This window comes from Eubacterium ventriosum, from assembly GCF_025150745.1.
Lineage (GTDB): Bacteria > Bacillota > Clostridia > Lachnospirales > Lachnospiraceae > Eubacterium_G > Eubacterium_G ventriosum.
Window position 1 is genome coordinate 1891614 of sequence record NZ_CP102282.1, and the last position, 57671, is coordinate 1949284.

General features: G+C 32.6%; 59 protein-coding genes (1 of these 59 only partly in view). 31 read left to right on the forward strand and 28 right to left on the reverse strand.

All coding sequences use genetic code 11. From position 1 onward, the window contains the following. Positions 1–23 precede the first annotated feature (23 nt). The 20 genes from NQ558_RS08505 to mgsA all read left to right on the forward strand — a co-directional run bounded on the left by NQ558_RS08505 (position 24) and on the right by mgsA (position 22680). Entirely contained in the window at positions 24–374 is a 351-nt protein-coding gene (locus NQ558_RS08505) for a BofC C-terminal domain-containing protein (protein WP_040447030.1), read from the forward strand. A 71-nt stretch (positions 375–445) separates the two neighbouring features. After that, on the forward strand, positions 446–1663 hold the full coding sequence (locus NQ558_RS08510; RefSeq protein WP_005362659.1) for a BaiN/RdsA family NAD(P)/FAD-dependent oxidoreductase: 1218 nt from the start codon (positions 446–448) through the stop codon (positions 1661–1663). Continuing rightward, complete coding sequence (locus NQ558_RS08515) at positions 1660–3252, forward strand: NAD(P)/FAD-dependent oxidoreductase (RefSeq protein WP_005362658.1); 1593 nt, start codon at positions 1660–1662, stop codon at positions 3250–3252. The genes NQ558_RS08510 and NQ558_RS08515 overlap by 4 nt, the downstream gene beginning before the upstream one ends. Before the next feature lie 114 nt (positions 3253–3366). Further along, positions 3367–4551 (forward strand): hypothetical protein, encoded by a 1185-nt coding sequence (locus NQ558_RS08520; RefSeq protein ID WP_040447028.1) that lies wholly within the window; start codon positions 3367–3369, stop codon positions 4549–4551. Positions 4552–4573: 22 nt separating this feature from the next. Beyond that, the gene (locus tag NQ558_RS08525; RefSeq protein WP_040447027.1) at positions 4574–4801 is read left to right on the forward strand and encodes a DUF896 domain-containing protein; all 228 of its coding nucleotides are present in this window, start codon (positions 4574–4576) and stop codon (positions 4799–4801) included. Positions 4802–4813: 12 nt separating this feature from the next. Further along, entirely contained in the window at positions 4814–5341 is a 528-nt protein-coding gene (locus NQ558_RS08530) for a 5-formyltetrahydrofolate cyclo-ligase (protein WP_005362655.1), read from the forward strand. A gap of 48 nt (positions 5342–5389) precedes the next feature. Next, the gene (miaB, locus tag NQ558_RS08535; RefSeq protein ID WP_005362654.1) at positions 5390–6796 is read left to right on the forward strand and encodes a tRNA (N6-isopentenyl adenosine(37)-C2)-methylthiotransferase MiaB; all 1407 of its coding nucleotides are present in this window, start codon (positions 5390–5392) and stop codon (positions 6794–6796) included. Position 6797: 1 nt separating this feature from the next. Continuing rightward, complete coding sequence (mutS, locus tag NQ558_RS08540) at positions 6798–9491, forward strand: DNA mismatch repair protein MutS (RefSeq protein ID WP_005362653.1); 2694 nt, start codon at positions 6798–6800, stop codon at positions 9489–9491. Between the two features lie 78 nt (positions 9492–9569). Continuing rightward, positions 9570–11633 carry a DNA mismatch repair endonuclease MutL gene (mutL, locus tag NQ558_RS08545; RefSeq protein WP_005362652.1) on the forward strand — a complete coding sequence of 688 codons (2064 nt, stop codon included), beginning with the start codon at positions 9570–9572 and terminating at the stop codon, positions 11631–11633. Positions 11634–11648: 15 nt separating this feature from the next. Next, on the forward strand, positions 11649–12599 hold the full coding sequence (miaA, locus tag NQ558_RS08550; RefSeq protein ID WP_005362651.1) for a tRNA (adenosine(37)-N6)-dimethylallyltransferase MiaA: 951 nt from the start codon (positions 11649–11651) through the stop codon (positions 12597–12599). A gap of 1 nt (position 12600) precedes the next feature. After that, on the forward strand, positions 12601–13890 hold the full coding sequence (locus NQ558_RS08555) for a methionine gamma-lyase family protein (protein WP_005362650.1): 1290 nt from the start codon (positions 12601–12603) through the stop codon (positions 13888–13890). A 105-nt stretch (positions 13891–13995) separates the two neighbouring features. Beyond that, a complete protein-coding gene (gene radC, locus NQ558_RS08560) occupies positions 13996–14691 on the forward strand; it encodes a RadC family protein (RefSeq protein ID WP_005362649.1) in 696 nt (231 codons plus the stop codon). A 9-nt stretch (positions 14692–14700) separates the two neighbouring features. Further along, entirely contained in the window at positions 14701–15747 is a 1047-nt protein-coding gene (locus NQ558_RS08565) for a rod shape-determining protein (RefSeq protein ID WP_005362648.1), read from the forward strand. A 30-nt stretch (positions 15748–15777) separates the two neighbouring features. Continuing rightward, positions 15778–16629, forward strand: a complete 852-nt coding sequence (gene mreC / locus NQ558_RS08570) for a rod shape-determining protein MreC (RefSeq protein WP_005362647.1) — start codon at positions 15778–15780, stop codon at positions 16627–16629. A gap of 2 nt (positions 16630–16631) precedes the next feature. After that, complete coding sequence (gene mreD / locus NQ558_RS08575) at positions 16632–17165, forward strand: rod shape-determining protein MreD (protein WP_005362646.1); 534 nt, start codon at positions 16632–16634, stop codon at positions 17163–17165. Positions 17166–17292: 127 nt separating this feature from the next. Further along, positions 17293–19980, forward strand: a complete 2688-nt coding sequence (locus NQ558_RS08580) for a penicillin-binding transpeptidase domain-containing protein (protein WP_005362645.1) — start codon at positions 17293–17295, stop codon at positions 19978–19980. Between the two features lie 60 nt (positions 19981–20040). Further along, positions 20041–20838: a septum site-determining protein MinD gene (gene minD / locus NQ558_RS08585; RefSeq protein ID WP_005362644.1), complete on the forward strand. Its 798-nt coding sequence runs from the start codon at positions 20041–20043 to the stop codon at positions 20836–20838. Then, entirely contained in the window at positions 20835–21080 is a 246-nt protein-coding gene (gene minE, locus NQ558_RS08590) for a cell division topological specificity factor MinE (protein WP_005362643.1), read from the forward strand. Before minD ends, minE begins: the two co-directional genes overlap by 4 nt. 35 nt (positions 21081–21115) lie before the next feature. After that, positions 21116–22267, forward strand: a complete 1152-nt coding sequence (locus NQ558_RS08595) for an FtsW/RodA/SpoVE family cell cycle protein (protein WP_195557318.1) — start codon at positions 21116–21118, stop codon at positions 22265–22267. A 14-nt stretch (positions 22268–22281) separates the two neighbouring features. Then, a complete protein-coding gene (gene mgsA, locus NQ558_RS08600) occupies positions 22282–22680 on the forward strand; it encodes a methylglyoxal synthase (protein WP_005362641.1) in 399 nt (132 codons plus the stop codon). Positions 22681–22778: 98 nt separating this feature from the next. Here mgsA and NQ558_RS08605 read toward each other — a convergent pair whose 3' ends face one another. Continuing rightward, entirely contained in the window at positions 22779–22991 is a 213-nt protein-coding gene (locus NQ558_RS08605; RefSeq protein ID WP_005362640.1) for a DUF378 domain-containing protein, read from the reverse strand. A 207-nt stretch (positions 22992–23198) separates the two neighbouring features. Here NQ558_RS08605 and NQ558_RS08610 point away from each other — a divergent pair, with 207 nt between their 5' ends. The 9 genes from NQ558_RS08610 (at position 23199) to NQ558_RS08650 (ending at position 31403) form a co-directional block, all read left to right on the forward strand. Continuing rightward, positions 23199–24584, forward strand: coding sequence for a biotin/lipoyl attachment domain-containing protein (locus NQ558_RS08610; RefSeq protein ID WP_005362633.1), 1386 nt, complete (start codon positions 23199–23201; stop codon positions 24582–24584). Between the two features lie 15 nt (positions 24585–24599). Continuing rightward, on the forward strand, positions 24600–25292 hold the full coding sequence (locus tag NQ558_RS08615) for a YggS family pyridoxal phosphate-dependent enzyme (RefSeq protein ID WP_005362631.1): 693 nt from the start codon (positions 24600–24602) through the stop codon (positions 25290–25292). Between the two features lie 16 nt (positions 25293–25308). Then, positions 25309–25944 (forward strand): cell division protein SepF, encoded by a 636-nt coding sequence (locus tag NQ558_RS08620; RefSeq protein ID WP_005362630.1) that lies wholly within the window; start codon positions 25309–25311, stop codon positions 25942–25944. Between the two features lie 18 nt (positions 25945–25962). Further along, positions 25963–26718: a YlmH family RNA-binding protein gene (locus NQ558_RS08625; protein ID WP_005362629.1), complete on the forward strand. Its 756-nt coding sequence runs from the start codon at positions 25963–25965 to the stop codon at positions 26716–26718. 92 nt (positions 26719–26810) lie between these two features. Beyond that, positions 26811–27923, forward strand: coding sequence for a 3-dehydroquinate synthase (gene aroB, locus NQ558_RS08630; protein ID WP_005362628.1), 1113 nt, complete (start codon positions 26811–26813; stop codon positions 27921–27923). A 7-nt stretch (positions 27924–27930) separates the two neighbouring features. Further along, entirely contained in the window at positions 27931–28470 is a 540-nt protein-coding gene (gene lspA / locus NQ558_RS08635) for a signal peptidase II (RefSeq protein WP_005362627.1), read from the forward strand. Between the two features lie 68 nt (positions 28471–28538). After that, entirely contained in the window at positions 28539–29444 is a 906-nt protein-coding gene (locus NQ558_RS08640) for an RluA family pseudouridine synthase (RefSeq protein ID WP_005362622.1), read from the forward strand. Between the two features lie 90 nt (positions 29445–29534). Further along, the gene (locus NQ558_RS08645) at positions 29535–30239 is read left to right on the forward strand and encodes a tRNA 2-thiocytidine(32) synthetase TtcA (protein ID WP_005362621.1); all 705 of its coding nucleotides are present in this window, start codon (positions 29535–29537) and stop codon (positions 30237–30239) included. A 108-nt stretch (positions 30240–30347) separates the two neighbouring features. Then, a complete protein-coding gene (locus NQ558_RS08650; RefSeq protein ID WP_005362620.1) occupies positions 30348–31403 on the forward strand; it encodes a tyrosine-type recombinase/integrase in 1056 nt (351 codons plus the stop codon). 128 nt (positions 31404–31531) lie between these two features. Here NQ558_RS08650 and NQ558_RS08655 read toward each other — a convergent pair whose 3' ends face one another. Continuing rightward, entirely contained in the window at positions 31532–31864 is a 333-nt protein-coding gene (locus NQ558_RS08655; RefSeq protein WP_005358435.1) for a LysM peptidoglycan-binding domain-containing protein, read from the reverse strand. 393 nt (positions 31865–32257) lie between these two features. On the opposite strand from NQ558_RS08655, the gene NQ558_RS08660 reads away from it, so the two are divergent. After that, positions 32258–33565, forward strand: coding sequence for an IS30 family transposase (locus NQ558_RS08660; RefSeq protein WP_040446367.1), 1308 nt, complete (start codon positions 32258–32260; stop codon positions 33563–33565). A gap of 364 nt (positions 33566–33929) precedes the next feature. Continuing rightward, positions 33930–34544 carry a transcriptional repressor LexA gene (gene lexA / locus NQ558_RS08665; protein ID WP_005358441.1) on the forward strand — a complete coding sequence of 205 codons (615 nt, stop codon included), beginning with the start codon at positions 33930–33932 and terminating at the stop codon, positions 34542–34544. 158 nt (positions 34545–34702) lie between these two features. Here lexA and NQ558_RS08670 read toward each other — a convergent pair whose 3' ends face one another. From NQ558_RS08670 to NQ558_RS08795, 26 genes are all read right to left on the reverse strand, one after another. Beyond that, a complete protein-coding gene (locus NQ558_RS08670; RefSeq protein WP_005358444.1) occupies positions 34703–35818 on the reverse strand; it encodes an acyltransferase family protein in 1116 nt (371 codons plus the stop codon). Positions 35819–35960: 142 nt separating this feature from the next. Further along, on the reverse strand, positions 35961–37220 hold the full coding sequence (locus NQ558_RS08675) for a GTP-binding protein (RefSeq protein WP_040445742.1): 1260 nt from the start codon (positions 37218–37220) through the stop codon (positions 35961–35963). 34 nt (positions 37221–37254) lie between these two features. After that, entirely contained in the window at positions 37255–38556 is a 1302-nt protein-coding gene (locus tag NQ558_RS08680) for an alpha-amylase family glycosyl hydrolase (RefSeq protein ID WP_005358449.1), read from the reverse strand. Between the two features lie 95 nt (positions 38557–38651). Then, a complete protein-coding gene (rsfS, locus tag NQ558_RS08685) occupies positions 38652–38999 on the reverse strand; it encodes a ribosome silencing factor (RefSeq protein ID WP_005358452.1) in 348 nt (115 codons plus the stop codon). A 3-nt stretch (positions 39000–39002) separates the two neighbouring features. Next, positions 39003–40193, reverse strand: coding sequence for a nicotinate-nucleotide adenylyltransferase (nadD, locus tag NQ558_RS08690; protein WP_005358455.1), 1191 nt, complete (start codon positions 40191–40193; stop codon positions 39003–39005). A 30-nt stretch (positions 40194–40223) separates the two neighbouring features. Continuing rightward, a complete protein-coding gene (yhbY, locus tag NQ558_RS08695; protein WP_005358457.1) occupies positions 40224–40517 on the reverse strand; it encodes a ribosome assembly RNA-binding protein YhbY in 294 nt (97 codons plus the stop codon). Positions 40518–40543: 26 nt separating this feature from the next. Further along, entirely contained in the window at positions 40544–41827 is a 1284-nt protein-coding gene (gene obgE, locus NQ558_RS08700) for a GTPase ObgE (protein ID WP_005358460.1), read from the reverse strand. 111 nt (positions 41828–41938) lie between these two features. Next, positions 41939–42223 (reverse strand): 50S ribosomal protein L27, encoded by a 285-nt coding sequence (rpmA, locus tag NQ558_RS08705; RefSeq protein ID WP_005358463.1) that lies wholly within the window; start codon positions 42221–42223, stop codon positions 41939–41941. A 2-nt stretch (positions 42224–42225) separates the two neighbouring features. Beyond that, positions 42226–42549 carry a ribosomal-processing cysteine protease Prp gene (locus tag NQ558_RS08710; protein WP_005358471.1) on the reverse strand — a complete coding sequence of 108 codons (324 nt, stop codon included), beginning with the start codon at positions 42547–42549 and terminating at the stop codon, positions 42226–42228. A gap of 14 nt (positions 42550–42563) precedes the next feature. Then, a complete protein-coding gene (rplU, locus tag NQ558_RS08715; RefSeq protein ID WP_005358474.1) occupies positions 42564–42872 on the reverse strand; it encodes a 50S ribosomal protein L21 in 309 nt (102 codons plus the stop codon). Between the two features lie 206 nt (positions 42873–43078). After that, positions 43079–44272, reverse strand: a complete 1194-nt coding sequence (locus NQ558_RS08720; protein ID WP_005358477.1) for a DUF4317 domain-containing protein — start codon at positions 44270–44272, stop codon at positions 43079–43081. 11 nt (positions 44273–44283) lie between these two features. Further along, a complete protein-coding gene (locus tag NQ558_RS08725) occupies positions 44284–44958 on the reverse strand; it encodes a SanA/YdcF family protein (protein WP_005358480.1) in 675 nt (224 codons plus the stop codon). Continuing rightward, on the reverse strand, positions 44936–46075 hold the full coding sequence (locus tag NQ558_RS08730; protein WP_050750918.1) for a ribonuclease E/G: 1140 nt from the start codon (positions 46073–46075) through the stop codon (positions 44936–44938). Before NQ558_RS08730 ends, NQ558_RS08725 begins: the two co-directional genes overlap by 23 nt. Then, complete coding sequence (locus NQ558_RS08735; RefSeq protein WP_005358484.1) at positions 46068–46739, reverse strand: TIGR03936 family radical SAM-associated protein; 672 nt, start codon at positions 46737–46739, stop codon at positions 46068–46070. The genes NQ558_RS08730 and NQ558_RS08735 overlap by 8 nt, the downstream gene beginning before the upstream one ends. Continuing rightward, the gene (locus NQ558_RS08740; protein ID WP_005358486.1) at positions 46729–48591 is read right to left on the reverse strand and encodes a TIGR03960 family B12-binding radical SAM protein; all 1863 of its coding nucleotides are present in this window, start codon (positions 48589–48591) and stop codon (positions 46729–46731) included. The genes NQ558_RS08735 and NQ558_RS08740 overlap by 11 nt, the downstream gene beginning before the upstream one ends. Before the next feature lie 23 nt (positions 48592–48614). Then, the gene (locus tag NQ558_RS08745) at positions 48615–49289 is read right to left on the reverse strand and encodes an HAD family hydrolase (protein ID WP_005358488.1); all 675 of its coding nucleotides are present in this window, start codon (positions 49287–49289) and stop codon (positions 48615–48617) included. 194 nt (positions 49290–49483) lie between these two features. After that, complete coding sequence (gene hisIE / locus NQ558_RS08750) at positions 49484–50755, reverse strand: bifunctional phosphoribosyl-AMP cyclohydrolase/phosphoribosyl-ATP diphosphatase HisIE (RefSeq protein ID WP_005358489.1); 1272 nt, start codon at positions 50753–50755, stop codon at positions 49484–49486. After that, positions 50755–51342 (reverse strand): imidazoleglycerol-phosphate dehydratase HisB, encoded by a 588-nt coding sequence (gene hisB / locus NQ558_RS08755; protein WP_005358491.1) that lies wholly within the window; start codon positions 51340–51342, stop codon positions 50755–50757. The genes hisIE and hisB overlap by 1 nt, the downstream gene beginning before the upstream one ends. Positions 51343–51346: 4 nt before the next feature. Further along, the gene (gene hisD, locus NQ558_RS08760) at positions 51347–52660 is read right to left on the reverse strand and encodes a histidinol dehydrogenase (protein WP_005358493.1); all 1314 of its coding nucleotides are present in this window, start codon (positions 52658–52660) and stop codon (positions 51347–51349) included. Between the two features lie 65 nt (positions 52661–52725). Next, positions 52726–53364, reverse strand: a complete 639-nt coding sequence (gene hisG, locus NQ558_RS08765; RefSeq protein ID WP_178515090.1) for an ATP phosphoribosyltransferase — start codon at positions 53362–53364, stop codon at positions 52726–52728. Between the two features lie 9 nt (positions 53365–53373). Further along, complete coding sequence (hisZ, locus tag NQ558_RS08770) at positions 53374–54579, reverse strand: ATP phosphoribosyltransferase regulatory subunit (protein ID WP_242652069.1); 1206 nt, start codon at positions 54577–54579, stop codon at positions 53374–53376. A 94-nt stretch (positions 54580–54673) separates the two neighbouring features. Next, entirely contained in the window at positions 54674–55210 is a 537-nt protein-coding gene (locus tag NQ558_RS08775) for a Holliday junction resolvase RecU (protein ID WP_005358496.1), read from the reverse strand. A 51-nt stretch (positions 55211–55261) separates the two neighbouring features. After that, on the reverse strand, positions 55262–56278 hold the full coding sequence (locus NQ558_RS08780) for an RluA family pseudouridine synthase (RefSeq protein ID WP_259907384.1): 1017 nt from the start codon (positions 56276–56278) through the stop codon (positions 55262–55264). Positions 56279–56376: 98 nt separating this feature from the next. Next, a complete protein-coding gene (locus NQ558_RS08785; RefSeq protein ID WP_040445746.1) occupies positions 56377–57093 on the reverse strand; it encodes a pseudouridine synthase in 717 nt (238 codons plus the stop codon). Between the two features lie 101 nt (positions 57094–57194). Next, complete coding sequence (locus NQ558_RS08790; protein WP_040445748.1) at positions 57195–57614, reverse strand: cupin domain-containing protein; 420 nt, start codon at positions 57612–57614, stop codon at positions 57195–57197. Positions 57615–57645: 31 nt separating this feature from the next. Next, positions 57646–57671 carry the final stretch of a RidA family protein gene (locus NQ558_RS08795; RefSeq protein WP_005358504.1) on the reverse strand. 346 nt of this gene lie beyond the right edge of the window, so the window shows 26 of its 372 coding nt (coding positions 347–372); its start codon lies off the right edge, out of view; its stop codon occupies positions 57646–57648.

Here is a 57671-nt window from a genome sequence, read left to right on the forward strand (position 1 = left end):
AATATATGCAAGGAGTTGAAAAAATGAGTAAACGTGCATATATTTTTTATTTACTGGTATTAATTATAGGTTTTGGAATTGCTTATGTATCAGGAATTAGATTTGGAACAAACAATAATGTAAATAAATACACCGAAAATAAGTCTATTAATACTAATTCATTAACAGATGAAAATTCTGAAGTAGAAGGTTATTGGATTATAGCTGTAGACAATAAATTAAATGTTTACAAAAAAGACAAGAAAACAATCATGGCTGAAACAGATATAGATATTTCAGACTTTTCCTTAAAGGAAAAAAACATGTTACAAAACGGAGTTTATTACGAAAACGCAGAGGAGTTGTTTAAGTATCTTGAGTCAAATACCAGCTGATACTACAATGCCTAACATATAAAGCTTGAAAATGAATATATAAAGATAACAATAAAAAATAAGGATGAAATATGGATGTAATAATAATAGGTGCCGGTGCTTCCGGACTTATGGCTGCGATTACTGCTGCAAATCAGGGAGCAAAGGTTACTGTAATAGAACATGAAAATAAGCCGGGCAAGAAGATTCTTGTTACAGGTAATGGAAAATGTAATATTACAAATACAAAAATGAATGAAGAGTGCTTTTATGGCAACAAAAATTTTATAAAAAATGTATTAGACAACTTTGGATATAAAGACACCATTGAATTTTTTATGTCATTGGGAATGAGAACTAAGGATAAGAACGGATATATTTATCCTGCAGGAGAACAGGCAGCAACAGTTCTTGAAATTTTAAGAATTACCGCTGAAAATCTTGGGGTGAAAATTAAAACAAATAATAATGTTAATTCTGTAAAATATAGGGATAGAAAGTTTTTGGTAGATATAGGAATTGAATTACAGTGTGATAAGCTTATTGTTGCCACTGGAGGAATGGCTGCTCCAAAAACAGGATCCACAGGATTAGGATATCCTTTGGCTGAACAGTTTGGTCATACAATTGTTGAAACAAAGCCTGCACTTACAGCTTTAATTACTGAAAAAGACTTACTTAATAAGGCGGCAGGTGTAAGAACAACAGCCAATATATGGTTTGAAAATAGTGCCAGGAAAAAAGACGAAAATTCTAATGAGGCTAATAAATATTCTGAAACAGGGGAATTACAGATTACAGATTATGGCATATCCGGAATACCTGTTTTTAACATAAGCAGAATGGCCACTAAGGGAACATTAATACATATTGATTTTATTCCTGATTATTCAATAAATGACATTGTTGAATATTGGGCAAAAACATCTGATTACAATCCTAAAATTCAGTTAGGCACAGTAATGGATGGAATGTTAAATACAAAGATTACAGCAGTTATGCTTGAAAAAGCATGTATAAAATATAATTGTTTGCTTGGAGAGTTACATTTAGATGAAACCCTTAATTTGCTTAAATTGTTAAAGGATTATCAGATTGTTGTAAATAAGCCAAGAGATTTTAATTTTGCTCAGGTTACGGCTGGCGGAGTAAGCACGGAAGAGGTTAATAGTCTGACTATGGAATCAAAAAAACAGCCGGGATTATATTTTGCAGGAGAAATACTTGATGTAGATGGCATATGCGGAGGCTATAATTTACAGTTTGCCTGGGCAACAGGAGCTACTGCCGGAAGGAATTGTGTAGAATGAAATTTATAAAAGTATCAAATATTAAAATTAACGTGGACGAAAGCGTGGATAAAGCTTTTGAAAAAGCAATTAAGGAAGCAGGAATCAATAACAAAGACATTATTGAGCAAAAAATAGTTAAATATTCAATTGATGCAAGACATAAAGATAGTATTAAAAAGTTATATACAATAGGTTTTAAAATAAAAAAATATAACAAGAATAGGAAAAATGTTGTTGTCCTTGACAGGGAACCTGAATATGAATTTGTGCCAACAGGAACAGAAAAACTAAAAAACAGACCTGTTATTGTAGGCTTTGGCCCTGCAGGAATGTTTTGCGGATATATGCTTGCAATGTATGGTTACAAGCCAATTATTGTTGAAAGAGGAAGTAAGGTTGACCAAAGACTTAAGAAAATAGAAGAATTCTGGTCTACAGGAAAACTTGATGAAAATTCAAATGTTCAGTTTGGAGAAGGCGGTGCAGGAACCTTTTCAGATGGCAAATTAAATACGGGAATAAAGGATAAAGAAAATAGAATAAATTTAGTTTTGAAAACTTTTGTGGAAAATGGAGCAAAAGAAAACATTCTCTATGATGCAAAACCACACGTAGGCACGGACATACTTTCAGTTGTTGTAAAAAATATGCGTAAATATATTGAAAGTAAAGGCGGGACATTTTTTTTTGACACTGAAATGACTGATTTTACAACAGAAAATAATGTTCTAAAGGCTGTTAAACTTAGCAATGGGGAAGAAATAGAAACAAATATTTGTGTACTTGCCATAGGGCATAGTGCAAGAGATACCTTTGAAATGATTTTCAATAAAGGCATAAATATGGAACAGAAACCTTTTGCCATAGGTGTAAGAGTTGAACATCCTCAGGAAAAGATAAACAAAAGTCAGTACGGCTTTAATGATAACCGTTTAGGAGCTGCAAGCTACAAACTTACATATAAAACGGACAACGGACGTGGAGTTTACTCTTTCTGTATGTGCCCCGGAGGATTTGTTGTAAATGCAGCTTCTGAAAAGGAAACATGCGTAGTTAACGGAATGAGTTATAGTAAGCGTGACAGCAGAAATGCCAACAGTGCCATTGTAACAACTGTAACACCACAGGATTATCCATCAAAACATCCTTTGGCAGGAGTGGAATTTCAAAGAAAATTAGAGAGAAAAGCTTTTGCTGAAGGAAATGGAAATATTCCAATTCAAAGACTGGAAGATTTTAGAAATAATAAAAAAACAGAGGCACTTGGAAAAATCACCCCTGAAATAAAAGGAAAATATTCTTTTGGTAATTTAAATAATGTATTGCCTGAATATGTTTGTAAATCCATAAGTGATGCAATGGAATATTTTGAAAGAAAGATAGAGGGCTTTAATGACAATGACACAATAATGTCAGCAGTTGAAAGCAGAACATCATCCCCTGTAAGAATAATAAGAGATGAAAATTACCAGTCAAATGTTAGGGGACTTATTCCTGCAGGCGAGGGTGCAGGATATGCGGGAGGAATAACATCTGCTGCAATAGATGGGATAAAAATATTTGAATTTATTGGCAAAAATTTTCACAAACCGGAAGATTTTTGTTAGGGCATAATAATGACTTTTTCGTGAAAATGTAGTATTATATAAAGATGTATTTTTCTTGTGTAAGGCAAGATATAAATGGAACGCATTAGAGAGAACTTAATTAAGGAGAGTTTAATGAATATACGTTTTTTGGCACAGTCTGAATATTTTAATGGAATCCACATAAAGGATGACATTATTTTAGAAAAAGAATATGAACAGGGACGTTTTACAAATCTTCCAAGAGTCAGATATTATCTGTATTATCTGGAAGAGAACGTAAGAAAGGAGGTTATGCCTCATTCTGAAAAGGTTGATGTATTTGAACTTACTGATTGTCAATATGAACCTGAATATCTTTATTTTACAGAAATAGATGATATGTTAGATGGCAGACAGACTTTCAATATTATTAAATACAATATTACGGATCATACTCATACAAAGATTATTTCACTTAAAGACAATATGGAACTGTATCCTGACCAGAAGCAGATTAAGATTTTTATTTTGGATGACTCTAATTTGATTATTCAGAGAGCAACATTAAAAGAATTTGAATCAGGATATAAGGAATTTTTCAATTATTCTCATCTGCTTTTTAATTTTGTAAAGAACAAGCAGATTCCAATTAGCGATGAAAATATTGCTCATAACGGTATTGATTATATGTTTCCGTTTAATGAAACAAGCTGTGTAATGAAGACGGGAAATTCTTTATTTAAACATAACAGACATGATAGAATTTCAAAGGATGAGGCACCTGTTGAGTCACTTTATGTTATAAATATTCAGCAGTTTATAAGTGACTTACAGCTTGAACAACCGAACCTTGTTTTAAGTGCAATTGACCAGTCTTTTTATGATGCAACACTTATTCGTTCAAAAAAGATTGACAAATACTTAATATATTCAAAATATAATTATGATAAAAATGACGAAACAGTTATTTTTTACAATATTGAAACAAAGGAAAATTTTACTTGCATAAATAAGACAACTAAGGACCATTCCTTGCTGAAAAATGCGACGGTAATAGAGGGCATCCCATATATGATTACTGAAAATTCATCAGGAACCCAGTTCTTTAATCTTATTTCAAATGAAATTGATACAACTTATACGGATGAATATAAGATTCGATACATTAACGATACAACAATTGTATCCACATTTATAGAAAAAAGTTTGTTTGGCAAGGAGAAAGAGTATGTAACAATACATAAGTATCCGTCAAAGAGAGTTATTGTTCAGGAGAAGGGGCAATATATCGGAGCAATTTCTTCGAACAACCAGACAACGTATATTTTCTTAAAATAAATATAATGAAATGGAGAAAGCAATGGATAAGTTAAAGATAGCAAGAATAAATGAATTATACAAAAAATCTAAAACAGAAGGTTTAACAGAGACAGAAAAGGAAGAGCAGAAACAGCTTCGTAATGAATATAGAATGGCCGTTATTAATAATCTTCACTCATCACTTAATAATGTAAGTATTGAAAATGAAGATGGAACAATAACAGAATTAAAAACAAAAGTAATAACAAAAGAGATTAGAAATAATTAAAAGGACACTAAAATGACAGATAAAAAGCAGCTTAGGAAAGAGCTTATTGCAAAAAGAAAAAAAATGACTGATGAAGAATTTTCAAAGAAAAGTCTTCGTATATGTAACAGACTTTTAAATAATAGTCAGTATTTAAAAAGCAAAGTAATATATTGTTATTATAGTGTAAATAAAGAGGTTGATTTATTGCCTTTTATAAAGCAGGCTTTAGAAGATGGAAAGATTATAGCTTTTCCTAAAGTAAAAGGACAAAATATGGACTTTTTTGAAGTCAAATCTTTAGAAGAATTAGAACCGGGATATTTTAATATTCCGGAGCCACCAGAAACCACCCCGGCTCCAAAAGGAGACTTGATTATTGTACCGGGAGTGGCTTTTTCTAAGAAAGGGGAAAGACTTGGATATGGTGGTGGCTTTTATGACCGTTTTTTGGAACATCATAAGGTTTATACTATTGGAGTAGCATATGATTTTCAAATTATGAACAGCCTGCCAACAGAAGAACACGACAGGAAACTTAACGAAATAATAACCAATTAAAATAATTGTATTAGATATAAAAAGAAAAAATAGAAATAGGAGAGAAACATGAGTTTTACCAACGAAACAGACAAGCAGAAATACTATATAGAAAAGTGCAGGGAACTTATTGCAGCCAAGGAACAGAAACTTGGAAGAAAGTTAACTGCCTGTGTTGTAACATTCGGATGTCAGATGAATTTTAAGGATTCAGAGAAATTAATGGGAATTTTAAGCCAGATAGGATATCAGGAAACAGATGATGAACATGCTGATCTTGTTTTATACAACACATGTACAGTAAGAGAAAATGCCAATCTTAAGATTTATGGCAGATTAGGTTATTTATCTAAAATAAAAGAGAAAAATCCTGAAATGATTATTGGTTTATGTGGTTGTATGATGCAGGAACCACAGGTTGTTGAAAAGCTAAATAAAAGTTATAGATTTGTGGATATTATTTTTGGAACACATAATGTTTTCCAGTTAGCTGAACTTTTATATGACAGATTAATTGGAGGACATAGGATTGAGGATATTTGGGATGGAACAACAGAAATAGTTGAAGACCTTCCAACAATAAGAAAATATGACTTTAAATCAGGTGTAAATATTATGTATGGATGTAATAACTTCTGCAGTTACTGTATTGTTCCATATGTAAGAGGAAGGGAAAGAAGCCGTAATCCTGAAGACATTGTTAAAGAAGTTGAAGAACTTGTATCTAACGGTGTTGTTGAAGTAATGCTTTTAGGACAGAATGTTAACTCTTATGGTAAAACTTTGGATAATCCTATTTCATTTGCCAAGCTTCTTGAAATGGTTGAACAGGTAGAAGGTCTTGAAAGAATCAGATTTATGACTTCTCATCCAAAGGATTTGTCAGATGAATTAATAGAAGTTATGGCAAAATCAAAAAAGATTTGTAAACAGATGCATCTTCCTCTTCAGTCAGGAAGCAGCAGATTGTTAAAGATAATGAACAGACATTATGATAAGGAACAGTATCTTACTTTAGTTGACAAATTAAGAGCGGCTATTCCTGACATTGGAATTTCAACAGATATTATTGTTGGTTTTCCGGGAGAAACAGATGAAGACTTTGAGGAAACTCTTGATGTTGTAAGAAAAGCAAGATACGACTCAGCATTTACATTTATTTATTCAAAGCGTTCAGGTACACCTGCGGCTACAATGCCTGATCAGGTTCCTGAAGATGTAGTAAAAGAGAGATTTGACAGACTTTTAAATCTTGTAAATGAGATTTCAAGGGAGAAAACTAAACATTTAGAAGGAACTGTACAATCAGTTCTTGTTGAGGAATTAAATAAGAAGATTCCGGGATATGTAACAGGTAGATTAAGCAACAACAGTGTTGTTCATTTTGAAGGTTGTAAGGAACTTATTGGAAAAATAGTAGACGTTAATTTAAAAGAGGCAAAAGGCTTCTATTATATGGGAGAAATGGTGAAATAAAATGGCTTTACCAAAAATGATGCAGGATGTATGGGATAATCATCTTGATTCCCTTACGCCAATGATGAAAATGTATTTAGAAACGAAGAAACAGCATGATGATTGCATAATTTTCTATAGATTAGGTGATTTCTATGAAATGTTTTTTGATGATGCTACAACTGCTTCTAAGGAAATGGAAATTACATTAACAGGAAAAAGCTGTGGTTTGGAAGAAAGAGCACCAATGTGTGGTGTTCCGTATCATGCAGTTGATTCATATATTAACCGACTTGTAACAAAAGGATATAAGGTTTGTATTGTTGAACAGACCGAGGATCCGGCACAGGCTAAGGGACTTGTAAAACGTGAAGTTGTGAGAATCGTTACACCGGGTACTAATCTTAACACTGCCGCAATGGATGAGGGGAGAAATAATTACATTATGTCCATAGCATATATAGGCGGTAAGTTTGGGATTTCCATAGCAGATGTTACAACAGGTGATTATTATGTTACGGAAGTTACAACTGAAAGAAATGTAGTTGATGAAATTAATAAGTTTATGCCAAGCGAAATAATATGCAATCATTCATTTTTGATGAGTGGTATGGATATAGATGATTTAAAAGACCGACTTTCAATATCAGTTTTTGAATTGGAAGAATGGTATTTTGATGAAGAAATCTGTAGTGATGTTTTAAAAGAACACTTTGGAATGGTTGATTTGGCAGGACTTGGTATTTCAAATATGAGCCTTGGAATCATTGCTTCAGGTTCACTTCTTAAGTATTTATATGAAACACAGAAAAATTCCCTGTCACATATGACTAAGCTTATTCCTTATTCAACAAGTACATTTATGATTCTTGATACTTCAACAAGAAGAAATTTGGAATTATGCGAAACATTAAGAGAGAAGCAAAAGAAAGGTTCTCTGCTTTGGGTTTTGGATAAAACAAAAACGGCGATGGGAGCAAGAACTTTAAGAAATTATATTGAACAGCCTCTTATTTCAAAAGAAGAAATTATAAACAGACAGAAAGTTATTGAAGAATTAAACAAGTCTATGATTACAAGAGATGAGTTAAGAGAATATCTTGCACCAATTTATGACTTGGAAAGACTTTTAAGCAAGATTTCTTACCGTTCAGCCAATCCTAGAGATTTAATTGCTTTTAAAACATCTCTTTCAATGTTGCCACATATTAAGAATATAATAATGGATTTCAAATCTCCATTGTTTAAAGATATATATAACAGATTAGATGTTCTTGAAGATATTACAACGCTTATAAGTGAGTCAATTATGGATGATCCACCAATTAATATTAAGGAAGGTGGAATTATAAGAACAGGCTATAATGAAGAAATTGACAGATTAAGAAATGCAAAAACAGAAGGTAAAACCTGGCTTGCAGAAATGGAAGCGTCTGAGAAAGAAAGTACAGGCATTAAGAACCTTAAAATTAAATATAATAAAGTTTTTGGATATTACATAGAGGTTTCTAATTCCTTTAAGGACCAAGTTCCTGATTATTATGTAAGAAAACAGACTTTAACTAACGCAGAAAGATATACAACTGACAAGTTAAAAGAACTTGAAGATGTTATTATGGGGGCTGAGGATAAGTTATTCTCTTTGGAATACAATATTTTTACTGCAATTAGAGATGAAATATTTAATCAGATTAACAGAATTCAGCAAACAGCAAAAGCTGTTGCACAGATTGATGTTTTTGCATCTCTTGCATTTGTGGCTGACAGAAATCATTATGTTAAGCCTAAAATAAATGAAAAAGGTGTTATAGATATTAAGGACGGCAGACATCCTGTTGTTGAAAAAATGATGCCTGACAATACATTTATTGCTAATAATACATTTCTTGACATGAATAATAACAGACTTGCAATTATAACAGGCCCTAACATGGCAGGAAAGTCTACATATATGCGTCAGACAGCATTAATTGTACTTATGGCCCAGATTGGTTCTTTTGTTCCTGCAAAATATGCAAATATATCAATATGCGATAAGATTTTTACAAGAGTAGGTGCATCAGATGACTTGGCAAGTGGTCAGAGTACATTTATGGTAGAAATGACAGAAGTTGCAAATATACTTAGAAATGCTACAGCCAACAGCCTTCTTATTTTGGATGAAATAGGTCGTGGCACAAGTACTTTTGACGGTTTAAGTATTGCCTGGGCTGTTGTTGAGCATATTTGTGATAAAAAATTATTAGGTGCAAAAACATTATTTGCCACACATTATCACGAACTTACAGAACTTGAAGGAACTTTACCGGGAGTGAACAACTATTGTATAAGTGTTAAGGAACAGGGAGATGATATTGTTTTCTTAAGAAAGATTGTGGCTGGTGGCGCTGATAAGAGTTATGGCATTCAGGTTGCAAAACTTGCAGGTGTGCCTGAGTCTGTTTTAAACAGAGCAAAGGAACTTGTTAATGAATTAAGCAATGCTGACATAACTGTTAAGGCTAAAGAGATTGCAGCAAATCTTCAACCGGGAAATAATGTTCTTCCTACCATGAATGACGATTTAGAAGCTCATCAGATGACGTTGTTTGATACAGTAAGGGAAGATGATATTATAAAGGAATTACAGGAAATAGACCTTGGAACCATGACACCTATTGAGGGGTTGAATTATTTATATAAACTTCAAAACCAGCTAAAAAACAGATGGCAGTAATAATAACTAATCAGGCAGTATAAGAGTAAAGTTGGAACAAGGACAGGATAAAGGCTAAGATTAAGTAGGAGACAAGGTATGAGTAAAATTCATGTTTTAGATCAAAATACAATAAACCAGATAGCAGCAGGCGAGGTGATTGACAGACCTGCATCTATTGTTAAGGAACTTATGGAAAATGCAATAGATGCAGGAGCTACAATGATATCCGTTGAAATTAAAGATGGTGGTACATCATTAATAAGAATTACCGATAACGGTTCAGGCATTGAAAAAGATGATATTAAAGTGGCTTTTTTAAGACATGCCACAAGTAAGATTAAAACAGCTCTTGACCTTATAAGTGTATCATCCCTTGGATTTAGAGGTGAGGCATTATCAAGTATTGCTTCTGTTTGTCAGGTTGAACTTATAACAAAGACTGAAGATGCCATAACAGGTATCAGATACAAAATCGAAGGTGGAAAAGAAGTAACTTTCGAAGAAATAGGTGCACCTGAGGGAACAACTTTTATTGTAAAGAATATATTCTTTAACACTCCTGCCAGAAGAAAATTTTTAAAAACTGCCCAGACAGAAGCAGGTTACATTTCTGAAATAGTAGAAAAGATAGCTTTATCACATCCTGAAATATCAATTAGTTTTATTAATAATAATCAAACTAAGATTCATACATCAGGCAATGGTAATTTAAAAGATGTTATTTATAATATTTACGGAAGAGATATTGCAAACAATCTGTTAGAAATAAACTGCAGTAATGAATTTATTAAGATGACAGGCTATATTGGCAAGGCAATAATCTCAAAAGGTAATAGAAGTTTTGAAAACTATTTTATAAATGGCAGATATATTAAAAATAATATTATTTCAAAGGCAATTGAAGATGGTTACAAGTTTATTCTAATGCAGCATAAGTATCCCTTTACAGCAATTAATTTTGAAATAGACCAGGATTTGTTAGATGTTAATGTGCATCCGGCAAAAATGGAATTGCGTTTTAGAAAAGGTGAGGCGATTTATCCTTTTATTATGGATAGCATTCACGATACTCTTGTTGAAAAGCCTAATATAATTAAGGTTGAGTTAAATGAGGAAAAGCCTAATGAAGAAAAAATAGCCAGAGCACCGGAACCTTTTGAAAAAACAAGAACAGAGATAAATCATATTCTTGGCGATGTACCTGATTACAAAATGGCTGAAAATTTTATAAAAAGTATTAACGATGAAAACATTAAAATCGAAGATATTAAGAAACAAAATATTAGAGAAGAAAATAATTATGCTGTTGATACACGAAAAGAAAAAACAGAACAAAAATCAGATATTCTGACGGAAATCAATGATGTAGTTATAAAAAATAATAATCAGGAAACAAAAAATACACATTTTTCTGATATAAGTAAAAATATTGAAGAAAATTCAAATTTATCAGAAGGTTCGGAAATTAAAAATATAGGAAATGAAATAAAGGAACCTGAAAATATAAAGGAAGAAAAAAAATCAAAGCCTATCCAACAGGAACTTTCAGGAGTATACGATGACTTTCTTACAAATGTGGCAAGACCGTCTCATAGATTGGTAGGTCAGGTTTTTGAAACATATTGGATAGTTGAGTATGATGGCAAGATGTATATTATTGACCAGCATGCAGCCCATGAGAAAGTAATGTTTGAAAAGCTTATGGACAGGCTTTCTAAGAAAGAAGTTTCATCACAGATGATTAATCCGCCTATTATTTTGAATTTGTCTTTAAATGAGGCAAATCTTATAAATAAATATATGGATAACTTTAAAGAGATAGGCTTTGAAATCGAAGCTTTTGGTGGACAGGATTTTGCAGTCAGGGCCGTACCGGCAGATTTATATACTTTGGACAGTTACGATGTTTTAATGCAGATTATTGATAACTTGTCTAATGAAAATGGAAGAATGGTTCCTGATATGATTACCGAAAAAATAGCTTCAATGTCATGTAAGGCAGCAGTAAAGGGAAACAATAAAATGTCTACACAGGAGGCAAATGCATTAATAGACCAGTTGCTTTCATTGGAGAATCCTTATAACTGTCCTCATGGAAGACCTACAATTATATCAATGAGTCATTATGAATTGGACAAAAAATTCAAGAGAATTGTATAGGAGCCTAAAATAAAAATGAACAATTTAGTAATAATAACAGGACCTACCGCTGTTGGAAAAACAGAAATATCAATTGAACTTGCCAAGGCCATAAACGGCGAAATTATAAGTGCAGATTCCATTCAGGTATATAAATATATGGATATAGGTTCTGCCAAAATAAAAAAAGAAGAAATGCATGGCATAAAGCATTATCTTATAGATGAATTTGAGCCTGATGATGAATTTAATGTTAATGTATTCCAAAAGCTTACAAAGAAATACATTAATGAAATTTATGAAAAAGGGAAAACGCCTATTATAGTAGGTGGAACAGGTTTTTATATTCAGTCTGTTTTGTATGACATTGATTTTGACGAAACAGAAGATAATCATGAATATAGAAAGACTTTGGAACAGATTTATAAAGATAAAGGTGTCCAATATCTTTATAATATGCTTAAAGAGGTTGATGAAGAATCAGCCAAGGCAATACATTATAATAATGTTAAAAGAGTAATAAGGGCTCTTGAATATAATCATCAGACAGGAAAGAAGATTTCAGACCATAATAAAGAACAGCGTGAACATGCTTCTCCATATAATTTTAAATATTTTGTTTTAAATGATAAGAGAGAGCTACTTTATTCACGAATAAATAAAAGAGTTGATTTTATGATTAAGGAAGGTCTTGTGGATGAAGTAAAAAGTCTTTTGGATAAAGGCTATGACAGAAATCTTGTATCAATGCAGGGCATTGGTTATAAAGAGATTATTGAATATTTAGACGGAAAGATTTCATTGGATGAGGCAGTGGAATTAATAAAGAAGAACACAAGGCATTTTGCGAAAAGACAGTTGACCTGGTTTAGGCGTGAAAAAACAGTTACCATGGTAAACTGGGATGAATATGATTATGACAAAAATAAGTTATTGGCATGTATGCTTAAAGACTTAAGAGAAATTAATATAATAAAGGATAAATAAAATGATTAATAAGATTAAAGAAATGTATAAGCAGCAGGGAATATCTGAACAGGTTTATGATTTTTCAGAAAAAATTTGTGCTGATTTGGAAGAAAGATTTAAGAAAGTAGACAAGATTGCAGAATATAATCAGTTAAAAGTTATTGGTGCCATGCAGAAAAATAAAGTTGCCGAAGCACATTTTAATACTACAACAGGTTATGGATATAATGATTTAGGAAGAGAAACTTTAGAAAAAGTTTATGCAGATGTTTTTCATACAGAGGATGCATTAGTAAGACCACAGATTACATGTGGAACTCACGCATTGGCACTTGCCCTTTCTGCTAATTTAAGACCAAATGACAAATTAGTATATATTTCAGGAAAGCCTTACGACACACTGGAAGAAGTTATTGGAATCAGACCTTCCAACGGCAGTCTTGCAGAATATGGTGTCAAATATGATCAGGTTGACCTTTTAGAAAATGGTGAATTTGATTTTGAAGGAATTAAAGAGAAAATTACTAACGATGTTAAAGTTGTAGGAATCCAGCGTTCAAAGGGTTATGCCACAAGACCAACATTATCTGTTGAAAAAATAGGTCAGGCAATTAAAGCTGTTAAAGAAATTAATCCAAACATTATTGTTATGGTAGATAACTGTTATGGAGAGTTCGTAGAAGAAATAGAGCCATCAGATGTTGGAGCAGACATGATTGTCGGCTCTCTTATAAAAAATCCGGGTGGCGGGCTTGCTCCTATTGGTGGATATATTTGTGGAACAAAACAGTGTATTGAAAATTGCTCATATAGACTTACAACACCGGGACTTGGAAAAGAAGTTGGAGCAAACCTCGGTGTAATGAGTTCATTTTATCAGGGACTTTTCCTTGCACCAAATGTAGTTGCATCAGCTTTGAAGGGTGCAATATTTGCTGCAAACTTATTTGAAAAGTTTAATTTTAATGTCATTCCTGACGGAAAAGAGTCAAGACACGATATTATTCAGGCAATTGAATTTGGAAATCCTGATTGCGTAATTGCTTTTTGCAAGGGAATTCAGGCAGCGGCCCCTGTTGACAGCTATCTGACTCCTGAACCTTGGGATATGCCGGGATATGATGCACCGGTAATTATGGCAGCAGGTGCTTTTGTGTCAGGTTCATCAATTGAACTTAGTGCAGATGGACCTATTAAACCACCATATGCAGTGTATTTCCAGGGCGGTTTGACATGGCATCATGCAAAACTTGGAATACTAAAAGCTTTCCAGAATATGGTTGATGACGGATTAATTACATTAAAGTAACATTTTTGAATTAACTGTCTTTTATTGTAAAAAACGTATACACAACTTTTTTATTGTGCTAATATATATGGGTGCCTTGTATTTGGAGAGAAGGAATGGAGGCATATGAACAATATAAAAGATTTACCGGTTAATGACAGACCTTATGAGAAGTGTTTTGCAAAAGGTCCTGAATATTTAACTGACGTGGAGTTACTTGCAGTAATTTTGAGAACAGGAACAAATGGCATCAGTTCATTTGAATTATCCAAAGATATTTTGTCACACAAATCTCAAAATGGTAAACAGGATTTGCTGGCAATAATGCATATGACAAAGGAACAACTTCTGAGTATTAAGGGAGTTGGCATGGTTAAGGCAGTTCAGATTATGTGTGTAAGGGAACTTGTAAGACGCATATCATCAGTAAAGGCAAAGGATTCTATCCAATATAATATTCCGTCAACAATTGCAGATTATTATATGGAACAGCTAAGACATTTAGAACAGGAGAATCTTGTTGTAATGTTTTTGGATACTAAATGCCATTTAATTAAGGATATGACAATAACTAAAGGAACAGTTAATCAGTCCCTGATTTCGTCAAGGGAGATTTTTGTTGAGGCTTTAAGATGCGATGCTGTGAATATTATACTTATACATAATCATCCAAGTGGAGACTGTACTCCAAGCAGAGATGACATGGCAAGCACATTAGCAATTAGTAAAGCAGGCAAAATTATAGGAATTAACGTTTTAGATCACATTATAATAGGGGACAGAAGTTATTCAAGTCTAAGAGAATTAAAACTTATGAAATAACTTCTTAAAATGAAAGGACAGATTATGAGTCGTAGTGTTTTTGGAATTGATTTTGGTACAAGCACCATAAAAATTTACAATGGTTTAACCAAAACAGTAATAACAGAAAAAGACATAATAGCTATAAAGAATAAAACACAATTATTTGAGTTTGGTGATGAGGCATTGAAAATGTATGAAAAAACACCACCTAACATTAACATTATTTTTCCAATTAAGTATGGAGTTATAGCAGATTTAAAGAATATGAAGCTTTTGTTTGAAAGCTTTTACAAGAAGATAACTAAGGCAAGCGGTAGCAAGATGGGAAGATTTTGTATTGCAGTACCTACAGACATTACAGAAGTTGAAAAAAGAGCTTTTTACGATGTGGTCGCAAAGTCTGACATTAAAGCACGCGAAATAAAAATTGTTGAAAAACCTATTGCAGATGCAGTAGGATTACAGATAGACATGAACAGCCAGAAGGGAAATCTTATAGTAAACATAGGGGCAGATACAACTGAGATTTCCGTTATTTCAATGGGAGGTATTGTTGTCAGCAGAATAATTAAATTAGGTGGAAACAATATTGACCAGATGATTTGTGATGTTGTAAAAAGAAGATACAATATATATATTGGATTAAGGACAGCAGAAAAGATAAAGATTGCATTGGCTGATGCTATTTATTCAGAAGATGAAAATAACGAAAATGATATTTTATATGTTTTTGGAAGAAATGTTATTACAGGACTTCCATCTGAAAGAGCTGTTGCAAAGGATACAATTTGCGAGGCAATTAAACCGTTTTTTGATGAGATGGTTGATTCCATAAAGACTATATTGGAAAGAACACCACCTGAACTTTCAGCTGATATACTTGAAACAGGAATGTACTTAACAGGAGGCTCAGCATCAATTAGAAATTTAGACAAGCTTATTGCACAGGAAACTGACTTAAAGGTTAATACAGTTAAGAATCCTGAAGCGTCAGTTATAAGAGGAATTTCCTTAATTGTATCAGACTCACAGTATAAGAAGTTAATGTATGAGCCAAAACAGAGTTCATTCTAGAAAGATAAAATATAAAGGATATGATTGATTATGAAAAAACCATCTAACTTTAAAGTAAAACCAAAAATTTTAATATCACTTTTAACATTATTATGTGTTGTATGCTTAATTTTGTCGGCCATTGTTCCGTCATTTTCAAAGCCTTTTAAGTTTGCTACGGGAATTATGGTAGTTCCTTTGCAGGAAGGTGTAAACAGAATCGGCACATGGTTTACTGACAAGGAAGAATTAATGAAGTCAGTAAAGAAACTTAAAAGTGAAAATAAAAAATTAAATGAAAAGGTAGACGAATTAACAGAAGAAAACAGTCTTTTAGCACAGAATAAGTACAAGTTAGACAGATTGGAAGAGTTATACAATCTTGATAATGAATATTCAAAGTATAAAAAAGTGGCTGCTTCTGTTATTGGAAAAGACACAGGTAATTATTTTAATATTTTCACAATTGATAAAGGTTCTTCTGATGGAATACAGGAGGGTATGAATGTTATAAGTGGTGGTGGCCTTGTTGGTATAGTTTCCGATGTAGGGCGTAACTATGCTAAGGTTAGAGCCATAATTGATGATGAAAGTGGTGTTAGTGCTTCATTTGCAAATACTTCTGACTCAGCCATTGTAAGTGGTGACTTGAAGAAGATTGATGAGGGGCTAATTAATATTACTGGAATTGACATTAATGCTGAAGTTTCAGCAGGAGACATGGTTGTTACATCACAAATAAGTGATAAGTTTCTTCCCGGAATACTTATTGGTTATGTGAAATCAGTATCAAAGGATTCTACAGGACTTACAAAGTCAGGAACTTTAATACCTGTAGTTGACTTTAAACATATAAATGAGGTACTTGTTATAAAACAGCTTAAAGAAAGTTTGAAGGACTAAATATGAAACGTAGAGTATTGAACATTGTAATTACAGGTGCAATTATTATTGTATCATTTGTTCTTCAAAGCTATTTGTCATTAGTCAGCGGACAGTCTTTTGTAGTACCTAATCTACTATTAATTGTAACAAGCATATTTGGATTCATAAAGGGGTCAAACTATGGAAGTGTTACAGGATTGTTCTGCGGTCTTTTGGTAGACGTGGCTTTTGGAGATGTAATAGGATTGTTTGCACTTATATACATGTATATAGGATTTATAAGTGGTGTCTTTAAGAAGATATTATATAGTGACCATATATTTATGCCAATGCTTGTAGTATTTGTAAACGATTTTTTATATAATCTTGCATATTATGTGTTTAGATTTTTACTGAGAAATAAGTTAGACTTTTCATATTATTTTGAAAAAGTAATTTTACCAGAAATGATTTTTACAACATTTCTAACACTAATTTTCTATAAACTATTTTGTTTATTAGATGAAAAAATATTGAGAGAAAAACAGGAGAATAGGTTTAGTTTTGATAAGTGATTTTTTTTATACGATATCTAAAATTATAAAATCAAGAATTTTTATTGTAAGTCTATTTATAATAGGGCTGTTTGCCGTACTTTTATATAGAGTATTCGATTTACAGATTATAAACGAGAATTACTATATGAGTACCTACATTCAGAAAACAGAGAAAACAATATACAAATCAGGAACAAGAGGAAAAATTCTTGACAAAAGCGGTAAAGTATTGGCATATGATGCTTTGTCTTATGCAGTTACTATTGAAGATAAAATTGACAGTTCAGATACAAAAAATTCCCAGCTTAATCACATTGTAAGTCAGACCATCGATATTATTGAAAAATATGGTGACAAGGTTACTGTTGATTTTCCAATAAGTCTTACAAAGGATGGCAAATGGGAATACAATATTACCTCCGAAGCAGGAATACTTCGCTTTAAAAAGAATGTTACAAGTAATGACTGCAAAGTTAAGGATGTAGACTATACTAATGCAACAGCTCCGGAAATGATGAACTATTTAAAAAATCAGTTCTTTGAAGTTACAGGTGATGTGGATAATGATAAACTTTTAAAAATCATCTCAATCCGTTATAACATTTATCTGCATTCCGGGCAGAAATATATAACAACGACAGTTGCTCAGAATGTTTCAAAGGAAACAATGGTTGCAATTCAGGAAAACGCTTCCACATTAAAAGGTGTTAAGGCTGAAGAACAGAACATTAGAAAATATAATGACAGCCTGTACTATGCACCAATTCTTGGATATACAGGAACAATTTCTGAAACTCAGCTTGAAGAATTTAATGCTCAGGGAAAAAACTATATTAGTAGCGATGTTGTTGGTAAGGCTGGTTTAGAGTCTGCTTATGAAGATTATCTTCAGGGAACCCGTGGGGAACAGAAAGTTTTTATAGATAGTACAGGTAAGGTGCTTAGTACAGTGTCTGAGAAAGATTCCACGGAAGGTAATGATGTATATCTGACAATAGACAGCAAACTTCAGAAAGCAACATATAAACTTTTGGAAAAGAAGATTGCTTCAATTCTTATTTCTGAAATAGTTAATTATGATGTTAATGAAGATGCCGAAACAGACGATGACATTCATTACATTCCTGTTAAGAAAGTTTATTCACAGCTTGTGGCTAATAATGTTGTAAGTCTTAAGAAACTTTCAAGGAAGTCAGCTACATCTAATGAAAAGAAAGTAAATAAAGAATATAAAAAAGCAGTATCAGATGTTGTGAAGGTTATTAAGTCCCAGTTAAATTCTGACAAAGGCAAAGTATACAATGATGCAAGCAAAGAGTATCAGGAATACTATGATTATATTTATGACCTTTTAAAGAATGATGGAATACTTCTTACATCATCTATTGATAAAAAGGATAAAACATATAATAACTATGTTGATGGAAAAATAAGCATAAATGAGTTTATTAAATATTCAATAAAGAAGAATTGGATTAATATTGAAGGACTTCATGTAAGCGATGCTTATTTGTCTGCAGATGAAACTTATAATCTTTTAAGGGATTATATAGTTGAAGATATGAGTAGTAACACTTCTTTTGGTAAGAAAGTTATGTATTACAGAATATATGACGGCACAATTCACAGTAGCGAAATATTAATGCTTCTGTTTGATCAAAACATTTTACAGGAAGATGAACAAGCGTACAGCCAGTTACAGACATATAATTCAACGTATAATTATAGTTTCATTATTAAACAGATTAAAAAGCTGAATATTACACCTGCTCAGATTGCACTTGATCCGTGTTCAGGCTCAATTGTTGTAACTGATCCTAATAACGGACAGATAAGAGCTCTTGTAACATACCCAAGTTATGATAACAACATGCTTTCAGGTACAGTTGATCCTGATTACTGGCAGCAACTTGTTGAGGATCAGTCAGATCCTTTATATAACAGGGCCACACAAGGTGCAACAGCCCCGGGTTCAACATTCAAGATGACAACGACTATGGCAGCTATGGAAAACGATGTGGTGGGTCAGTATGAAACAGTAGTTGATAAAGGCAAGTTTGAAAAAGTAACACCTTCACCTAAGTGTTGGATTTATCCGTCAGCACATGGCGCTGAAAATGTTATGAATGCCATTGCAGATTCATGTAACTATTTCTTTTACGAAATGGGTTACAGACTTGGAACAGTAAATGGAAAATATGACAGTGCAACAGGACTTAAAAAGATTGAACCATATGCAACAAAGCTTGGTCTTAATATGAAGTCAGGTGTAGAAATCACAGAAAGAGAACCACATTTTTCGACAGAAAGTGCTATTCATTCCGCTATTGGACAGGGCAGTAATGCATATACACCGGTGCAGCTTGCAAGATATGTTTCAACAATAGCCAACGGTGGAAAGAATTACAGCCTTACATTAATAAATAAAGTTGTAGATAAAGATGGCAAAACAGTATACAAGAAGAAAGCGGAATTAACTAATACAGTTAAAGCTTCAAGTAGTACATGGGATGCCATTCATACAGGTATGAGAGAAGTAGTTACAGTTGGAACGGTACGTAATTATTTTACTGATACAAAGATTAAGATTGCCGGAAAATCCGGTACAGCTCAGGAAAACTTACACAGAAACTCTCATTCATTATTTGTGGCATATGCACCTTACAATAAACCTAAACTTGGTGTAGTTGCCATAATTCCTTTTGGCAATTCGTCACATGATTCTGCTGAGCTTGCAAAAAATGTGATTCAGTATTATTATGGTGAATTAAAAGATAAAGATTTAAATAAAGATGTACAAAAGCAGGATATTAAGAACACAACTCAAGACTAACCAGTCATTCCTGACTGAAAATACTAAAGATAATAGTCATTAATATTTTAGGAGGGAAAAATGAGTGAAGTAATTGTTGTTACATCAGGCAAGGGTGGTGTTGGAAAAACAACCATAACCGCAAACTTAAGCATTGCACTTTCAAAATTAGGGAAGAAAGTTATTGCAATTGATACTGATATTGGTCTTAGAAACTTAGATGTTGTCATGGGACTTGAAAATCACATAATTTACAATATTGTTGATGTTATAGAAGGTAATTGCAGATTACATCAGGCGATTATAAAGGACAGAAAACATAGTAATCTTTACCTTCTTCCAAGTGCCCAGTCTAAGGATAAGGATGCCATTAATCCTAACCAAATGGTGAATCTTGTGGAAAAGTTAAAAACACAGTATGATTATATTCTTATTGACTGTCCTGCAGGAATAGAACAGGGATTTAGAAATGCAATTGCCGCCGCAACAACGGCTGTGGTTGTAACTACACCTGAAGTTTCTGCAATAAGGGATGCAGACAGAATAATAGGTTTACTTGAAAAAGACGGTATGGCTTCAATATACCTGCTTGTAAATAAGCTTAGACCTGATTTAGTTAAAAAGGGAGATATGATGTCTTCGGAAGATGTTTCAGAAATATTGGGTTCTGAAATTATCGGTTGTATTAATGATGATGTTAATGTGGTAATTGCAACTAACAGAGGTGAAGCTTTAGTAGACCAGAATACATCAACAGGAAAGTCCTTAACCCACATAGCAGAAAAGTTAACAGGGGAAAAGATTTATATGGACAAGGACGAAAGAAGATTTTCTCTTCTGTTTTTTAGAAACATATTCAGCAGGGGGGAGATAAAATGATTTTTAGAAAATTATTTAAAAGAAGAAGATCTGGAACAATTGCAAGAGAAAGATTGCAGATTCTTCTTGTAACAGATAGAATAGGATGCAACCCCAATACAACAGAATCAATAAAAAATGATATTATTAATACTATTTCAAAGTATATTGATATTGATGTTGAAAATTGTATTGTAGAAATAAGACAGGAATCAGGGCCTTGCCTTATGGCAAGCATTCCAATCAAAGAGATTAAATGCTAAAAATGTGAAATATGCAAAAAAGAGGAAAAACATAAATGTTAAAAAAAGCCATTAATTTTATGAAAAATTACAAATTATCCAATTTTAATTTTAGATTATTTATATATGTTCTCGCTGTAACTGCAGTTGGAATATATGCAATAGGTAATGCAGCCGAGGCTGAAGGCTATCAGCTTAAACAGATTATAGGTTTGGTATTAAGTTTGGTAGTGCTTACAATATTCACGCTTATAAGTTACAAGTTTGTATTTAAATTTTACTGGGTTATATATGGAGTAATGATATTTTTCCTATTATTGGTTATGCTATTTGGTGAAACAAACCTTGGAGCAAAAAGATGGATTGATTTAGGTTTTACTCAATTTCAGCCATCGGAACTGGCAAAAATATTTCTGATTATTTTTATGGCAACGTATATTTACAAACATCAGGAAACTTTAAACACCTTTAAAACGTTAGCTACGGTTGTAGTTTTTTCAATAATTCCTATAGGTTTTATATATAAACAGCCGGATTTATCAACAACAATAGTTATTTTTATAACTTTTTGTGCTATAATGTTTCTATCGGGTGTTCATTATAAGATTATTACCGGAGTGTTGGTAACAACAATTCCGATAGCATTAGTAGTGGGATATATAGTTTTACAGCCAAGTAGTGGTATTTTGGCAGATTACCAGTATCAGAGAATCGAAAGCTTTTTAAATAAGGACAGTGATTCCCAGTCATCTAAGGATGATAAATGGCAACAGGAGAACTCTATTCTTGCCATTGGCTCAGGGGGCTTAACTGGTAAGGGTTTTAATGACAATGGAAATGTTCTTTCTGTAAAAGAAGGCAATTTCCTTCCTGAATCACATACCGACTTTATCTTCGCAATTGTAGGTGAAGAGTTAGGATTTGTGGGAGCTGCAGCTGTAATATTATTGTTATTTGCCATAGTTGTTGAATGTTTTATTACCGGTTCCAGGGCACCGACACTGCATGGAAGACTGTTTTGTTTCGGATTTGGTGTACTTTTGGGAGTGCAATCATTTGTTAACATAGCAGTTACAACTATGATTTTACCAAATACAGGTTTACCATTGCCTTTTGTAAGTTATGGATTGACATCATTAGTAAGTATGTACTGCGGAATAGGAATTGTACTTAACATAGGATTACAGAGAAATAAGGCACTTGTATAGATAGGAGGAGATTTATGAATATTGGATTAATTGCACATGATTCAAAGAAGAAATTAATGCAGAATTTTTGTATTGCGTATAGGGGGATTTTGTGTAAGCACACACTATATGCAACAGGTACTACAGGAAGATTAATTGAAGAAGCTGCAAATTTATCAGTGTATAAATATCTTGCAGGACATTTAGGTGGGGAACAACAGATGGCTTCACAGATTGAACAAAATCAGTTGGATTTACTTATTTTCTTAAGAGATCCACTTAATCCGAAGCGCCATGAACCTGATGTTCACAAGGCTGTACAGTTATGTGACATGCACAATATTCCACTTGCAACAAATGTTGCTACAGCTGAATTATTAATTAAGTCACTTGACAGAGGCGATTTGGAATGGCGTGAAATATATCGTGGCTAATTCCTATGCTTAAATAGAAAATAAGTCATTAAAATATAAAAGAGGTATTAATCTAATAATCATTTCATTAGATTAATACCTCTTTGTGTCGAGGAACCTTATTCCTCTCCAAAAGCAGAAATTCTGCCAAAAAGACTAATAAGATACAAGCCACATAGTCCGATAATGGCATATATTACTCTTGAAAGCCAAGTCATCTGTCCAAATAGAAAAGCCACAAGATCGAATTTAAAAAATCCAATCAGCCCCCAGTTTATTGCACCAATAATTACAAGGGTTAACATTGTATAATCAAAACATTTGGATTTCATTTTATTACCTCCTATGATTATATGTTCTTTTAGTATTTTTACCACAATTGATAAAAAAATACATAAAAATAAAATTTAATAAAACAATTGAAAAACTATGAAAAACTAATTAGAAAATCCACTAAAAAACTATTAAAAACGGTGGAAAATATTGACTAACCATTTAAATTATAAGATAATTAAGGTTAGGTTTAAGGAGCATGTTATATGAAGAAAAAGAACAAAAGGGTTGTCAGATATAAATCCCATATTAATTTAAATGCGGGCATAGTTATATTTGGACTTATTTCAATTTATCTGCTTGTAAATATTGTTATTTATTTTACAACAGAACGAACTGCTTTTTATGAAGTTATTTCAGGCTCAAATGCACAGGAGGCCAATGTTTCATATAATGGAATAGCCATAAGGAACGAGATTGTACAGAGTGCCCAGGATTCAGGATATATAGATTATTATGTAAGAGAAGGTTCCAGAGTATCTTTAAATACTACTCTTTACAGCATAGATTCCACAGGAGAGCTTAATAATCTTTTAAGTGAGGCAAGCAAGAAGAATCCTAAATTAAGCAGTGATAATATAGATACACTTGCAGGATTAATTTCAGATTATTGTAATAATTACAATGAAATGAATTATTCTGAAATATACAATTTTAAAACAAGTTTAAAGGGAACAGTTGTTGACCTTATTAATATGAACTCTTTGGAAAATATTGCCAAGGAGGAGGGGAACACCTTTTCAATTAACAATTCAGCCTCAACAGGCATTGTATTATATAGAATTGACAACTACGAAAATTTAAAACCAAAGAATTTAAAGGCAAGTTTATTTGACAAAAATTCATATGTTGATGTTAAATTTTCTTCAGGAACAAAAACTGAAAAAGGTAATCCTATTTATAAAACAGTTAATGATGAAGAATGGAGTATTGCTGTTCAGTTTACGAAGAAAGAAGCAAAGAAATATAAGAAAGTTAACGGTGTAAAAATAAAATTCTTAAAAGACGGTCTTACCACAACAGCCAATATTAAAGTTGTAAAAGGTCAGGACAGGAAATATTACGGAATAATTACACTTTCAAAATATATGATCAGATATGTTACAGACAGATTTATTAATATTCAGATTATTGATGATGTATCTAAAGGTTTAAAAATACCGAAAACCTCACTTGTTTCCAAGAGTTTGTATGTTATTCCTAAATCTTACGGTGCTGAAGGTGGAAATTCCGATAAGATTGGTTTTAACAGACAGGTTAAGGTAGAAGGAAAGATAACTAACGAGTTTTATTACCCTACAATAGCTTATTCTGATAAAGATAATTATTATGTTTCCACAGCACTTTTTGAAAACGGAGATGTATTAACGGCAATTGATTCAAGCGAACAATATATTATTGGAAAAACACAGGATTTTGTAGGTGTATATAATATAAATAATGGTTATACCGTTTTTGTCAGAGTTAATATATTAGAAAGCACTGACGAATATTATATTGTTAAACAGGGAGACATATATGGATTGTCTCTTTATGACAGGATTGTTTTAGATGGTTCAACAGTTTCTGAAAATCAGATTATTTTTCAATAAATAGGAGGCATACTTATGATAGTAGAAAACATAAAACAGGTTGAAGAAAACATAAAACAGGCATGTGAAAAGGTAGGAAGAAATCCTGAAGAAGTTACACTAATTGCAGTAAGCAAAACAAAACCTTACACTGCAATTGAAGAAGCTTTACCTTCAGGCATTTTGGACTATGGTGAAAATAAAGTACAGGAACTTTGTGATAAGTTCGATATTTTACCTAAAAATATCAGATGGCATATGATTGGACATCTTCAGAGAAATAAGGTTAAATATCTTGTTGGAAAAGTTCAATTAATTCATTCGGTTGATTCTTTAAGATTGGCAGAACAGATTGAAAAAGAGTTTGCAAAAGCTGATGAAATTGCTAATGTTTTAATTGAAGTAAATATGGCACAGGAAGAAAGCAAATTCGGAATTACTTCACAGGAAACAGAAGAATTAATCCGTGAAATTGCAAAATTACCACACGTAAGAATACAGGGATTAATGACTATTGCACCATTTACTGACAATCCTGAAACAAACAGGGTATATTTTAAAAATATGAAGAAATTATCAGTTGACATAAACAATAAAAACATTGATAATGTTAGTATGAATGTTCTTTCAATGGGAATGACTGGAGACTATCAGGTAGCTGTGGAAGAGGGGGCTACAATGGTAAGAGTCGGTACAGGAATATTTGGTGAAAGAAATTATAATATATAGTATTTAGGAGAATAACATGTCAAAATTTACAGATAGAATAAAGAATGTTTTCACAGTTGATTATGATGATTACGATGAGGATTATTATGACGATTATGAAGACGACGATATGGGTTTAGAGCCTGAAAAGCCTGAGAAAAAGGAACGTGCAACAAAGAGCAGATCTGAACGTTTTTCAGCAAGAAGGGCTGCTACAAGAAGTGATGACGACATTATAGATGACTATGATGAAGTTACTGCTGAGCATGAGGAAGAACCGGCTCCACATGTAAAAACACGTGCCACAGCCAGAGCTGTCAAGAATTCAAGAAGCTCAAGAAATCACAAGGTTGTTCCAATGAAAAGCAGTAGCGAGATGGAAGTTTGTGTGATTAAACCTTCATATTATGAGAATACAAGAGACATTATTGATACTCTTTTAGAAGGAAAGTCTGTTGTATTAAATTTAGAAGGAATGAAGTTAGACCTTGCACAGCGTATTGTTGATTCAGTTTCAGGCGGATGTTATGCAATTCAGGGAAATCTTCAGAAGATAAGCGGATATATTTATCTTGTAACACCTCATTCTGTAGACATAACAGGTGATTTTCAGGATTTAGTTCATGATTCATCAGATTATTCATCTACAGCATATTCAAGAAGAAATTATTAAAGCTAGGGTGGATTTAATATGGATAAGGAAGAAAGTTTTTTAAAAAACAGATTTTCGGACTTGGCAAATTCATCTTATAACCGCAATATATATACATATACGGACTTTTTGAATTTAAATGAAATTAGTATATTAAATTCTTATAAGAATCAGTTACCTCCTGTTAATGTAGAATTAGCAGGAGGTAATGATTATGCAGAAAGAAGAATTGCAGTATTTTCACCTGAGGATATTTATTATACTCAGGATTTACCAATAAAGCTTATAGAAATTGCACCAATTAATTCCCATTATGCTGACAAACTCTCACATAGGGATGTATTAGGTGCTATTTTAAATTTAGGCATTGTTCGAAATAAAATAGGTGATATTTTCTTAAAAGATAATCAGGCATATGTTTATTGTATAGATGATATAAGTGGCTACATTGCTGAGAATTTAAAGAAAATCAAACATACAATTGTTAAGTGTACAGTTAAGTATATGGAAGCTGTTAATATTACACCTGAATTTAAAATTATTAAGGGCACTATTTCAAATATTAGGCTTGACAGCCTTATTGCAACAGCTTTTGGAACATCCAGAAGCAGCATTATATCTTTTATAGAGTCAGGAAAGGTCTTTGTTAATGGTAAGATGGTTACATCTAACGGACACCAGCCAAAACCTGATGATATTATTTCCGTTAGGGGAAAAGGCAGGTTTATTTTTGAAGGACAACTTGGAGTAACAAAGAAAGGCAGAAATTTAATTTCCATTAAGTTGTACATTTAGAAATGATATAAAGAATAAATTTTAAAAAATAATATATTAAAGTATATAAAAGGAGGTACATCCGATATTCAGATTGTCGGATTATCAAAAAAATGATTAAGGCATTAGAGAATTTATCAGACAGAATAACAGTAAATTATGAGGGAGAGCCTTGTTATGACATAGTTTTTTCAAAGGATTTTTCAGAAATAGGTAACGAATTAAAGAAATTTAATATTGAAAATAAGAAATTATGTATTGTAACAGAGTCAAATGTGGGTCCTTTATATGCAGAACAGTTAAAGAATGAACTTGAGCCTTTGTGTAAAAAGATTATCATTCACGAATTTAAAGCCGGTGAAGAAAATAAGCACGTGGGAACTGTTGAAGATATTTATGAAACGTTAATTGTAAATAAGTTTGACAGAAACGATATGCTTTTAGCTTTAGGCGGAGGTGTTACAGGAGACATAACAGGCTTTGCTGCAGCTACATATTTAAGAGGTATTGATTTTGTTCAGGTTCCAACTACTTTATTATCTCAGGTTGATTCAAGTATAGGTGGAAAAACAGGTGTTGATTTTAAGGCTTACAAGAATATGGTTGGAGCTTTCTATATGCCAAAACTTGTATATATGAATCTTTCAACTCTTAATTCATTGCCTGAAAGAGAATATCTTGAAGGTATGGGAGAAATAATAAAACACGGTTTAATAAGAGATAAGGAATATTTCTATTGGCTTAAGGAAAATAAAGACAAAATTATTTCAAGAGATTACGAAACAGTTAAGAAAATGATTTTTGTAAGTTGTAACATTAAGCGTGTAGTTGTTGAAAATGATCCTAAAGAAAAAGGTGAAAGAGCTGTTCTTAATTTCGGTCACACAATTGGCCATGCAGTTGAAAAGGCAAAGAATTTTAGCCTTTTACACGGTGAATGTGTTGCCATTGGTATGGCTGCCGCAACATATATTTCTTTAAAGAAGGGAAATATTGCAGAGAAAGAATATAATGAAATTAATAATGTTATTTCTGACTTTAAATTACCTGTATATACAACAGGAATATTAGCTTCTGACGTGGTTAAAGCTACTAAAAATGACAAAAAAATGGACTCAGGTGTAATTAAGTTTATCACCCTTGAGAAAAATGGCCATGCAATAATTGACAGAACTATTAGTGAAGAATTACTTTTGGAAGCAACAGAAACAGTAATAAGAGGTTAAATTAACTATGAAAAAAAAGACTTTATTATATTTAAAGATGATTGCTTTTGTGGTTATTTTGGTTATATTGGACCAGATAAGCAAGTTTGTGGCAACAGCTAATTTAATGGGAAAATCAAAATATATTGTTATAAAAGGTTTACTGTCCTTTAATTATCTCGAAGGTGGTAACAAAGGAGCTGCCTGGGGAATTTTTTCAGGCAAAATTCTTATGTTTGTAATTATAACAATAATTGCAATTGTAATTATAAGCATTTTTATACGAAACATTACAGGAATAATGTGCAATGAAGGCAAGAGCGCTACATTAATGGTTCTCCAGTATACATTTGGAATGTTAATGGCAGGAGCAGTAGGAAACTTAATTGATAGAGTGGTTAACGGTTCTGTAGTTGACTTTATTTGTTTTGAGTTTATTGATTTCCCAATTTTTAATGTGGCAGACTGCTATGTTACAGTTTCATGCGTTTTAATCGTAGTTATGTGCCTGTTAAAATTAAAAGAAGAAGACTTTAATAAGATTTTCACAATAAAAAAGAATTATTGAAATTAATATAAAGAAAATATTTAATATTTTGAAATTCAAACTATCAAATTAATAAGGAAAATACATTTATGAATAATTTGTTTATAGTAGACGAAGAGCTTTTTGATATAAGAATTGACAGGTATTTAAGTGAATTATTACCGGATGTATCAAGAAGTTTTATTCAGAAATTATTAAAGGATAATGAAATATTATTAAATGATAAGCCGGTAAAGGCTAATTATAAGGTTCAGCCAAGCGATAAAATTAATATTAATATACCTAAACCGGTTGAGGCTAATATTGTCGCGGAAAATATACCATTGGACATTATTTATGAAGATGATGATTTTCTAATTGTAAATAAACCTAAGGATATGGTTGTTCATCCGGCTCCAGGACATTATACAGGAACATTGGTTAACGGATTAATGTATCATTGCAAGAATCATTTATCTAATATTAACGGTGTTTTAAGACCGGGAATTGTTCATCGAATTGATAAAGATACCACAGGAGCTTTAATAATATGTAAAAATGATTACAGCCACAATTTTATTGCCGAACAGCTTAAAGTACATTCAATAACAAGAAAATACGTTGGGATTGTTCAGGGTGTTGTAAAGGATGAATCAGGTACAATTAATGCACCAATAGGCAGACATCCGGTTAACCGCAAAGAAATGGCAATTAATCATAAAAACGGTAAAGAGGCAGTTACACATTATAAGGTGCTTAAACGTTTTGATAAGTATACATTTATGGAGTTTCAATTAGAAACAGGTCGAACTCACCAGATTAGAGTTCATATGGCAAGCATACATCACCCGTTGCTTGGAGACACGGTTTATAATCACAATAAATGTCCGTTTAAACTTGAAGGACAATGCCTACATGCCAAAACAATAGGTTTTATACATCCAACAACTAAGGAATATGTAGAGTTTGAAGCACCAATTCCTGAATATATGGAACATTTATTGAAGATTCTTTAAATAGTTATTCGTTAAACTTGTCTTTTGCGAATAGTTAGATATTACAAAATCTACTATTACTTTGAAAAAATTAATAAGGAGGTGCCAATTATGAAAGCACAACGTTTATTTAGTTACGTTAGACGTGCTACAGATGACTACAATATGATAAATGACGGAGACAAAATTGCTGTTGGTATTTCCGGAGGAAAAGACAGTTTAACTCTATTATATGCATTAAACGGTTTAAAGAGATTTTATCCTAAAAAGTTTGATGTTGTAGCAATTACAGTCGACTTGGACTTTGGCATTCAGGACTTTTCAAAAATAGAAAAATATTGCAATGACATGGACATTGAATATTATGTTGTAAAAACTGAAATTGCTAATGTTGTTTTTAATGAAAGACAGGAATCTAATCCTTGCTCTCTTTGTGCGAAAATGCGAAAAGGTGCATTAAATGATTTTGCCAAAAGTATTGGCTGCAACAAGATTGCGTATGCTCACCATAAGGATGATATGATTGAAACAATGTTTCTTTCTCTTATTTATGAGGGAAGGTTCCACTGCTTCTCTCCTGTTACATACCTTGATAAAATGGAATTAACAGTTATCAGACCTTTAATGTATGTTCCGGAAGCTGACGTTATCGGTTTCACTAACAAATACGAGCTGCCTGTGGCTAAGAGCAAATGTCCTGTAGACGGTCACACTAAAAGGGAATATGTTAAAAATATTGTTAAACAACTTAATAAAGAAAATCCTGGCTGTAAAGAAAGATTCTTTAGAGCTGTTTTAAATAAGGGCTTTGATTAAAGTTAGAAACTAGCCATATTTATTATAAATAATAAATATACAAGAAAAATTATAGATGCTAAAATTGTAAAGACATTATTAAAAAAATTAAAAGGAGGGATTTAAGTTATGGCAGGAAATAGAAATTATCATGACCAGGTAATAGTTGACAATCAAATAAAGCTTAGAGAACTTCAAAAACAGCTACCAAAGTTCTGTGCAGAGTTTTTCCGTGGTGTTGAGCCTACTACTTCATCCAGAACAAGAATAGCTTATTGTTATGATCTTATAGTATTTTTTAATTATATAAAATCTTCTAATCCTGAAATGGCTAATGTTCCTGTTGTGGATTATCCTATGGAATTACTTGATAAAATTACAGCAACTGATATTGAAGAATATCTCGAATATTTAAGATACTATGTTACGGAAGATGGCAAAGAGCATACTAATGGTGAACGTGGAATTATGCGAAAGCTTGCCTGTCTAAGAACATTGTATAGATATTTCTACAAGAAAGAAAGTATTAAGACTAATCCTGCTTCTATTGTGGATATGCCTAAAATACACGAAAAAGAAATTGTAAGATTGGATGCAGATGAGGTAAGCGTTCTTCTTGATCAGGTGGAATTAGGCGATAAATTAACTAAGTCCCAGCAGAAATTCCATGACAAAACAAAAACAAGGGATATGGCGATTTTAACCCTTCTACTGGGTACTGGAATGCGTGTTTCTGAATGTGTTGGCATAGATATTAATGATATTGACTTTAAAAACAGTGGCATAAAGATTAGACGAAAAGGTGGTAATGAAACTGTAATCTATTTCGGAGAGGAAGTTGAAAATGCTTTACTTGATTACTTGGAAGAGAGAAAATTAATAGTTCCACAGGATGGACATGAAAATGCACTATTTCTATCTCTTCAGAAAAGACGTATCGGTGTACGTGCCGTGGAAAATCTTGTAAAGAAATATTCATCTCTTGTTACAAACTTAAAAAAAATCACCCCTCATAAACTTCGTAGTACATATGGTACTGCTCTTTACAAGGAAACAGGTGATATATACCTTGTAGCCGACGTTTTGGGACACAAAGATGTAAATACCACTAAAAAGCATTATGCTGCCATTGAAGACGAACGAAGACGTAAGGCACGTAATGCTGTAAAGCTAAGGAAAGATTAAGACTGCTTAACGGTGTTTTCAAAAGCTTATACAATAAAATATTATGTAAAAAAGAATGGATTCTCTAAACAAAGTCCATTCTTTTCTTTTAATAGAACACAGTGTTCGATTCTGGTATTCTTTATATATTATTTCTTCTCGTAAGAATAATATGCAATAATAAGTTTCTTCCCTGATGTTATTTCGTCGTCTGAAAGCTTGTTGTTCTTCATTACTTCATCTATATAATCTGATGTGCTTACATTAGAATCCTTAATATGCTCCTGAGCAATAGATGTTAATGTATCACCGGGCTGAACCTGGTAGCTTGTGTAATATTTATACTTAGCATATTCCTTGCCATTCATTGCGTCCACTTTAGTAAGCTTAATGGATGAGAATACTGCAACTGCTAATAAAAATGTGATAATTGCTCCGTAGACTAATTTCTTCTCTGACTTAGTATTTCCTGACTTCTTCATTGTATGTACCTCCAAATTGTTAAATTAAATATAATTGAATAATTGTTCTATAGATATTCAAGCTACTGAAAACTGTAAGGTTTATTATTATGTATTAAATAACTATAAGAACAAACGTTTGCTGTCTGATATAGTTATAATATCATCCGAACAAATGTTTGTCAATAACTTTTTTCGAACAAATATTCGAAAAATTCATTGCTTTATTTTTGCTGTTATGGTAATATTAGTATATATTAAGTACCATATTCAGTACTTAGAACTTTAATTTAAGATATTTAATTGCAATTTAAACTGCTAGTTTTTCCATGCTACTACTTTTGCAAACTAGCAGTTACCTTTGCAAAAGTGTATATTTTAAGTAGTCTTTGTTTGATCAGAAAGGAGGCTTTTATGCCAAAACAATTATCCTTATCTGAACGAATAATTATTGAACGTATGATTAGTAAAGACTACTCTTTTGCCTCTATTGGTAGAAATCTTGAACGTTCAGCTTCTACCATTTCTAGAGAAGTAATTAAATATCGATGCTTTGTTGATAGAATTCCTCTCCCTGGCGAGAATGATTGTACTCACAAAAACTCTTGCCTAAAGAATTCTATCTGCGATGATGTTGGAGTACATGGATGTTATGGATATCGTTGTAAGCGATGTCCTGAAGATCGTATATGCACAAATATTTGCGCTTCTTATGAATCTTCTCAATGTCCTCTTTTAGATAAACCTCCTTATGTCTGCACTAATTGTTCTATGCTTAAACAATGTAAACGTAACAAGGCTTACTATACAGCTCACAGAGCTGATGCTGCTCATCACAAAAGCATTCGCAATGCTCATTCCGGTGTCAGAAAAACTCCATCTGAATTAAGAGCAATTGCTGATATAATTGAACCTCTTATTGCTAAAGGTCAATCTCTAAATCACATTTGTGCTACGCACTTAGATGAATTGGGTATATCAGAGAGAACTCTCTATAATTACATTGACCAGGGTGTTTTTAAGGTTCGTAATATTGACCTTCCTAAAAAGGTTGTTTACAGGCAACGTAGGCCTAAAAAGGTTCTTACCAAGCTTGAATACCAATATAGACAAGGTCGCACCTATGAAGATTTCAAATCCTTCATGGAAGCAAACCCAGATCTACCTGTTGTAGAAATGGATACTGTAAAGGGTGGTCGTAATAAGGGAAAAGTATTTCTTACTATGATTTTTAGAAGGACAAGTTTTATGCTTATCTTTCTAATGAACGATGGAACTCAGGATAGTGTAATTCAGATTTTTGATTCCTTAACTGAGATTCTTGGAGTCTCTCTATTCAAGAGATTATTTCCTGTTATCTTGACCGATAACGGCGTTGAATTCAAAAATCCTCAAGCACTTGAACACACAAGAACAGGGCTTTCCAGAACTCGTGTATTCTTTTGTGATCCTCAAGCTTCGTGGCAAAAACCACAGGTCGAAAACAACCATCGTTTAATACGAAGAATACTTCCTAAAGGTGTTAGTTTTTCACCCCTCACTGTTGCTGACGTAACGTTAATCTGTTGTCATATAAACAGTGTTCTTCGTGAAAATTTAGATAACAAAACACCTTTTGATTTAATGGACTCCAAAGACGGAAAAAAGTTATTGTCTTTGCTACAACTTTCACCTATTCCACCCGATGAAGTTACTTTGAGTCCAAAGCTACTTAAGCGTTAATTAACATTTTAATTGATCAAACAAAGACTCCCATATCTTTTAAAGAAGCGGGGTTGCAGTTATTTTTTCAAAACTAATGTTATGCCGCTTATTAACTATGCACGAAAATATAGCAAAACAATAACTTTTTTATTATTATACACCATTTAAAGCTCAATTTTCACCCCATTTAAGGTTTAAAAAATTTGGTGTCAATATGTTCGTGCAGTTGCTTTTTCATTTAAAGTTTAATTTAAGATTTTTTTTGGAAATTCATATTATATTATTCAGACAGAAAGAATTATTGTGAGTTTTTATTAAAGTCTTAGGAATTTATTTTGAAATTTTTTGAGGTTTAAATATATAGATATTGGAGGACGATTATATGCCAGGAAAGATTACACCTAAACAACAGCAGATTTTGGATTATATTAAGGAAGAAATTTTATCAAAGGGTTACCCACCAACTGTTCGAGAGATATGTGAGAAGGTAGGTTTAAAGTCTACTTCTTCTGTTCACTCTCATCTTTCAACTTTGGAGAATAACGGATACATAAGAAGAGATCCTACTAAGCCTAGGGCTATTGAAATCATGGATGATGAATTTGGTCTTGTAAGACGTGAAATGACTAATATTCCTATTATTGGAAGAGTTGCTGCAGGTGCACCTTTACTTGCAGTTGAGAATATTGAAGACTATTTTGCACTACCTACAGAATTTTTGCCTAATGGAGAAGTTTTCATTCTTAAGGTGCAGGGAGAAAGCATGATTAATGTTGGCTTCTATGAGGGCGACTATTTAATAATTGAGAAGGCTGCTCAGGCTGACAATGGAGAGATTGTTGTGGCGTTAATAGATGATTCTGTTACGGTTAAGAGATTTTTCAAAGAAGACGGACACATTAGACTACAGCCGGAGAACGACTTAATGGAACCTATTATAGTAGATGACTGTGCAATAGTTGGTATTGTCAGAAGTCTTTACAGAAGAATTGTATAGAAGAATATATGATGTCGAACACAGTGTTCGATTGTACTATTAATAAAAAAACAACCTATATTTGGCTACGAACTGAATTAATCAGAACAGTCGAAATATAGGTTGTTTTTTTGTTGAAATAAATTATTAGTACTACTGCTATTTAATCCAAATAGAGATTAATTATCAATCATCTTATTTTTACCAATATTAGAAATTAAACGGTCTACCAAATCCAATATCCAAACAATTGCTTTATTAATCAGGTATAGTGCAAGTCCGCATATTGAAACAATAACAAGCAGTTTCACGTTAGCCAAAAGCTTGTCGCCGCCTTTTAACAGGTCAGGTAGGATTTTTGTAGCAATCCATTCCTGAACACAATAAAATTCCAAACTCATCATTCCCCAGAACCCTATTAGTTTATTAAGTCCTTTTCCAATAATGGCAAGTCCCCTAATGCTATGTAATTTATCCAATACCTTTGCCATTAATAAAGGTAATGATATTGAAATTAGATAATTAGGAATGCAACAGTTAGATACTGGCAAAATAAGCCCTAATCCCTTAAAGTTACTCTGATATGCTAAATACATACCCAATATGAATGTTAAAAGGATAAAAAGCCAATTTCTATGCGTTATTTTTATAGCTTTCTCTTTACACAAATATCCAATAAGGAATCCTGTTACAAATATTGGAATACGGTTGGTGAAGCCGTATAAATCTTCTCTCATAACATTTCTTGCCATAAGTGAAAACAGTAACCAAAGTTCTATGAATCCAGCAAAGAATAAATATTTATTTTCTGCTTTTTTGAAAAAATTATAAAAAACAGGTGTAAATAAATATAATGTTATAACTGCAGGAACAAACCATAAGAACAAATAAATATTTGTTTTATAAAAGCTTATTCCTGTTATGATATTAAAATAAAACTCATTGGTCCAATGGTCAATCTGGGATACAATACTTGCCATAATTATAAATGGAAAGATAACTCTTTTTAGTCTGTTATAATAAAATCTTGAAACCGGATTTTTTTCAAGGGAATAATATAATCCCATTCCTGATAGTAATAAAAAGATGTCTACACCACAGAAACCGATTCTTTTTATAAAGTTTTCAGTTACAAAGAAAAAGCTTGTCTCATTAGTTACAATTTGCCATTCGTGAGTCATTAAAATCCATAATGCAGCAAACCCCATTAAAAATTTTCTGTACTTAAACAATAAGCTTAAGTCATTTTGTGCTTTTGTATTAGTTTTCTTATTTTCTTTTATATTTTCCTTCATAGTTTTAGTTTTCGCCTCCTACTTTAACTTTATGACCTATCCTAAAGCGTGTACATTGCATAAAACAGGGACAGTATCCGAATTTTTGAACACTGTCCCAAAATCAAGCTTTAAAAATGTATATATTATTAGAATATATTTATTAGTAAGCTAAGCAATCATCTAATGATTTAATAATAGCTTCCTTGTCCATATCATGGCCAATAAATACTACTTTAATCATTCTGTCGCCTACTTTTTCATCCCAATCCTCAACTAATGTAGGATCTTCTTTCATCATCTTTGCACGAACTCTTCTAGGAGCTGTAGCAACCCACTGTCCTGCATTTGCAATGTTTATCTGCTTTCCTGCCTGTTCAAACATGTAAGCATCATTGTTGTTTTCAGCAGCCCAGATAATACCCTTACTTCTGATAATGCCCTTTGGCATTTCATCAAGCCAATCTTCGAATTTCTCTTTGGCAAAAGGTCTTCTTCTATAGTATACAAATGAGCCGATACCATATTCTTCTGTTTCACCTTCTCCGTGATGGTGATGGTGATGGTGGTGATGATGTCCGTGTCCGTGATGTTCATGTTCATCGTGATCGTCGTGGTCGTGATGTTCATGATCGTGGTCATGGTCTTCATTATGTTCATGATGGTGTTCGTCGTGATCATCATCTTCGTCTAAGTCTGCTTCTTCTAATTCGTGAATCCAACCTGCTGACATACTTGATTTTTCAAAATCAAATCTGTTAGTGTTTAAGATTTCATCTACATCAATCTGGCCGTAGTTTGTTTCAAACATAACAGCTTCAGGCTGAAGTTTTCTGATAATAGCCTTAACTTTTCCAAGCTGTTCAGGTGTAACTGTATCAACTTTGTTAAGAATAATTGTATTACAAAATTCAATCTGCTGAATAATAAGGTTTTCAATATCTTCATCATCAATATTGTCTTTTACAAGGTTTTCGCCACAACCAAATTCATCAGCCATTCTTGCAACGTCAACAACTGAAACAATGTTGTCAAGTCTTGCAATCTGAGCTTTCTTGTCATATGAACCGTCTAACATTGTAATTGACTGTGCAATTGGAATAGGTTCGCAGATACCACTTGCTTCAATAAGGATGTAGTCAAACTTTCCTGTACCAATAAGGTCAATAATCTGATTGATTAAATCAACCTTTAAAGTACAGCAGATACATCCGTTCTGAAGAGGTACAAGATTGTCATCTTTCTGAGTAACCTGTCCACCTTTTTCAATAAGTGAAGCATCAATGTTTACTTCACCGATATCGTTAACGATAACTGCAACTTTATATCCTTTTTGGTTTGATAAAACCTGATTAAGTAATGTTGTTTTTCCGGCACCTAAATAACCTGTAAGTAATGTAACCGGCACTAATTTCTTTTCCATATCTATACTTCCTTTCATATATTGTAATCTATTTTTATGCTAAAAAATAAGCACTGTATGGAGCCATTTTCAAACCGCCATCAAGGTTTATTATAGCACCTGAAAGCAAATCTGTAACCTGATTTTTTTCTGCTCCAAAATAAGCTGTATATTCCTGGTCATCAGCGTTGATTGCCACATATATTGTTTCATCACCGGTACTTCTTCTAAACACACACTGTTTGTTAGTTAAAACAGTTGATGAAAAATCTCCGTAATTTAATGCTTTAGAGTTCTTCTTTATATCTGCAAGCTTAGAGATAAATTCGCTTAATTCATTAAATTCCGGTTCTTTAAAAGAAGGTCTAAGAGCCGGATCCCCCTGACTCTTATCAGCTTTTGCCCCCCATTCACTTCCGTAATATACACAAGGTATGCCCGGCATTCCAAATAATAATGCGTAGATTAAAGGTAAGTGATTTTCGTTAGTCAGAATACTTGCAACTCTTGTAACATCGTGATTATCAACAAAACACAATAAATGTTTGCCTTTGTATAAAGTCCAGTTTTCAGGACCAAACTGACGAAGTAATGAATGATTAATTTCAAACATATTCATTGAATTAAAACTTGAATAAAGTCCCTTGTAACATTCATAGTTGGTTGCTGAATGTAACATTTCGTCATTCATTCTCTGATTGTAATCGCCGTGAAGCATTTCTCCCACAAGAAAAAAATCTTTTTTAAGTGAGTCTGTGTGACGTCTTAAACGTTTTAAAAATTCAAAATCAAGGCAATAAGCTACATCAAGTCTTATTCCGTCAATGTCAAATTCATTAATCCAGAAACTTACTGCATCCAAAAGGTAATCTACAACTTCCGGGTTATAAAGGTTAAGTTTTACAAGGTCGTAATTGCCTTCCCAACCTTCATACCAAAGTCCGTCATTGTAGTTAGAATTGCCATTTAAGTCAATATTAAACCAATGAAGATATTTAGAGTTCTCTCTATTGGCACATACATCCTGAAATTGAGGAAAACCACGTCCCACGTGATTAAAAACACCGTCTACAACAACTTTTATGCCGTTGTTGTGTAAATCCTTACAAAGATTCTTAAAATCCTCATTATCGCCTAATCTTACATCAATCTTTTTGTAATCTCTTGTGTTATATCCGTGAGTGTCAGATTCGAACAATGGTGAGAAATAAATTGCGTTTGCTCCTAATTTCTTAATGTGTGGAATCCAGTCAGCTATTTTAGTGATTCTATGTTCCAAAACACCGTCATTTTCAAATGGTGCACCACAGAATCCTAATGGATATATCTGATAAAAAACACTTTCATATGCCCACATATTCCAGCCTCCTTTTGTTTTATAATGCGCAAAAAGGAAATCCTACAAAAAGACAAATGCCTAATTTAAGATTTCCATTTTGTTAAAATTTATCTTTATAGTTCTTCTACATTTACGATTTTTCCGTCACGCCAGATTCTTTCCAAATCATAGAAAAGTCTGTCATCTTCATTAAATACGTGAACAATAACATCTTCATAATCAATAAGAATCCAGTTGGCGTTAGTATAGCCCTCTACGTGTTTTGGAGAAAGACCGGTCTTTGCAAATTCATCTTCAACATTGCCTGCCAATGCCTTAACCTGATTCTCGTTAGTTCCGCCAGCGATTATGAAATAATCTGCTATTATAGAAATTTCAGAAATATCTATAATAGTAATGTTTACACCCTTTTTGTCATCAAGAGCATTGTATGCAATCTTTGCAAGTTCTTTTGAAGTCATATTTTATCTCTCCTCAATTAATTTTTTATAGAAATTATAAGCTGTAATAGTATTGTCGTCTATACAATCCAAAGATTTGGCTTTCAAATATTCAACTGTATCTTCAAGAATCCTAAATGTAAGCATATCAAGGTCTGATAATGCTATGCTTCTTAATTCTTCAAGATGTGGCTGCTTAGTTCTGCCCGGCTCAATATAATCTGCACAAAATACTATTTTTTCAAGGTCTGTCATATTATCTTTTCCTGTTGTATGCCATGTTATGGCTGATAATATTTCTTCATCAGTTATGCCATATTTATTCTTTGCCATAAAAGCACCTACTTTTCCGTGCAAAAGAGAAGGATTTCTCTCTTCGAATACATTAATTGGAAGATTATTGTCCTTGCATATCTGCAAAAGTTTTTGGTCGCTGAAATTCTTTGCGCAATCGTGTAAAATACCTGCAAAATAAGCTTTGTTAGGATTAACATTAAATGCCTCAGCCATATTTTTTGCTGTTTTTGCCACATTTAATGTATGAGTATATCTTGAAGGCTTTAGTTCCTTCTCCAAATCCCGTGTTATTTTGTTAATGGACCAGGCTCTGTTAACGTTAGTATCAGTATACAAATCATTATCGATAATATATTTATATACTGATTCCGGAACAGCTTTTTTAATCTCTTCGTGACTATGGGTTCTGATAAAGCCTGAAGAAATATCCATGGCTTTCATATCGATTATGCCAATTGTTGTGTTATAGGTTTTTTCTATTTCTTTGATTTTTGAATCCATTAAATCAAAGCTTTCGTCATCTCTTCTAACTGTAAGAAGTTTGGCATATTTTAAAATAATGTCAGGTCTGTACCAGCTCAAAAAAGACATAATTGAATCGCTGCCAAGAATAAAATAATATTCAATGTCAGGATTTAATTCGTTAAGCAAATATAATGTATCTGCTGTATAAGTTACATCGTGCATATTAATTTCAAAGTCTGAAAATTCAATATTTTCATATGGCAAAATTGCAAGCTTAATCATATTAATTCTATGAAAATTAGATGTAATGGTATTCTTGTCTTTGTGAGGTGGGTTTGGTGTTGGCATTATCATAACCTTGTCAAGGTTAAACTGGTTAAGTGCAGTCTTTGCTATTTCAATATGAGCATTGTGTATTGGATCAAAAGTGCCACCTAAAATTCCTACTTTCATAACTGTCTCCTATTTATGTCTATGGATTATTTATGGAAGAATTATTTTTCTATTCTTTTCTTCTTTTGCAGGTCTGTATAATACAATTTTTCTTCCAATAACATGAACAACAGATGAATGTGTTCTATCAGCTAAAACTTCTGCAATTGATCTTGGATCATCAAAACAGTTTTTTAAAACACTTAATTTGATAAGTTCTCTTTTTTCTAAAGCTTCATCTATGGCTGCTGTAAGTTCAGGTGTAACAGATGACTTACCCACCTGAAAAATAGGAGCTTCCATAGCTGAAATCTTTCTTAAATAAGCTCTTTGTTTACTATTCATTTATTTTCTCCAATTATTAAACTATATTATTTATAGTAATCAAACTGGTGACCGTAAATTTTTACTGTATCACCATCTTCAATTCCAAGTTCCTCTAATTCTTCAAGGATACCGTTGTTCTTCATAAAGTTCTGGAAGAACATAAAGCCCTTTTCTGAATCAATATTAGTATAACCAAGCATTCTCTCAATTCTTGGTCCTTCAACAGAATATAATCCGTCTTCAACTTTTTCAACAGTATATGGAAGTGATTCATTATCCTGGAATTCAAATGGGTCATATTCCTGTTCGTAAACAACAGGTTCGTCACCGAATTCATCTAAAAGACTTCTTACATAGAAAAGAAGTTCTTTTAATCCTTTACCACTAACTGCTGAAATTGGAAATACCTTAATGTCAGGCTCAAACTCTTTTTTTATGCCATCGATAACTTCGTTAGTATCACCGTAAATTGCGTCAATTTTATTAGCTGCAATAACCTGTGGTCTCTTTAAAAGATCAGGGTTATAAGCCTCTAATTCTTTGTTGATTGCCTTAATGTCAGCTATAGGATCACGTCCTTCTACTGAAGCGGCATCAATCATGTGGATTATAACTTTTGTTCTTTCAATGTGCTTTAAGAACTTGTGACCAAGTCCAACACCTTCAGAAGCTCCTTCAATAAGTCCCGGAATATCTGCAATAACAAACCCTTTACCGCCGTCTAAGTCTACAACACCAAGATTAGGATTTAAAGTTGTAAAGTGATAGTTGGCAATCTTAGGATCTGCATTAGTCACACGAGATAAAAGTGTTGACTTACCAACGTTAGGAAATCCTACAAGGCCAACGTCTGCAATACTCTTTAATTCTAATGTTACATTAAGTTCCATTGCTTTCTGTCCCGGCTGGGCATATTTTGGAACCTGCATTGTTGCTGTTGCATAATGTTGGTTACCCTTTCCGCCACGACCGCCTTTTAGGACTACAGCTCTCTGATTATCACCACTCATGTCAGCAACAATCTTTCCTGTTTCAGCTTCTCTGATAATTGTTCCTTCAGGAACTTTTATAATAAGGTCTTCACCGTTTTTTCCTGTTTTATTCTGCTTACCGCCCTCCTGACCCGGTTCTGCTTTGTAATTGTGGTTATGTCTAAATTCATAAAGTGTATTTAAACCTTTATCTACCTGAAAAATAATGTCGCCACCTTTTCCACCGTCACCACCGTTTGGACCGCCATTTGGAACGTATAATTCACGACGGAATGAAACGTGTCCGTCGCCACCTTTTCCTGATTTTATATAAATTTTTGCGAAATCTGCAAACATGTAATACCTCCAATCTTAGGGGTTAAAAACTGTAATGGGAGTTATCCCTGTTATATAAAAGAATAGGCTCCAAATCAGAAATGACTTGAAGCCTGTTGTTACTTGTTTAAATTATTCAGCTACTGGATATACAGAAACCTGTTTCTTGTCTCTGCCCTTTCTTTCGAATCTAACGATACCATCTGATGTAGCAAATAATGTATCATCACCACCACGGCCTACATTGATACCAGGGTGAATCTTTGTACCACGCTGTCTGTAAAGAATGTTTCCAGCCTTAACAAACTGTCCGTCTGCTCTTTTAGCACCAAGTCTCTTTGATTCTGAGTCTCTACCGTTCTTTGTAGAACCCATACCTTTTTTATGAGCGAAGAACTGAAGGTTCATCTTCATCATAGCTATACCTCCTTATAATCTAATGATATAAAATCTCTGTTTTCTTCATATAAATCATTTAACCCTAAGGCCAAAGACTTAAATAATAGTTGGGATTGTTCTGACGATTTAGACTTGAACTTAAATTCAATTAATGCCTTATCAGGATTCTCATTTAAAATGAACTTGTCATTTGTAAAAGAATCAACGGAATTAATAAAATTAATTGTCAAAACCGAAATCCCCGCACAAACAATGTCACTGCCCTCTTCAGCGTATCCGGAATGTCCTAAAACTCTGAAACCAACAAATGAATTATTTGTTTTATAAAAAGTTATATTAGTCATACAACCACCTTCAATTAAGCGTTGATCTTGTCAATCTTAACTTCTGTGTACTGCTGTCTGTGACCATTCTTTTTATGATAACCTGTTTTTCTCTTATACTTGTAAACGATAACTTTCTTAGCCTTGCCATCACCTACTACTGTAGCTTCAACGCTTGCTCCGTCAACTGTTGGTTCACCAACCTTAACGTCATCACCGCCAACTAAAAGAACCTGGTCAAAAGTAAACTTGCTTCCAGCTTCAACACCAAGCTTTTCAACTCTGATTGTCTGGCCTTCTTCAACTTTATACTGTTTACCACCTGTTGCTATAATTGCGTACATTATGGGCACCTCCTATTACTCATTACTCGCCAGTTTCGGTGACTGCTATTGCAGTACTTATAACCACACTGAGCGGCATACTATAGTATAGTATCACAGGTATTTGCTCTTGTCAAACAAATTTTTTCATATTATAGAAATAATCTATAGAATTCTTTTTATTATTCATATTGTGAGAGGTTTAGCAATTATATAATCAGGTAATCTTATTTTATCATTACATTATCATTATCAGTTAATGGAATTACAACGCAAGGCTGTCCGTCTATTGTTTCCTGGCGGATTAATTCTTTCTTGCCTGAGTTGACTTTTATGATAATGTCACTTTCTCCCAGCTCTTCACCACTTTGTTCTTCTGTTATAGTGGCAATCTTTCTGTTTAATTCTTTAATTTCTTCTTTAAGGAGATACTTTTCGTTATTATCTTTCACAATTTTTGCGGCTTTATTAGGAACGATATCTCCAATCAAAGGAATCTCCTCATTGTTAATAGATGTCATATATTTGTCGCCAATAGATTCGGCTTTGTTTTCCTGAATGCCGGCATATTCCAAGGCACTTTTTATGTGTGTTTTAGAAATAGTTGATTCAGGCTCATCTTCTGAAATTTGGGCAAGCTCAATATTCACTGATTCCATTACTTCTTTAATATTGTCTTCTCCTGTTACTTCCAAAACCATATCATTTAAAACATTCTGCTGCTGGGCATATGTTAACTTCTGCCTGCACCCAAGAATGTCTTCAATCATTTCGGTATGAACATTCTTTGAATCGGCTGTATATAAAAGTACAGAATGGATATCACTGCTTCTATCAATAAATGCAGGGAAAACAAAACCTGTTTCAGGCATTCCAACAAACCACTCCCGGTTTAATGTGCTGATTCTGTTTTTGTCTTTGTTGTAGCCAAGTCCCGGTTTTGACAGAACCATTGGACAAATGGCACATATTATGTATTCATAAACTTCTTCTGATTCATCTAATTTATTATTGTCAGATGTTTTTGTCATAACGTCGTAAACATCATGAAAAAGTAAAATTAAATAATTTCCAAGTGAATCATATTTTTCAATAATCATATCATAGAAAGTATCAACTAAGCCCTGATCTTTTAAGGCACTTTTCTTAAGTCCCATTAAGAATTGCTGATGACCTCCCGGCTGTTCTTCTTCGATAGGAAAATTAAGCTCCAAAATATTATTTCCAACATTAGTGGAAAGAACTTTTTTGCCTATTTCCAAGTATTTGTAATATTCTTCATCTTCAAGATTCATAAATATTTCATCAAGATTTGTAACTTTATTCTTATTGTCATCTACGTAACAACCACATATTTTTGTGAACGTACAACTGTCTTTTTTCAATCTTCTTCTTAATTCACCAATTGATTTCTTATCCATATATTCTGCTCCTAATCATTAGTCACATCACCGCTTGCCTTTAAATCAATGGAATCTCCTAAATATTTAGGCTGCGGTTTTGCGATACATTTTATAAACGACTTAACTCTTGCAAGCCATTCCCTCGCTTCTCTATAATATTGTTTTTTTGAATAATATCTAAGGTCTGACGAAACTCCGTATGCGTCTAAGCCCATTTTTTTTGCAATGTAAAGAGAACGGTATAAATGATATTTCTGTGAAACAATAACTACTTTCTTAGCACCGAATATTTTCTTTGCTCTGTACATTGAATCGTATGTTTCAAAACCGGCATGATCCATAAAAATATCTTCTGAAGGTATGCCATCATTAATGGCATAATTCTTCATTGTATTAACTTCATCATAATTCTCTCTGCCGTGGTCGCCTGACATTAAAAGCTTTGGAGCTGCATTAACATTGTATAACTGTTCGCCTACAATAATTCTGTCTTCAAGCATCCATGAAGGCTTACCTGAAGGTTTAACACCTGCACCTAAAACAATAATGCAATCAGCATTTATGTCCTTAGCATCATCTACAGAAATAATTCTTTTTGATGTGGTTGTAACCATATAAATGTTTATTGCACCTACTATTAATGCAATTACCAATCCAATAAATATTATCCAACTTATAATTTTAATTATCATCTTTTTTCTCATTAACAATTTCCTCTAAAGATTTTTCTTTCTTCTTTCTTGTTAATTCCATTAAACCAAGTTTTGTAATATCAACAACATTACTTATAGAAAAATCATTAGTAAGATATTCTGACATTTCATGGGTTAAAATATCATAATCCTTATTATTACTCATATTAATAAAGTCAACTATGATTATACCCGATATATTTCGTAATTTCATTTGCAGGGCAATCTCTTTTGCCGCTTCTAAATTTATCTTTTTAAAAGTACTTTCTTTATTAGTTTTTAAGTCAGCCTTTCCGGTATTAACATCAATAACCGTTAGGGCTTCTGTAGGTTCTATTATGAGATAAGCACCTGATTTAAGCCATACTTTCTTAGATAAAAGGCGGTTTAAATGAGTTTCTAAAGAATATTTGTTGCACAAACTGATTTTGGAATTGTCATTATATGTAACCATATCATTATGTTCTTTTAATGTATCATAAATGTAAACTACATCAGTTATAATTGACAATTCTCCATGTTTCTTAAATTCACTAATTAAATCCTGCAAATAATCTTTTTTCAGTAACGCAGCCTTAGGAGTAACAAAAGCAAATCGCTTTTTTAAATCTTCTAACTGATTAATTAAATCATCAGCCTGTTTTAAAATATCCTCCTTAGAAAAGTCTAATGCATTAGTTCTTATAATAAAACCATATACATCATTCTTTTTAACACTTAAAGTACTTTTTAATTCTTCGCGGATGTCCTTATCCTTAATTTTTCTTGAAACGCTTATGCCTGTATTGCCAACAGTTAAAACAAGACATTCTGAATTAAGATTAATTCGTGAAGTTAATGAATAATCTTTTGTTTTAATTTTGTCTCCTGATACCTGAACAAGAACTTTATCTCCCTGCTTAACCGGGTTCTTAAAGTCTTTTAAGGAAAGATACCCTTTTTTGTTGTCATCGAAAAGTACAAAAGCACCGTTAATATTTTTGACTACATCTTTTACGTAGCCGCAATATATATTTCCAACAACATTGTCATTTTTTAAGTTTACTAATCTTTGTAATTTGTCGTCTTCAAAATAAAAACCAAATAATATGTTTTTATAAAAATCAGAAATAATTAATTTGTTACTCAATGTTGCCTCCAATATCGTCTAAAGAAACAAGATTGTCATCTTCCAAACAATACATATCAAGTCTTTCATATGTTACATATTCAGGAAGTGTAACCTGTGCAAATTTGGCGAAAGCATCCATTACAAGGTCAGGCTTAAGGTTAGAAGCACTACCTTGTGCCACCTGCATAAAAATTCCGTCATCTTCCAACTTAATATTATAAATTAAAGGTTTAATATCTACTTCTTTTTCGCTTTTTTTAGTTTTCTTTAAAACAATAATCTGGTCCTGATTCATGAAAGCGTCTAACATATTCTGATTAAAAAGGTCTGTGTAAACCTTATAATCAGCTCCTGCAACTACACTCATGGCATTTTTTGCGTCGTCAGGAAGAAGCTTATAGCTTAAAACTTCCACACCTTCTGCATTTTGGGCGTTAATCCTTTCAAGCATAACTTTAGAAGATTCTGTTGAATTAACTTCCAAGTCAAAATATTCCCCACGGCTTAAAACACCTACACTTAAAGGAGCTGCAAAAGACATTTTCTGGTGAGGTGAAAAGCCTTCTGAATAGGCAACGTCAACTTCACTACGACGCATTACTTTCTGAAAATATCTTACCATATCCAAGTGGCCGATAAACTTCATCTGTCCCTGTTTTGAGAATCTTAATCTAATTTTCATAACAAATACCACCTCCAAAGCTTGCTGCACCACAGCCTGAACATTGCATTCTACAGTTAGGTGTAACCTTTTCGTTCTGGGCATTATGCCACTCTCTTAACAGAAATTTCTTTGTAACACCTGTATCTATAAAGTCCCAAGGGAAGATTTCGTCATCGTTTCTCGCTCTTGTAACATAAAAATCAACATCAATATTATTTTCGGCAATTGCCTCATCCCACAACTCTTTCTTAAAACATTCTGACCAGGCATCATAAATACCGCCTTTTTCATAAACCGATAATATAAGCTTAGAAAGTCTTCTGTCTCCACGTGCTAAAAGTCCTTCAAGAACACTAATGTCTGATTCATGCCAGTTATATCTTATACTCTTTCTGTTAAGAAGAGTTTTTAATTTGTCATTTACACGTTTAGCCTTATCAAGGAATGTGTGTGCTTCACACATTGGTGCCCACTGAAATGGAGTAAAAGGCTTTGGAACAAAGAATGAAGAGCTTGCTGTAATCTGGCATTTACCTTTTCTTTGTTCTTTAGGAACTGTTTCATAATAAACTTCAGCAATCTTTTCGCACAAATCCATTATTCCGTCTACATCATCATTAGTTTCAGTAGGCTGACCTAACATAAAATATAATTTCACTTTATTCCAACCGGCTGAAAATGCCTGTGTACATCCGTTTATAATATCTTCTTCAGTTAAACCTTTATTTATAACATTACGCATACGCTGAGTACCTGCCTCAGGGGCAAAAGTAATCGAACTTTTTTTAACATCCTGAACCTTGCTCATTACATCTAATGAAAAAGCATCAATTCTAAGGGAGGGAAGTGATATATTAATGTGTCGTGATTTACATTCTTCAATTAAGAAATCAATAAGCTCCTTAATTTTTGAATAGTCGCTTGTACTAAGGGAACTTAAAGATATTTCTTCATTTCCCGTAGCTTTTAACATATCTATTGCAAGCTTCTTTAATGTTTCAAGGCTTTTTTCTCTTAAAGGCTTATAAACTGAACCTGCCTGACAGAAACGACACTCTCTAATACATCCTCTCTGGATTTCAAGAACACATCTGTCCTGTACAACTTTAATAAATGGAACCAATGGCTTGTCAGGGTAAGGAACATTGTCAAAATCAAGAACAATTGACTTTCTTACAGTCTTTTTTGCGTGACTGTTATTAGGTTTCATTTCCTTAATTGTTCCATCTTCATTGTATTTAATATCATAAAATGCAGGAACATACATACATGGAATTTCTGCTACCATTTCAAGAAATTCTTTCTTTGTTCCACCATTTTTCTTATTTTCCTGATATAAATCAATAAGGTGATAATATTCAGTTTCACCTTCACCGATATAAAAAATGTCAAAGAAATCTGCAATTGGTTCAGGATTGTAAGTACAAGGTCCGCCACCGATTACAATAGGATCATCTTCTGTTCTGTCTTTTGAAAGAAGAGGGATTCCTGACAAATCAAGAACCTGTAATATGTTTGTGTAACACATTTCGTACTGAAGAGTAATTGCTAGAAAATCAAAATTCTTAACAGGTGTCTGTGTTTCAAGTGAGAACAAAGGAATATTTTGTTCTCTCATAATCTTATCTAAATCAATCCAAGGTGAATACACTCTCTCACAACATACGTCATCTCTTCTGTTTAATAAATCATATAAAATCTGTATTCCAAGATGTGACATGCCAACTTCGTAAACATCAGGGAAAACAAAAGCAAATGTTGTGTCTACTTCATTATGGTCTTTTACAATAGCATTAAATTCGCCACCAATATATCTTGCCGGCTTTTCTATTTTCATTAATATTTCATCTGATAGTGCTAATTTTCTCATTTATGCTCCTTAAAATTAAATTGCTAGTTGTCAGTATCTTTTGACAATAAATCATCTATAAATTCAGGCAATTCTTTTATATTGTTTATTTTCATTCTGTCTGCAGGAACTGTACCAAAACCGTAAGCTGCGTGGATAAATGGTATTCCTGCCTTGTCAGTAGATTCCATGTCTCCCAATGTATCACCTACATAAAAAGCCTTATCTAAGTGATTACGCTTAATTACTAATCGGATATTTTCATCCTTTGGCATACCTGTTCTGCCGGCTTCCTCGTAATCTAATACATACTTGTTGAAATCATAGTATTCAAGGAATGTTCGAAGATACCCTTCCTGGCAGTTACTTACAATAAAAACATTATATTTCTTATTTAATTCTTTAAAAACATCTTCTACTCCATCGTAAACATTGGCTCCGTTTTTTAAAAGATATTCGTTTTCGTAAGATAAACATTCTTCAAATATTTCATATCTTATATTTTCAGGAATGCCATTAAAAAGAGAATCAGCAATATCTCTCATAAGCTTACCCATCTCTTTTGAAACCTGTTCTACTGTTAATTTAAGATTTTCGTATCCGTACTTAACAAGTACTTCATTCCAGGCTTTTGTTATATTTTCAGTGGAATCCCAAAGAGTTCCATCCATATCAAAAATTATTCCTACGTTTTGAACTTTTTTAATAGATTCTTTCATATATTGTTTATTAAATATCCCTTTCAAAATTTATATATAAATGTATAATACACATCTTTTTTGATTTTAGTCCTATCCACAATAATACTATACAAAAATCTTTTTTTCAACGAAAGAAATCGGGCAACCTGTAGTTACCCGATTTAATATAAAATTCTTGTAATTAATATATTGATGTTTTAACACCCAAATCCCTATCTTCTTGAAAGTTCTTTTGTTATTTCTTTCCATGAAACTCCTTTTTCTGCCATTAATACCATTACGTGGTATAAGAAATCAGAAATTTCATATTTAACTTCCTGAGGATCAGGATTCTTTGCTGCAATAACAATTTCAGTAGCTTCTTCTCCAACTTTCTTAAGAATTTTGTCAATTCCCTTATCGAAAAGATAGTTAGTATATGAACCTTCCTTTGGATTCTTCTTTCTGTCCAGAATGACATTATATACATCTTCAAAAACTCTCATTGGATTAGATTCATCGTATTCTTTCTTAACAAGAGTGTTAAAGAAACATGTATCAGCTCCTGTATGACATGGAACTCCTACCTGATATACTTTTGCAAGCATTGTATCTAAATCGCAGTCCATAGAAAGTTCTTTTACATATTGAAAATTCCCCGATGTAACACCTTTAACCCAGATTTCATTTCTACTTCTGCTAAAATATGTCATCTTTCCAGTCTTTATTGTAAGATTAAAGGCTTCTTCGTTCATATAAGCAACCATTAAAACTTTGTCTGTCTTATAGTCCTGAACAACAACAGGAATCATTCCGTCGGAATTCTTTTTAAACTGATCAAAACTCATTGCACTTTCAAAAACAATAGTGTTAACTCCTTCTTCTTTTAACTGAGCTTTGAAATTAAGAAAATCAAAATCTCCGGCAAAACTGTTATCTGAAATACCGTAAACCTTGTCCTGTTTACCAAATTCAACCATATCGTTAAATGTAAAGTTACAGTTAAAAGCTAAAATTTTAATGCCTAAACCTATACATTCATTTGCACAACTGTCAGCAATAATTAAAGATACGCCATCATATTTAAGTTGTTTAATTTTTGAAAAATCATAATCCTTATTTAACATTACGGCAATTTTGTCACTACCGAAACGTTCAGAAGCTTCCTTTACTATTTCAACATTAGTGTCTTTACTCATATCGAGAATGGCTTTCTTGGCTCCTGTATAAATATATTTTTTTACATCTTCAAGACGTTTAACATTTCCACCAACAATCATCTGAATGTCAACAGCATCCTGAATCTTAATCATTGTACCGATATTTGCATCATGTTCACTGTCTGATGAAGATAAGTCAAAAACTAATAATTCATCTGCCCCTCTATTATTATAGAAAGTGGCAAGTTCAACAGCATCTCCATCCCCAACTATTTCCTTTGTCTCTTTATCTACAACATTACCATTATATAAATAAATAGATGGTATAATTCTAAACTTTCCCATTATAGTGTTCCTTTCGTTGATAATACATCTGTAATTCTTTCATCCTTAATTGTTGCCTGATCTAAAGCCTTAGCAAAAGCTTTGTATATGCCTTCAATCATATGATGATTGTTGCCAGGTTCTAACATCTTAATATGCAAATTCATTCCTGTGGAATAAGTTATGGCATGGAAAAATTCCTTAACCATTTCAGTGTCAAAGCCACCAACACTATCTGTAGTGAATTCAGCATTAAAAACAAGATAAGGTCTTCCGGATAAATCAAGAGCACACATAGTTAAGCACTCATCCATTGGAAGAATCATATAACCATATCTTTTAATGGATTTCTTATCTCCTAAAGCTTCTTTTATTGCATTTCCAATGGCAATACCTGTATCTTCGATAGTATGATGACAGTCAACATACAAATCACCGTTAACTTTTACATTTAAATCGAAAAGACCATGCTTAGCAAAGCTGATTAACATATGGTCAAAAAAACCAATGCCTGTATTAATATCGGATTTACCTGTACCATCAAGATTAATTGAAACTTCAATCTGTGTTTCACTTGTATTTCTAACGCATTTACCAATTCTACTCATATTTCTACTCCTTTATATCATCATCTTCTTCAAATCTAACTCTAATAGAATTAGCGTGAGCTGTCAAACCTTCGGCCTTGGCAAATTTCTGAATATCTTCACTTAAAGGTTCAAGTGCTTCTCTTGAATAAGAGATAATACTTGATTTCTTAATGAAATCATCAACACTTAAAGGTGAGAAAAATTTTGCTGTTCCGTTAGTTGGAAGAACGTGGTTAGGACCTGCAAAATAATCTCCAAGTGGTTCGGAACTGTTCTCTCCAAGGAAAATAGCCCCTGCGTTTTTAATTCTTGTCATTGTATCAAAAGGATTCTTAGTAACAATTTCTAAGTGCTCTGAAGCAATGTCATTAGCTGTGTCAATAGCATCCTGCATGGTATCAGTAACAAGAATATATCCATAGTTGTCTAATGATTTCTGTAAAATTTCTTTTCTCTTTAATTTAGAAACAAACATATCTACATATTCAGATACTTTGTTAGCCAATTCTTCACTTGTTGTAACAAGAATAGCTGAAGCAAGTTCGTCATGTTCTGCCTGTGATAAAAGGTCTGCTGCAACATATCTTGGATTAGCTGTTTCATCAGCAAGAACTAAGATTTCACTAGGACCTGCTACAGAGTCAATACTTACATAACCAAATACTGCTTTTTTAGCCAAAGCTACATAAATATTTCCCGGACCTACAATCTTGTCAACCTTGGCAATTGATTCGGTACCATAAGCCAAAGCTGCAATAGCCTGTGCTCCACCGACTTTATATATTACGTCAACACCTGCTTCGTTAGCTGCTACTAATGTATTAGGATTAACTTTTCCATCTTTTCCAGGAGGTGTAACCATAACAATCTGTTCAACACCGGCAACCTTTGCAGGAATAACATTCATCAAAACAGATGATGGATAAGCTGCTTTTCCACCAGGTACGTAAACACCAACTCTTGACAATGGTGTTACCTTCTGACCCAAAATGGAGCCATCAGGTTTTGAATCAAACCAGCTGTACTGTTTCTGTTTTTCGTGGTATTCCTTAATATTCTTTAATGATCTTCTAATAACCTGAACTAATTCAGGGTTTTCAAGTCTGTCGTATGCTTCCTTAATTTCTTCTTCAGTAACTTTAATGTTTGAAGCATTAATATCAGCCTTATCGAAATCCTTTGTGTACTGGAATAAAGCTTTGTCGCCGTTTTCCTTAACATTTGCAAGAATTGCATTTACGCTGTCTGCAAAATTGTCGTAGTTATTAGGACTTCTTTTAAGTAAGTCATTTAAAATATTTTTCTTTGAACTCTCATCTAATTTTATAATTCTCATTTCAGCCTCCTAAAGATTAGTTAATCTTTATAATTAGTCTTTTAAACAATCTTTTTTTATAAAATTTATTTTATTTTTTCTTTTAAATCAGAAATAATCTTTCTGATTCTTTCGTCTTCCATCTTCATACTAACCTGGTTAACAACCATTCTTGCAGACAATGGACAAACTTCTTCCAAAACTCCAAGACCGTTTTCTTTTAATGTAGTACCTGTTTCAACAATATCAACTATAACTTCTGATAAGCCAACAATAGGTGCTAGCTCAACAGAACCGTTAAGCTTTATAATCTCAACTGTTTGACCTTTTTTGTTATTAAAATAATCCTTGGCAATCTTTGGATATTTTGATGCTACTCTTATCATACCATGATTTTTTAATAAGTCACGGGCTGATTCAGGTCCGCAGACACACATTCTGCATTTTCCAAAACCTAAATCTAATACTTCATATAATTTTCTGTCTTCTTCCAAAATAGTATCTTTACCTACAATACCAATGTCTGCCGCACCATATTCAACATATGTCGGAACATCACTTGCCTTGGCAAGAAAAAATTTTAATTTTAATTCTTCGTTAACAAAAATAAGTTTACGTGTTTTTTCATCTTTCATTTCTTCACACTGGATACCAATCTGTTCAAACATATCCATTGCTGTTTTTGCCAAACGACCCTTTGCAAGGGCAAAAGTTAAATATCTCATACTGCTCACCTATAATTCTACAGCGCCATCTTTTGAAACATATGTAATCTTAGTAGCACCGTCTTCTTTCTTAAATGTTGTATATTCCTCTAATGATATATTCTCTTTTTTAGAAATTAATTCTGTCTTAACACCCTGATCTCTAAGTGCATTAGTAAGGGATAAAGCAGCTTTTCTAAATTCAGAATCATAAATAATGACTTCATATGAGTAATCATTGTTTTCTTTTAATCGCTGTCCGTTTACAGCTAAAAGAATCTGATCCATATATACAGCAAAACCAACTGCTGCAGCTTCTTTTCCAAACTGACCAAGTAACTTGTCATAACGACCGCCGGCTACAATTTGGTCACCGGAGCCATAAGTATAAGCTTTAAAAATTATTCCGGTATAGTAATTAAAATTACTAATCATTCCAAGGTCAAAACTTATATATTTAGATACGCCATAATCCTCAAGAATTGAATATAATTTTTCAAGACGTTCAATTGATTGTAAGGCTTTCTTGTTGTCTGTAAGCTCTTTAGCTGATTTTATAACATCAATGGAACCAAATAATTCCGGCAATTTCAAAAATGCCTCTTTAAGCTGTCCTGTAATATTGTTATTATCAAGAATTTCTTCAACTCCAAAATAGTTTTTATTTTCTATTCTTTTTCGTAATTCCTGTTCATTTTCGGTGTCAAAACCGCATTCTTCCAAAAGCCCCTTGTAGAAATCTGCATGACCGATTTCCACCAAAAATTCTTTAAGTCCTGCTGCTTTTAATGAATCTACAACAAGAGCAAGAATTTCTGCATCAGCTTCAACTGAATCATCATTAATAAGTTCACATCCAAGCTGTGTATTTTCTTTTAATTTTCCCTGTAATTCTGAGTTATTAATATATGTATTGGCATTGTAGCAAAGCTTAACAGGAACTTTAACGTCCATATAATATTTTGCAACAAGTCTTGCAATTGAAGGAGTAACATCAGGTCTTAAAACTAAAGTATTACCTTCTCTGTCAAAGAACTTATATAAATTCTTTGAAGCAACAGAGCCTCGCTCTTTACTGAAAATATCAAAAAACTCAAAAGTTGGTGTTTGAATATTATGATATCCATATATATTAAAAACTTTGTTAATGCTATTCTCTATTGTTAACTTTACGGCACATTCTTTGCCATAAACATCTCTAACTCCCTCAGGAGTATGTAATAATACTTTTTCCATGTTATCCTCCATTTGTTACTTTAATACTTTAAAGTGGTAATTCACTGCCTTAGTAATGAACTAAAATGTATATTACAATATTTTATAATAAATGTCAACCTTCCCTTGAATCTAAATCTTTCTGAATTCCTTCCAAATAATGAACAAGGGCACCGGGTGCTGATTTTATAAGATAATTTTTATCAATTTCCTCATATCTGAAACTTTTTCGGCCACCATTAATACTTCTATCATAAAATCTTTTAATATCCTTAAAAGGTATATAGTAAGTTTCGTTTAAAGATGTATAAAATAATAATATAAATGAAATACCTCCCTGGGATTCAAAGTCTTCCATAAACTTAACCTGATGCTCGTGAATATTCATCATAGGAAATGTTGTAACTGCACATTCCTTGGCATCAAAGCATACAGGAATCCCCTGTACCGTTCCAATGTAGTCTACCGTACTTTGTTTGTCAAAATAAGCAAGGGTAATATGCCTTGTACTTTGATCAATGTTAATGGGCGTTATTGGAGTAGGTATTTTTTGAATTAATGCAAGTCCCTTTTCACGATAACTTTCATTAGTCATATTAATCATATCTTCTAATGTAGAACCTCTAAGTCCTCTTGTCTTCCATGTTCCCATAATTGCTCTAAATCTTCTTTCCTGTAATCAAAAACCAACCTTAATGTATAGTTATTTTTTAATCTGTTTTTCTTTAATAAAGTCATTAACAACATTACTATTCTTAAATTCATTGCTTAAAACTTTTATAAAATCATCAGGCAGTGTTGCTGTAAATTCTTTACCTGACAGATTATCACAGTCTCCCGTAAACTTTGGAAAAACAGTCGTTCTTGAATGTAACATCTGGTCTTTAATACCATATTGTTTCTTATATATATCATTAATCTTCTTATTCCCATACTTGTAGTCACCAATTAGCGGATGACCTACAGATGAAAGGTGTGCTCTAATCTGATGAGTTCGACCTGTAATCAGCTTAACTTTTAATAAAGTGATTCTATCATTTGCTAAAACAGGCTCATACTCTGTCTCAATTGGCTGACTGTCTTTTTGCTCTTTTTTATATATTGTTACTTTGTTTGTTCTTTCATCTTTTTTCAAGTAACCTTTTATGTTTATTTTATTTTCTATTTTGCCGTTAACTAATGCAAAATAGTATTTATCCATTGTTCTTTCCTTAAACATTTTAGACATTGTCTGCAAACCTTTTAAGGATTTACCGGCAATAATTAAGCCACTGGTATTTCTGTCAAGTCGATTGCAGACACCGGGTTTAAATGTTTTAAGTTGTTCTTCACTTAGTTTGTTAGTGGATACTAAATAAGAAATAATATATTCATTAACTGATACATCACTTGCTTCAGCCTTTTGACTAAGCATTCCTGACGGTTTATTTATAATTAGAATATTATCATCTTCATAAACAATATCTAAATCAATAGGTTTAACAATGTCTACTTTTGTCTCACCTCTAAATTTAAGTATGGTATCATCAGCCATAAAAATCTTAATTGAATCGCCTACATTAAGCTTTTCTTTTCCATCTGATTTCTTACCATTTAAGACAATGTTCTTTTTTCTAAGCATTTTATATATAAAGCCGGATGTAGCTTCCTTAAAGTATTTAAATAAAAACTTGTCAAAGCGCTGTCCTGCCTGATTTTCCGTAATTTTAATTTCCTGCATATTAATATCTTTCTAATGTTTATACTTTCTAAATATTATTCTAATAATTTTACTTTTTAAATTTTTAAAATATTATATTAAAATATGTTTTAATTATTTTAGTTATTTCTAGGTTTATTATTAAGCAAGGCTTCTACTTCACTGACTGTAAGCTTTCTATATTCTCCGGGTTTCAGATTTTCATCTAATTTAAGAGGTCCCATTGTAAGTCTTTTAAGAAAAGTTACCGTTAGTCCTATTGCCTGAAACATCCTTTTAACCTGATGGTATTTTCCTTCTGTTATTGTAATTAAAGCTGTACTTCTTTTTTCAAGTATTTTAAGGATGGCAGGCTTAGTAAGATTTTTCTCACCTATATCCAAACCTTTTTCAAATAGTTCAATATCGCTGTCTATTAAATCCCCGTTAAGTTCCACATAATATGTTTTATCAACGTGCTTAGCTGGAGACAGAAGATTGTGTGAAAGTTCACCGTCATTAGTTATAAGAAGTAAGCCTTCTGTGTCCTTATCAAGTCTTCCAACAGGAAAAAGTCCTTTTTTAGGCGTAACATCAAGCAAATCAATTACTGTTTTGCAATTATTGTCTGATACTGCAGATAATACTCCTGCAGGTTTGTTTAGCATATAATAATAGAATTTGTTATATTTTAAATTAACACCGTTTAAATCTACTTCATCATTATTTTCATCAATATGAATGTCAGGCTTTAAAATCTTTTCGCCGTTAACAGTGATTTTTCCTTTTTTTATTAATTCCTTAACCTGTGTTCGTGAACCAATTCCTAATGTGGTTAAATATTTATCCAGTCGCACTAAAAATACCTCGCTTGTTTTCGGTTGTCTGTTTTACATATTAAAGGTCCCAGATTTAAAAGTCGATTTTCTTTTAAAAGTGAGACCTTAGTTATATAAATCTATGAATTTACTTCCTTATACAACTTTTCAATAATTTTTTTCTGCTCTAAAGTTAATTTTTCTTTAGGTGAATTGTCGTCAGTTGTGTCAACATTTTCAACAATAAGCACTGTTGAATTTTTTTCAGGAGTATGGGTATGATATGTACCTCTTTTAACATTATATAGTTTAAGAGGTTCAAGTTTAATAGCCTCAATCTCTCCTATGTGTTCCCCATTGCCACCTAAGAATAATGTGAAATCGCCTTCCAATAATACAAAAACTTCATCCGTTTCATCATGCTTCTGCATATCTTTAAGCTTGTCCACTTCTAATTCTTCACAGTATCTAAGTTCGGCAACACGCCAATGGGAATAATCAATTAAAGGAACATAACCTTCACCATCATAACCTGTAATTTCCAATAAGTTTTTATCCATATAAAATTCCTCCATTATAGACATATAATGATTAGATTTCAGCTATAACTTCAACTT

Bases quoted from the DNA above. Each gene is read 5' to 3' on its own strand.
- NQ558_RS08505 (WP_040447030.1), top strand. From the start codon at position 24: ATGAGTAAACGTGCATATATTTTTTATTTACTGGTATTAATTATAGGT.
- NQ558_RS08510 (WP_005362659.1), top strand. From the start codon at position 446: ATGGATGTAATAATAATAGGTGCCGGTGCTTCCGGACTTATGGCTGCG.
- NQ558_RS08515 (WP_005362658.1), top strand. From the start codon at position 1,660: ATGAAATTTATAAAAGTATCAAATATTAAAATTAACGTGGACGAAAGC.
- NQ558_RS08520 (WP_040447028.1), top strand. From the start codon at position 3,367: ATGAATATACGTTTTTTGGCACAGTCTGAATATTTTAATGGAATCCAC.
- NQ558_RS08525 (WP_040447027.1), top strand. From the start codon at position 4,574: ATGGATAAGTTAAAGATAGCAAGAATAAATGAATTATACAAAAAATCT.
- NQ558_RS08530 (WP_005362655.1), top strand. From the start codon at position 4,814: ATGACAGATAAAAAGCAGCTTAGGAAAGAGCTTATTGCAAAAAGAAAA.
- miaB (WP_005362654.1), top strand. From the start codon at position 5,390: ATGAGTTTTACCAACGAAACAGACAAGCAGAAATACTATATAGAAAAG.
- mutS (WP_005362653.1), top strand. From the start codon at position 6,798: ATGGCTTTACCAAAAATGATGCAGGATGTATGGGATAATCATCTTGAT.
- mutL (WP_005362652.1), top strand. From the start codon at position 9,570: ATGAGTAAAATTCATGTTTTAGATCAAAATACAATAAACCAGATAGCA.
- miaA (WP_005362651.1), top strand. From the start codon at position 11,649: ATGAACAATTTAGTAATAATAACAGGACCTACCGCTGTTGGAAAAACA.
- NQ558_RS08555 (WP_005362650.1), top strand. From the start codon at position 12,601: ATGATTAATAAGATTAAAGAAATGTATAAGCAGCAGGGAATATCTGAA.
- radC (WP_005362649.1), top strand. From the start codon at position 13,996: ATGAACAATATAAAAGATTTACCGGTTAATGACAGACCTTATGAGAAG.
- NQ558_RS08565 (WP_005362648.1), top strand. From the start codon at position 14,701: ATGAAAGGACAGATTATGAGTCGTAGTGTTTTTGGAATTGATTTTGGT.
- mreC (WP_005362647.1), top strand. From the start codon at position 15,778: ATGAAAAAACCATCTAACTTTAAAGTAAAACCAAAAATTTTAATATCA.
- mreD (WP_005362646.1), top strand. From the start codon at position 16,632: ATGAAACGTAGAGTATTGAACATTGTAATTACAGGTGCAATTATTATT.
- NQ558_RS08580 (WP_005362645.1), top strand. From the start codon at position 17,293: ATGAGTACCTACATTCAGAAAACAGAGAAAACAATATACAAATCAGGA.
- minD (WP_005362644.1), top strand. From the start codon at position 20,041: ATGAGTGAAGTAATTGTTGTTACATCAGGCAAGGGTGGTGTTGGAAAA.
- minE (WP_005362643.1), top strand. From the start codon at position 20,835: ATGATTTTTAGAAAATTATTTAAAAGAAGAAGATCTGGAACAATTGCA.
- NQ558_RS08595 (WP_195557318.1), top strand. From the start codon at position 21,116: ATGTTAAAAAAAGCCATTAATTTTATGAAAAATTACAAATTATCCAAT.
- mgsA (WP_005362641.1), top strand. From the start codon at position 22,282: ATGAATATTGGATTAATTGCACATGATTCAAAGAAGAAATTAATGCAG.
- NQ558_RS08605 (WP_005362640.1), bottom strand. From the start codon at position 22,991: ATGAAATCCAAATGTTTTGATTATACAATGTTAACCCTTGTAATTATT.
- NQ558_RS08610 (WP_005362633.1), top strand. From the start codon at position 23,199: ATGAAGAAAAAGAACAAAAGGGTTGTCAGATATAAATCCCATATTAAT.
- NQ558_RS08615 (WP_005362631.1), top strand. From the start codon at position 24,600: ATGATAGTAGAAAACATAAAACAGGTTGAAGAAAACATAAAACAGGCA.
- NQ558_RS08620 (WP_005362630.1), top strand. From the start codon at position 25,309: ATGTCAAAATTTACAGATAGAATAAAGAATGTTTTCACAGTTGATTAT.
- NQ558_RS08625 (WP_005362629.1), top strand. From the start codon at position 25,963: ATGGATAAGGAAGAAAGTTTTTTAAAAAACAGATTTTCGGACTTGGCA.
- aroB (WP_005362628.1), top strand. From the start codon at position 26,811: ATGATTAAGGCATTAGAGAATTTATCAGACAGAATAACAGTAAATTAT.
- lspA (WP_005362627.1), top strand. From the start codon at position 27,931: ATGAAAAAAAAGACTTTATTATATTTAAAGATGATTGCTTTTGTGGTT.
- NQ558_RS08640 (WP_005362622.1), top strand. From the start codon at position 28,539: ATGAATAATTTGTTTATAGTAGACGAAGAGCTTTTTGATATAAGAATT.
- NQ558_RS08645 (WP_005362621.1), top strand. From the start codon at position 29,535: ATGAAAGCACAACGTTTATTTAGTTACGTTAGACGTGCTACAGATGAC.
- NQ558_RS08650 (WP_005362620.1), top strand. From the start codon at position 30,348: ATGGCAGGAAATAGAAATTATCATGACCAGGTAATAGTTGACAATCAA.
- NQ558_RS08655 (WP_005358435.1), bottom strand. From the start codon at position 31,864: ATGAAGAAGTCAGGAAATACTAAGTCAGAGAAGAAATTAGTCTACGGA.
- NQ558_RS08660 (WP_040446367.1), top strand. From the start codon at position 32,258: ATGCCAAAACAATTATCCTTATCTGAACGAATAATTATTGAACGTATG.
- lexA (WP_005358441.1), top strand. From the start codon at position 33,930: ATGCCAGGAAAGATTACACCTAAACAACAGCAGATTTTGGATTATATT.
- NQ558_RS08670 (WP_005358444.1), bottom strand. From the start codon at position 35,818: ATGAAGGAAAATATAAAAGAAAATAAGAAAACTAATACAAAAGCACAA.
- NQ558_RS08675 (WP_040445742.1), bottom strand. From the start codon at position 37,220: ATGGAAAAGAAATTAGTGCCGGTTACATTACTTACAGGTTATTTAGGT.
- NQ558_RS08680 (WP_005358449.1), bottom strand. From the start codon at position 38,556: ATGTGGGCATATGAAAGTGTTTTTTATCAGATATATCCATTAGGATTC.
- rsfS (WP_005358452.1), bottom strand. From the start codon at position 38,999: ATGACTTCAAAAGAACTTGCAAAGATTGCATACAATGCTCTTGATGAC.
- nadD (WP_005358455.1), bottom strand. From the start codon at position 40,193: ATGAAAGTAGGAATTTTAGGTGGCACTTTTGATCCAATACACAATGCT.
- yhbY (WP_005358457.1), bottom strand. From the start codon at position 40,517: ATGAATAGTAAACAAAGAGCTTATTTAAGAAAGATTTCAGCTATGGAA.
- obgE (WP_005358460.1), bottom strand. From the start codon at position 41,827: ATGTTTGCAGATTTCGCAAAAATTTATATAAAATCAGGAAAAGGTGGC.
- rpmA (WP_005358463.1), bottom strand. From the start codon at position 42,223: ATGATGAAGATGAACCTTCAGTTCTTCGCTCATAAAAAAGGTATGGGT.
- NQ558_RS08710 (WP_005358471.1), bottom strand. From the start codon at position 42,549: ATGACTAATATAACTTTTTATAAAACAAATAATTCATTTGTTGGTTTC.
- rplU (WP_005358474.1), bottom strand. From the start codon at position 42,872: ATGTACGCAATTATAGCAACAGGTGGTAAACAGTATAAAGTTGAAGAA.
- NQ558_RS08720 (WP_005358477.1), bottom strand. From the start codon at position 44,272: ATGGATAAGAAATCAATTGGTGAATTAAGAAGAAGATTGAAAAAAGAC.
- NQ558_RS08725 (WP_005358480.1), bottom strand. From the start codon at position 44,958: ATGAGAAAAAAGATGATAATTAAAATTATAAGTTGGATAATATTTATT.
- NQ558_RS08735 (WP_005358484.1), bottom strand. From the start codon at position 46,739: ATGAAAATTAGATTAAGATTCTCAAAACAGGGACAGATGAAGTTTATC.
- NQ558_RS08740 (WP_005358486.1), bottom strand. From the start codon at position 48,591: ATGAGAAAATTAGCACTATCAGATGAAATATTAATGAAAATAGAAAAG.
- NQ558_RS08745 (WP_005358488.1), bottom strand. From the start codon at position 49,289: ATGAAAGAATCTATTAAAAAAGTTCAAAACGTAGGAATAATTTTTGAT.
- hisIE (WP_005358489.1), bottom strand. From the start codon at position 50,755: ATGGGAAAGTTTAGAATTATACCATCTATTTATTTATATAATGGTAAT.
- hisB (WP_005358491.1), bottom strand. From the start codon at position 51,342: ATGAGTAGAATTGGTAAATGCGTTAGAAATACAAGTGAAACACAGATT.
- hisD (WP_005358493.1), bottom strand. From the start codon at position 52,660: ATGAGAATTATAAAATTAGATGAGAGTTCAAAGAAAAATATTTTAAAT.
- hisG (WP_178515090.1), bottom strand. From the start codon at position 53,364: ATGAGATATTTAACTTTTGCCCTTGCAAAGGGTCGTTTGGCAAAAACA.
- hisZ (WP_242652069.1), bottom strand. From the start codon at position 54,579: ATGGAAAAAGTATTATTACATACTCCTGAGGGAGTTAGAGATGTTTAT.
- NQ558_RS08775 (WP_005358496.1), bottom strand. From the start codon at position 55,210: ATGGGAACATGGAAGACAAGAGGACTTAGAGGTTCTACATTAGAAGAT.
- NQ558_RS08780 (WP_259907384.1), bottom strand. From the start codon at position 56,278: ATGCAGGAAATTAAAATTACGGAAAATCAGGCAGGACAGCGCTTTGAC.
- NQ558_RS08790 (WP_040445748.1), bottom strand. From the start codon at position 57,614: ATGGATAAAAACTTATTGGAAATTACAGGTTATGATGGTGAAGGTTAT.